The 57,671-nt window shown below is 44.5% G+C and carries 48 protein-coding genes and 1 pseudogene; 29 read left to right on the forward strand and 20 right to left on the reverse strand.

What is annotated here, in order from left to right:
• From PSI15_RS06465 to guaB, 4 genes and pseudogenes are all read right to left on the reverse strand, one after another.
• Nucleotides 1-137, reverse strand: a 137-nt coding sequence (locus tag PSI15_RS06465) for a transposase family protein (protein ID WP_273582854.1), incomplete at its 3' end; no start/stop codon positions are given.
• Nucleotides 118-687, reverse strand: a pseudogene (locus PSI15_RS06470) (tyrosine-type recombinase/integrase); the annotation flags it as partial. The gene PSI15_RS06465 and the pseudogene PSI15_RS06470, both read right to left, overlap by 20 nt.
• A gap of 224 nt (nt 688-911) precedes the next feature.
• Complete coding sequence (guaA, locus tag PSI15_RS06475; protein WP_273582816.1) at nt 912-2,489, reverse strand: glutamine-hydrolyzing GMP synthase; 1,578 nt, start codon at nt 2,487-2,489, stop codon at nt 912-914.
• 72 nt (nt 2,490-2,561) lie between these two features.
• Nucleotides 2,562-4,028, reverse strand: a complete 1,467-nt coding sequence (gene guaB, locus PSI15_RS06480; protein ID WP_273582817.1) for an IMP dehydrogenase — start codon at nt 4,026-4,028, stop codon at nt 2,562-2,564.
• A 173-nt stretch (nt 4,029-4,201) separates the two neighbouring features.
• On the opposite strand from guaB, the gene xseA reads away from it, so the two are divergent.
• The 3 genes from xseA to PSI15_RS06495 all read left to right on the forward strand — a co-directional run bounded on the left by xseA (nt 4,202) and on the right by PSI15_RS06495 (nt 6,539).
• Entirely contained in the window at nt 4,202-5,560 is a 1,359-nt protein-coding gene (gene xseA / locus PSI15_RS06485; protein WP_273582818.1) for an exodeoxyribonuclease VII large subunit, read from the forward strand.
• 346 nt (nt 5,561-5,906) lie between these two features.
• On the forward strand, nt 5,907-6,131 hold the full coding sequence (locus PSI15_RS06490; protein WP_273582819.1) for a hypothetical protein: 225 nt from the start codon (nt 5,907-5,909) through the stop codon (nt 6,129-6,131).
• Between the two features lie 174 nt (nt 6,132-6,305).
• Entirely contained in the window at nt 6,306-6,539 is a 234-nt protein-coding gene (locus PSI15_RS06495) for a hypothetical protein (RefSeq protein ID WP_273582820.1), read from the forward strand.
• Nucleotides 6,540-6,719: 180 nt separating this feature from the next.
• On the opposite strand, the gene PSI15_RS06500 is transcribed toward PSI15_RS06495, so the two are convergent.
• The 5 genes from PSI15_RS06500 to maeB all read right to left on the reverse strand — a co-directional run bounded on the left by PSI15_RS06500 (nt 6,720) and on the right by maeB (nt 15,582).
• The gene (locus tag PSI15_RS06500; RefSeq protein ID WP_273582855.1) at nt 6,720-8,981 is read right to left on the reverse strand and encodes a TonB-dependent receptor domain-containing protein; all 2,262 of its coding nucleotides are present in this window, start codon (nt 8,979-8,981) and stop codon (nt 6,720-6,722) included.
• A gap of 128 nt (nt 8,982-9,109) precedes the next feature.
• Nucleotides 9,110-11,170 carry a S9 family peptidase gene (locus tag PSI15_RS06505; protein ID WP_273582856.1) on the reverse strand — a complete coding sequence of 687 codons (2,061 nt, stop codon included), beginning with the start codon at nt 11,168-11,170 and terminating at the stop codon, nt 9,110-9,112.
• A 150-nt stretch (nt 11,171-11,320) separates the two neighbouring features.
• Nucleotides 11,321-12,124, reverse strand: a complete 804-nt coding sequence (locus PSI15_RS06510; protein WP_273582821.1) for an energy transducer TonB family protein — start codon at nt 12,122-12,124, stop codon at nt 11,321-11,323.
• Between the two features lie 112 nt (nt 12,125-12,236).
• Nucleotides 12,237-12,986 carry a ChaN family lipoprotein gene (locus PSI15_RS06515; protein WP_273582822.1) on the reverse strand — a complete coding sequence of 250 codons (750 nt, stop codon included), beginning with the start codon at nt 12,984-12,986 and terminating at the stop codon, nt 12,237-12,239.
• A 316-nt stretch (nt 12,987-13,302) separates the two neighbouring features.
• On the reverse strand, nt 13,303-15,582 hold the full coding sequence (maeB, locus tag PSI15_RS06520) for an NADP-dependent oxaloacetate-decarboxylating malate dehydrogenase (RefSeq protein ID WP_273582857.1): 2,280 nt from the start codon (nt 15,580-15,582) through the stop codon (nt 13,303-13,305).
• A 657-nt stretch (nt 15,583-16,239) separates the two neighbouring features.
• Here maeB and PSI15_RS06525 point away from each other — a divergent pair.
• The 5 genes from PSI15_RS06525 to PSI15_RS06545 all read left to right on the forward strand — a co-directional run bounded on the left by PSI15_RS06525 (nt 16,240) and on the right by PSI15_RS06545 (nt 19,676).
• The gene (locus tag PSI15_RS06525) at nt 16,240-16,875 is read left to right on the forward strand and encodes a response regulator (protein WP_045971166.1); all 636 of its coding nucleotides are present in this window, start codon (nt 16,240-16,242) and stop codon (nt 16,873-16,875) included.
• Between the two features lie 332 nt (nt 16,876-17,207).
• Nucleotides 17,208-17,630, forward strand: a complete 423-nt coding sequence (locus PSI15_RS06530; protein ID WP_045971168.1) for an ArsC family reductase — start codon at nt 17,208-17,210, stop codon at nt 17,628-17,630.
• Nucleotides 17,631-17,632: 2 nt separating this feature from the next.
• The gene (gene dapE, locus PSI15_RS06535; protein WP_273582823.1) at nt 17,633-18,760 is read left to right on the forward strand and encodes a succinyl-diaminopimelate desuccinylase; all 1,128 of its coding nucleotides are present in this window, start codon (nt 17,633-17,635) and stop codon (nt 18,758-18,760) included.
• Complete coding sequence (locus tag PSI15_RS06540) at nt 18,757-19,416, forward strand: M15 family metallopeptidase (protein ID WP_273582824.1); 660 nt, start codon at nt 18,757-18,759, stop codon at nt 19,414-19,416. The genes dapE and PSI15_RS06540 overlap by 4 nt, the downstream gene beginning before the upstream one ends.
• Before the next feature lie 65 nt (nt 19,417-19,481).
• Entirely contained in the window at nt 19,482-19,676 is a 195-nt protein-coding gene (locus PSI15_RS06545) for a YpfN family protein (protein ID WP_045971174.1), read from the forward strand.
• On the opposite strand, the gene PSI15_RS06550 is transcribed toward PSI15_RS06545, so the two are convergent.
• From PSI15_RS06550 to dapA, 5 genes are all read right to left on the reverse strand, one after another.
• On the reverse strand, nt 19,621-21,699 hold the full coding sequence (locus PSI15_RS06550) for a tRNA(Met) cytidine acetyltransferase TmcA (RefSeq protein ID WP_273582858.1): 2,079 nt from the start codon (nt 21,697-21,699) through the stop codon (nt 19,621-19,623). The two genes, PSI15_RS06545 and PSI15_RS06550, sit on opposite strands and share 56 nt — an antisense overlap.
• 35 nt (nt 21,700-21,734) lie before the next feature.
• Entirely contained in the window at nt 21,735-22,187 is a 453-nt protein-coding gene (locus tag PSI15_RS06555) for a DUF441 domain-containing protein (protein ID WP_273582825.1), read from the reverse strand.
• Nucleotides 22,188-22,925: 738 nt separating this feature from the next.
• The gene (purC, locus tag PSI15_RS06560) at nt 22,926-23,639 is read right to left on the reverse strand and encodes a phosphoribosylaminoimidazolesuccinocarboxamide synthase (protein ID WP_273582826.1); all 714 of its coding nucleotides are present in this window, start codon (nt 23,637-23,639) and stop codon (nt 22,926-22,928) included.
• A gap of 102 nt (nt 23,640-23,741) precedes the next feature.
• Nucleotides 23,742-24,791 carry an outer membrane protein assembly factor BamC gene (bamC, locus tag PSI15_RS06565; protein ID WP_273582827.1) on the reverse strand — a complete coding sequence of 350 codons (1,050 nt, stop codon included), beginning with the start codon at nt 24,789-24,791 and terminating at the stop codon, nt 23,742-23,744.
• A gap of 17 nt (nt 24,792-24,808) precedes the next feature.
• Nucleotides 24,809-25,708 (reverse strand): 4-hydroxy-tetrahydrodipicolinate synthase, encoded by a 900-nt coding sequence (dapA, locus tag PSI15_RS06570; protein ID WP_273582828.1) that lies wholly within the window; start codon nt 25,706-25,708, stop codon nt 24,809-24,811.
• A 245-nt stretch (nt 25,709-25,953) separates the two neighbouring features.
• Here dapA and PSI15_RS06575 point away from each other — a divergent pair, with 245 nt between their 5' ends.
• The 4 genes from PSI15_RS06575 to bcp all read left to right on the forward strand — a co-directional run bounded on the left by PSI15_RS06575 (nt 25,954) and on the right by bcp (nt 27,885).
• Nucleotides 25,954-26,505 carry a glycine cleavage system transcriptional repressor gene (locus tag PSI15_RS06575; RefSeq protein WP_273582829.1) on the forward strand — a complete coding sequence of 184 codons (552 nt, stop codon included), beginning with the start codon at nt 25,954-25,956 and terminating at the stop codon, nt 26,503-26,505.
• 227 nt (nt 26,506-26,732) lie between these two features.
• Nucleotides 26,733-27,005: a type II toxin-antitoxin system prevent-host-death family antitoxin gene (locus PSI15_RS06580; protein WP_045971186.1), complete on the forward strand. Its 273-nt coding sequence runs from the start codon at nt 26,733-26,735 to the stop codon at nt 27,003-27,005.
• On the forward strand, nt 26,989-27,339 hold the full coding sequence (locus PSI15_RS06585; RefSeq protein ID WP_045971187.1) for a type II toxin-antitoxin system RelE/ParE family toxin: 351 nt from the start codon (nt 26,989-26,991) through the stop codon (nt 27,337-27,339). The genes PSI15_RS06580 and PSI15_RS06585 overlap by 17 nt, the downstream gene beginning before the upstream one ends.
• 78 nt (nt 27,340-27,417) lie before the next feature.
• The gene (gene bcp / locus PSI15_RS06590) at nt 27,418-27,885 is read left to right on the forward strand and encodes a thioredoxin-dependent thiol peroxidase (RefSeq protein ID WP_273582859.1); all 468 of its coding nucleotides are present in this window, start codon (nt 27,418-27,420) and stop codon (nt 27,883-27,885) included.
• A 141-nt stretch (nt 27,886-28,026) separates the two neighbouring features.
• Here bcp and PSI15_RS06595 read toward each other — a convergent pair whose 3' ends face one another.
• Nucleotides 28,027-29,106: an AI-2E family transporter gene (locus PSI15_RS06595; RefSeq protein WP_273582830.1), complete on the reverse strand. Its 1,080-nt coding sequence runs from the start codon at nt 29,104-29,106 to the stop codon at nt 28,027-28,029.
• A 146-nt stretch (nt 29,107-29,252) separates the two neighbouring features.
• Between PSI15_RS06595 and PSI15_RS06600 the strand changes: the two genes are divergently transcribed.
• Nucleotides 29,253-30,713 (forward strand): beta-barrel assembly-enhancing protease, encoded by a 1,461-nt coding sequence (locus PSI15_RS06600; protein ID WP_273582831.1) that lies wholly within the window; start codon nt 29,253-29,255, stop codon nt 30,711-30,713.
• An 11-nt stretch (nt 30,714-30,724) separates the two neighbouring features.
• Nucleotides 30,725-31,081, forward strand: a complete 357-nt coding sequence (arsC, locus tag PSI15_RS06605) for an arsenate reductase (glutaredoxin) (RefSeq protein ID WP_273582832.1) — start codon at nt 30,725-30,727, stop codon at nt 31,079-31,081.
• Nucleotides 31,082-31,176: 95 nt separating this feature from the next.
• Here arsC and hda read toward each other — a convergent pair whose 3' ends face one another.
• Nucleotides 31,177-31,884 carry a DnaA inactivator Hda gene (gene hda / locus PSI15_RS06610; protein WP_045971192.1) on the reverse strand — a complete coding sequence of 236 codons (708 nt, stop codon included), beginning with the start codon at nt 31,882-31,884 and terminating at the stop codon, nt 31,177-31,179.
• A 393-nt stretch (nt 31,885-32,277) separates the two neighbouring features.
• Between hda and PSI15_RS06615 the strand changes: the two genes are divergently transcribed.
• Nucleotides 32,278-33,264: a hypothetical protein gene (locus PSI15_RS06615; protein WP_273582833.1), complete on the forward strand. Its 987-nt coding sequence runs from the start codon at nt 32,278-32,280 to the stop codon at nt 33,262-33,264.
• A gap of 71 nt (nt 33,265-33,335) precedes the next feature.
• On the opposite strand, the gene uraA is transcribed toward PSI15_RS06615, so the two are convergent.
• Both uraA and upp read right to left on the reverse strand, forming a co-directional pair.
• A complete protein-coding gene (uraA, locus tag PSI15_RS06620; protein ID WP_273582834.1) occupies nt 33,336-34,640 on the reverse strand; it encodes a uracil permease in 1,305 nt (434 codons plus the stop codon).
• Between the two features lie 68 nt (nt 34,641-34,708).
• Nucleotides 34,709-35,335, reverse strand: coding sequence for a uracil phosphoribosyltransferase (gene upp, locus PSI15_RS06625; RefSeq protein WP_045971195.1), 627 nt, complete (start codon nt 35,333-35,335; stop codon nt 34,709-34,711).
• 226 nt (nt 35,336-35,561) lie between these two features.
• Between upp and purM the strand changes: the two genes are divergently transcribed.
• The 7 genes from purM (at nt 35,562) to mgtE (ending at nt 43,412) form a co-directional block, all read left to right on the forward strand.
• The gene (gene purM / locus PSI15_RS06630) at nt 35,562-36,605 is read left to right on the forward strand and encodes a phosphoribosylformylglycinamidine cyclo-ligase (RefSeq protein ID WP_273582835.1); all 1,044 of its coding nucleotides are present in this window, start codon (nt 35,562-35,564) and stop codon (nt 36,603-36,605) included.
• A gap of 118 nt (nt 36,606-36,723) precedes the next feature.
• Nucleotides 36,724-37,362 (forward strand): phosphoribosylglycinamide formyltransferase, encoded by a 639-nt coding sequence (gene purN / locus PSI15_RS06635; protein ID WP_273582836.1) that lies wholly within the window; start codon nt 36,724-36,726, stop codon nt 37,360-37,362.
• 175 nt (nt 37,363-37,537) lie between these two features.
• On the forward strand, nt 37,538-38,077 hold the full coding sequence (speG, locus tag PSI15_RS06640; RefSeq protein WP_273582837.1) for a spermidine N1-acetyltransferase: 540 nt from the start codon (nt 37,538-37,540) through the stop codon (nt 38,075-38,077).
• Between the two features lie 100 nt (nt 38,078-38,177).
• The gene (ppk1, locus tag PSI15_RS06645) at nt 38,178-40,247 is read left to right on the forward strand and encodes a polyphosphate kinase 1 (protein ID WP_273582838.1); all 2,070 of its coding nucleotides are present in this window, start codon (nt 38,178-38,180) and stop codon (nt 40,245-40,247) included.
• A gap of 3 nt (nt 40,248-40,250) precedes the next feature.
• The gene (gene ppx, locus PSI15_RS06650) at nt 40,251-41,783 is read left to right on the forward strand and encodes an exopolyphosphatase (RefSeq protein WP_273582839.1); all 1,533 of its coding nucleotides are present in this window, start codon (nt 40,251-40,253) and stop codon (nt 41,781-41,783) included.
• Between the two features lie 12 nt (nt 41,784-41,795).
• A complete protein-coding gene (locus tag PSI15_RS06655; protein WP_273582840.1) occupies nt 41,796-41,939 on the forward strand; it encodes a YfgG family protein in 144 nt (47 codons plus the stop codon).
• Between the two features lie 9 nt (nt 41,940-41,948).
• Nucleotides 41,949-43,412, forward strand: coding sequence for a magnesium transporter (mgtE, locus tag PSI15_RS06660; protein WP_273582841.1), 1,464 nt, complete (start codon nt 41,949-41,951; stop codon nt 43,410-43,412).
• Nucleotides 43,413-43,475: 63 nt separating this feature from the next.
• On the opposite strand, the gene PSI15_RS06665 is transcribed toward mgtE, so the two are convergent.
• Nucleotides 43,476-43,781 (reverse strand): hypothetical protein, encoded by a 306-nt coding sequence (locus PSI15_RS06665; RefSeq protein ID WP_273582842.1) that lies wholly within the window; start codon nt 43,779-43,781, stop codon nt 43,476-43,478.
• A 344-nt stretch (nt 43,782-44,125) separates the two neighbouring features.
• Here PSI15_RS06665 and PSI15_RS06670 point away from each other — a divergent pair, with 344 nt between their 5' ends.
• The 5 genes from PSI15_RS06670 to baeR are packed head-to-tail and all read left to right on the forward strand — an operon-like array spanning nt 44,126 to nt 53,777.
• Entirely contained in the window at nt 44,126-45,364 is a 1,239-nt protein-coding gene (locus PSI15_RS06670; protein ID WP_273582843.1) for an MdtA/MuxA family multidrug efflux RND transporter periplasmic adaptor subunit, read from the forward strand.
• On the forward strand, nt 45,364-48,528 hold the full coding sequence (locus tag PSI15_RS06675; RefSeq protein WP_273582844.1) for an MdtB/MuxB family multidrug efflux RND transporter permease subunit: 3,165 nt from the start codon (nt 45,364-45,366) through the stop codon (nt 48,526-48,528). The genes PSI15_RS06670 and PSI15_RS06675 overlap by 1 nt, the downstream gene beginning before the upstream one ends.
• Nucleotides 48,525-51,635: a multidrug efflux RND transporter permease subunit MdtC gene (gene mdtC, locus PSI15_RS06680; RefSeq protein WP_273582845.1), complete on the forward strand. Its 3,111-nt coding sequence runs from the start codon at nt 48,525-48,527 to the stop codon at nt 51,633-51,635. Before PSI15_RS06675 ends, mdtC begins: the two co-directional genes overlap by 4 nt.
• A gap of 19 nt (nt 51,636-51,654) precedes the next feature.
• The gene (baeS, locus tag PSI15_RS06685) at nt 51,655-53,043 is read left to right on the forward strand and encodes a two-component system sensor histidine kinase BaeS (RefSeq protein ID WP_273582860.1); all 1,389 of its coding nucleotides are present in this window, start codon (nt 51,655-51,657) and stop codon (nt 53,041-53,043) included.
• Between the two features lie 26 nt (nt 53,044-53,069).
• Nucleotides 53,070-53,777 (forward strand): two-component system response regulator BaeR, encoded by a 708-nt coding sequence (gene baeR, locus PSI15_RS06690; protein ID WP_045971228.1) that lies wholly within the window; start codon nt 53,070-53,072, stop codon nt 53,775-53,777.
• 6 nt (nt 53,778-53,783) lie between these two features.
• On the opposite strand, the gene PSI15_RS06695 is transcribed toward baeR, so the two are convergent.
• Nucleotides 53,784-54,938, reverse strand: coding sequence for an MFS transporter (locus PSI15_RS06695; protein WP_273582846.1), 1,155 nt, complete (start codon nt 54,936-54,938; stop codon nt 53,784-53,786).
• Nucleotides 54,939-55,194: 256 nt separating this feature from the next.
• Between PSI15_RS06695 and PSI15_RS06700 the strand changes: the two genes are divergently transcribed.
• Together PSI15_RS06700 and trhP are read left to right on the forward strand one after the other, a co-directional pair.
• Nucleotides 55,195-55,539 (forward strand): YegP family protein, encoded by a 345-nt coding sequence (locus tag PSI15_RS06700; protein WP_045971232.1) that lies wholly within the window; start codon nt 55,195-55,197, stop codon nt 55,537-55,539.
• Nucleotides 55,540-55,700: 161 nt separating this feature from the next.
• Nucleotides 55,701-57,092, forward strand: a complete 1,392-nt coding sequence (gene trhP / locus PSI15_RS06705; protein ID WP_273582847.1) for a prephenate-dependent tRNA uridine(34) hydroxylase TrhP — start codon at nt 55,701-55,703, stop codon at nt 57,090-57,092.
• Nucleotides 57,093-57,671: the final 579 nt, after the last annotated feature.

The following is a 57,671-nucleotide window of genomic DNA, read 5'->3' on the forward strand; positions in this document are numbered from 1 at the left end:
CCATAGTTTTCAATATCTTGCCAACCTTCGGCACCCGCCATGATGGCGCTGATAACAAGAAAAATGACATCAATCAGATCATACTGACGATGGGTATCGGAGCGAGTTTCTTTAACAACGGATACTGGCTGCTGGATTTTGAAAGGTTTCCCCTCTGGCTATAGCAAAATTATAAACCGCTTGTATTATTTCCCTTGCCTGTAATGCAGTAGCTCTAGCACCCCGTTCCTTTATCTTCTCGCATAAGTCCCTGACCATGACGGTATTTATTTCAGTCATCAAATACCGTCCCAATACCATCATGATTTCCCTCTCTAATACCGACAGTTTCATCTTTCTGGTACTATCCGCAAACTCAGCATTATCAAAATAGAGCTTGGCATAAGCTGAAAATGCATTTGATTTATCAAGTAATTTCTTATCTATTCTTTTTTTTGCTGATGGAGAAAAACCATCAGAAATCATTTTTTTGGCGTCAACTAACATTTTTCGCGCCTCTGCTAACGTAATACCGTCAGCACCGTACTTACCAAAGGTTACTGTTTCCCTGCGTCCATTTATACGGTAATCGTACCGAAACGAGACTATACCTGACTTTGTCACGGCTACATATAGTCCGTCACGGTCGGAAATCTTGTATAATTTATCAGTTGGTTTTAGGTTTTTTAACTTTGTATCTGTCAGCATAACGGCACCCTTTTTATTGATCTGATACCGTCAATTTCAGGAAGATTTCTGACGGTATTACGAATCATTTAATATAAATCATTTTGCGATACCGTTAAAAATACCGTCAAATAGTCCATGCTGATATGGTGTGTTTTGGTGAGACATGGAGATAAAAAGACCCTAAAATCAGGGTCTTAATTAGAAAATGATAATGATTTGGTGAAGCTTGGGAGGGCGTTATATCATTCCCACTCAATGGTTGCGGGTGGCTTACCGCTGATGTCATAGACGACCCGCGAAATACCATCAACTTCATTAATGATTCTGTTCGATACACGACCCAAGAAATCATATGGCAGATGCGCCCAATGAGCGGTCATAAAGTCAATAGTTTCTACCGCACGCAAGGACACAACCCAGTCGTATTTACGACCATCACCCATCACACCCACAGAGCGGACTGGCAGGAATACGGTAAATGCCTGACTAACTTTATGGTACAGATCCGCTTTATGCAGTTCTTCAATGAAGATAGCATCAGCACGGCGCAACAGGTCACAGTACTCTTTCTTGACTTCACCCAATACGCGAACACCAAGGCCTGGGCCTGGGAATGGGTGGCGGTAGAGCATTTCATAGGGTAGCCCCAGCGCCAGACCGATACGACGCACTTCATCTTTGAACAGCTCTTTCAGCGGTTCAACCAGACCCAGTTTCATATCTTCTGGCAATCCACCCACATTGTGGTGAGATTTAATCACATGGGCATTGCCCGTTGCAGAGGCCGCTGACTCGATAACATCTGGATAAATGGTGCCCTGTGCCAGCCACTTAATCTGAGTTTGTTTCGATGCTTCTTCATCAAACACATCAATAAAGACGTGCCCGATGGTTTTGCGTTTAGCTTCTGGCTCATCAATGCCCGCCAATGCAGATAAGAAACGATCTTCTGCTTTAACATGAACAATGTTCAGGTCAAATTTACCTGCAAACATCTCCATGACCTGATCCGCCTCATTCAGGCGCAATAAGCCGTTGTCGACGAAGACGCAGGTCAAACGTTTGCCAATCGCACGGTTTAGCAGCAATGCAGTAACAGAGGAATCTACACCACCAGACAACGCCAGAATAACGTGATCATCGCCAATCTGCGCACGCAGACGTTCTACGATATCGTCGATGATAGAAGCCGGCGTCCACAGCGCTTCACACTGACAAATATCCAGCACAAAGCGTTGCAGGATATTCAGACCTTGCTGGGTGTGCGTCACTTCAGGATGGAATTGCACACCATAAAAACGTTTTTTATCATTGGCCATAATGGCAAACGGGCAGGTATCCGTACTGGCAACCGTCGTAAAATCAGCCGGAATAGCGGTGACTTTATCACCATGACTCATCCATACATCCAGCAAAGGTTTGCCTTCTTCGCTCAGGGCATCGTGAATATCACGGAACAATTCGCAGTTATTTTTGATCTCAACTTGCGCATAGCCAAATTCACGCTCATCAGAATTGGAAACTTGCCCCCCCAATTGCATGGACATGGTTTGCATGCCATAGCAGATACCCAGCACAGGCACACCCGCATTGAATACATATTCCGGCGCACGTGGGCTATTGTGCTCAGTGGTGCTTTCTGGCCCACCAGAAAGGATAATACCGTTCGGGTTAAATTCACGGATCTGCTCTTCAGTGACATTCCATGTCCAAAGTTCACAATAAACACCAATTTCACGAATGCGGCGGGCAATAAGCTGAGTATATTGCGAGCCAAAATCAAGGATCAGAATGCGATGTTGATGGATATTAGTTGTCATTTGAGGTGAGTTCCAAAAAAACAAGTGGCAATTAAAAAATCAGTGGCCCGATGATGGGCCACGCTAAATAGATTACAGACCTAAACGGTAGTTTGGTGATTCTTTGGTGATAGTCACGTCATGAACGTGGCTTTCCTGAATGCCTGCACCACTGATACGCACAAATTCTGCTTTTGTTCTCAATTCATCAATGGTTGCACAACCCGTCAGCCCCATGCAGGAACGCAGACCGCCCATCTGCTGGTGGACGATGTTTTTCAACAGCCCCTTGTAAGCTACACGACCCTCGATGCCTTCAGGAACCAGTTTGTCAGCCGCATTATCAGTCTGGAAATAACGGTCAGAAGAGCCTTTGGACATCGCGCCCAGAGAACCCATTCCGCGGTAAGATTTAAACGAACGGCCCTGGTAGAGTTCAATTTCACCCGGGGATTCTTCTGTCCCTGCCAGCATAGAACCCACCATCACACATGATGCTCCCGCTGCAATCGCCTTAGCGATGTCACCAGAGAAGCGAATACCACCGTCCGCAATAACAGGAATGCCAGTCCCTTCCAGCGCTTCAACCGCGTCTGCAATGGCAGTGATTTGAGGAACACCCACACCGGTAACGATACGGGTTGTACAAATAGAACCTGGGCCAATACCCACCTTCACTGCGTTTACACCCGCTTCCACCAGCGCTTTGGCACCTTCACCCGTCGCGACGTTACCGCCGATGATTTGCAAATCAGGATATTTAGTGCGAGTTTCACGAATACGCTGCAACACCCCTTCAGAATGACCGTGGGAAGAGTCAATCAGTAGTACATCTACACCCGCAGCAACCAAGGCATCAATACGTTCTTCGTTGCCAGCACCTGCACCAACCGCAGCCCCAACACGCAAGCGGCCTTGTTCGTCTTTACATGCGTTTGGCTTACGTTCCGCTTTCTGGAAATCTTTCACCGTAATCATGCCAAGCAGGTGGAACTCATCATCAACAACCAGCGCTTTTTCAACACGTTGCTCGTGCATTTTCTGCAAAACCACTTCACGGGCTTCGCCTTCTTTTACCGTTACCAAACGTTCTTTAGGCGTCATCACCGCCGTCACAGGTTGATCCAAATCAGTCACAAAGCGGACATCACGGCCGGTAATGATCCCCACCAACTCGTTCGCTCCTGTTACCACCGGATAACCCGCAAAGCCATGACGTTCAGCCAATTCATGGACTTCGCGCAGCGTGGTTTGTGGCGTGACAGTCACCGGATCGGTCACGACACCGCTTTCATGTTTCTTCACACGACTGACTTCTTCCGCCTGACGCTCAATCGACATATTTTTATGAATGAAGCCAATGCCCCCTTCTTGTGCCAGTGCAATAGCCAATGAAGATTCCGTCACGGTATCCATAGCCGCAGAAAGCATAGGTACATTCAGGCGAATGGTGGAAGTTAATTGAGTGGACAAATCTGCTGTATTCGGCAAGACTGTGGAGTGGGCAGGAACCAACAATACATCGTCAAAAGTTAATGCTTCTTTTCTAATTCGTAACATGGGCAATATCTCACCAGGCTATGGAGCAATAAGAGGGATAAAATATTGCCGCGGCATTATACAGGCCGAAATCGGTTGCCTCCAGCATTTTTTGAAAAAAATTCTTGATTAGTCATCTGATGAGACTAATATCTGTCAATTAAGTCCTTGTTTTAAAATTTGATCCAGCTCACATGTCACAATCAAATCATACCGGAATTTTTTCTGTTAGCCGTCTGAATCAAACTGTTCGCCAGTTGTTAGAGCTGGAAATGGGCAGAATTTGGTTATCCGCCGAAATGTCCAATTTCTCTCAGCCATCGTCAGGGCATTGGTACTTCACCTTAAAAGATGAACGAGCACAAATTCGTGCTGCCATGTTTCGAGGCCATAACCTGAAAGCAACATTTCGTCCACAAAATGGGCAACAGGTTTTGGTTCGGGCACAAATTACCCTGTATGAGCCCAGGGGGGACTATCAACTGATTGTGGAAAGTATCCAGCCTGCTGGGGAGGGTTTGTTGCAACAGCAATTTGAAATGTTGAAGCAAAAACTCTCTACAGAAGGCTTATTTGATCAAATCCACAAAAAACCACTGCCCTCGCCGGCAAAACGGCTCGGTGTTATCACGTCCGGCAGTGGCGCAGCACTACACGATATTCTGAATATCTTGCAACGCCGTGATCCTTCCTTACCCATTGTCATTTATCCTGCCGCTGTTCAGGGCGATGAAGCACCATTACAAATTATTCGGGCAATTGAACGGGCAAATGTGCGCCAAGAGTGTGATGTTCTGATTGTCGGGCGTGGTGGCGGTTCGCTGGAGGATTTGTGGTGTTTTAATGATGAACAAGTTGCACGAGCCATATTCCAAAGCCGTATCCCAATTGTGAGTGCCATCGGGCATGAAACCGATGTTACCATTGCTGATTTTGTCGCTGACTTACGTGCCCCGACACCTTCTGCGGCGGCTGAGTTAGTCAGTCGCAACCAAATAGAGTTATTGCGGCAAATACAATCCCTGCAACAACGTCTTGAAATGGCGATGGATTATTTCCTTGCCCAGAAACAACGGGTATTTAATGTATTGCAGCACCGTCTTCAACAGCAACGCCCTGATTTACGATTGGCGCGTCAACAAAATTATTTGACTGAGTTGCGCCAAAAATTGCTTGATAATTTATCACATTGTCTAAAACAGCACTCAGTTTCCTATGAGAAGTTGAATCAGCGGTTGTTGCAAATCCACCCTGATCGGGAGATTCAGCATTACCGTCAAGCAGTCCAGCAGATTGATTTTCGTTTAAAACAGGCCATTGAACGACAATTAGGCCGTTATCGGGAAAAATTTGCTGTTTCCTGTTCGCGCATGGAGGCGGTTAGCCCGCTGGCAACATTGAGTCGCGGTTACAGTATCAGCGAGCTATCGGACGGGAAGCTGTTAAAGCAGGTTAAGCAGGTGCAAATGGGGGATAAGGTGAAAACACGTTTGCAGGATGGTTGGCTTGAGAGTCAGGTGACAAAAGTCAGCAAAAGAAAGAAATTAAATTAGTATGGGTATATTCGATTAATTAGGGGCTTATGTTGAAAATTGCCCCTGTTCGGCTTTTTTTTCTACTTTCCTGGTTGATGAATGATATCTTTACTCTATACTTAGTTTATCAATGAAATTATTTCACCAATTTATTTTGGCAAACAGGTTCATGTAAATACCTGACAGACTCAAACAAAATAATTAAAGATTGTATTTAAAACAACATAATAATCATCAGAATTGTTTTCATAACCCTTTTGATTGTTATTTAATGATAAATTTCTAAAGGAGTCGTCGATATTCACAATATATGGGGATAGATCAGTATATTTTATTACACACAACATCAAGTAGTGAGGTAGTTATGACAGATTCAATGCCAACCCAACCAGGTACACCTATAGATAAAAGCTTTTTTACTGACATCGAAAATCTTATTGGTAATATTGCAGCAACAATCGATGTATTATTAAAAACATTGGGTGATGCTAATGTTATTTCAGCTGACACAGTGACAGTGGTAACCACCATCATAGATGATTTAGTTGAAGCTATTAAAAAGATTATTAACACTCTACTTGTTAAATAGAATATATAAATAACCACTCTAATGAATTTTCTGGAGTGGTTATTTAATAGACATTATTATTTTTATTCAGCAATTAAGTCAATTTTTCCATTTTTTAATTTCAATATCACACTCGTGATATTTTATTCTATACTTAGCATAAAACCATACGCATAATTAAACAGAGAGGCATCCATGAAAGAATTAACAAATGTAACAACGAACTTCGCTATCAGTGAGGAATTGTTGTCAGATATCGAAGATGGCCTTGATAACATAGGTAAATCCCTTAAAGATATATTTAATTTATTGAGGGATTTTAACGTTATTTCCAATAAAACATTGAGAATGATAAATAGTGCCATAGATGCAGCAATTTCAAGCATCAAATTAACATTAAGGTTAAGTTTATCTGGCATAGGTGTTTAATATTACATGCCTGCCTTAATGATTATCAACCAAATTCATACCATACTAAAAACCAGATTACAGAGTGTCTGTGTTATCAAATAATGCAAATTATAAAAAAACAAACTAGATTTAGCAAAATAGCGGTGAAAGTTCACCGCTATTTTTATGTAATGATTTAAACTCTAATAAGAGATTAGATTAGAAGCGAATTTCTGCTCCCATAACGTAGGTTCGGCCGCGAGCGGTTTGCGTTTTAGTCTCTTGATCCCCCATAACCGGTGATGAATTTGAACGGTTCAAGGCATCAGAATAGTTTTTATTAGTTAAGTTTTGAATTGAAAATTTAACTAAAATATTTTTATTGATTTGATAATCTGTATACAAATCAATAATGGTCGGTATCTTATCATCCTTTATCATTTTTACTTGATTATCATTCTCTTCATCAAATTCAATATTAGGATCCTGGTGATAAGACGTCCCTGTATATTTCACAATCGCACCAACACGCATTTTTTCATCAAATAAACGTATTCCCGTATCCAGCGTCGCATAACGCTCCGGTAATTGAGATGCGGGACTTGCACCAAAGTAAGATGTTGAGATTGACGTTGGCTGCTGTGTTTTTTGCTGGCTATATGCCAGTGTACTGTAGAATATACCCGCATCATAATCCATCGAAAGTTCATAACCACGCATAGTGACTGGTGTCAAACTATTACTATAGATGTACATATTGAAATTAGGATCAATACCATCCCAATCTTCACCTGTCAGCGTTCCATCGTCTTTACAAATTCGTCCTTCTGCACAAAGCAGATAAGATTCATTAAGGATATAATTTTTGATTTTAGTATGAAACATCGTCGCTTTCAGGCGGAATGAATCCCCTTCCACGATTAAGTTTGGACGATAACTATTAAATCCAATTTGATAGGTCTCTGCCTTTTCCCCTTTCAGGAATGGATTCATAGAATTGCCGCCTTCATTGGAAAAAAATATTTCCTGAGCATTAGGCGCCCGCATTGAATGGGTATAACTTACAAACGGTTGAAATTCAGGAATAATTTCAGCTGACAATAGGATACCTGGATTAAATCCACGCTCTTTTAAATTTAATTGTGCCTCCCCTTGCGGGAAACAATTGATACGTTTATCACAGGCGGGTTTTAATCCTTTGACACTATAATCCTGATAACTTAGCATCAGATCAGCGGTGTAAATGCCTCGTTCAATTTTTAACTTACTATAAATGCTGGCAATATCTTGCTTACCACCTGGAGCAAAGCCATTGTTTTCCCGCATTTGCCCATCTGTTTTTACATCATCCAAACTTGTATCTATTTTTTTACGATATTCAGTCCGCATCCATTTACTGCCAACCGTGAATGCAAAATCAGTATCAGCATAATTGAATCGGCTGGTATTACGGATATTAATAGAATCGGATCGACTTTTTGCTTCACCCGCGCCCAATACTCCCACTGACTTACTTTGCAAACTTTGTTGACCATTGCTGGTACTGAGCATAACTTTAGTATCCACTAACTCAGTAAATGGGGTGTAGTGGTATTTCAAATAATAATCATAATTATCGATATGACGACGATTGAATTTATTATGATAAAGACGACTGCTTAATTCCAAATCATGAAAATCATTGGGTTTAATATTTAATTTCACTAATTGAGAATTGGGCTTTTGTTTGAATGTATCGTTTGTAAGATACTGTTCACTACTAATACCATCAGCATTTCTATAATGGGCTTCAATATTATGCCCACTGAAAGCGAATAAAGCCCCGACAGAACCTTCCGGGCTGAATGCCTGTGTTTTTCCTGCAACAGCTATCATGCCACTTCGGCCGATACCATTGTTGCCATATGTCCATTTAGTACGAACGCCCAAATTATTGCCTTCGAATATGACATCATTAACACCAATAGTACGAAAATTGGCACTTCCTACCAACGCATTGATAGAATCAGCGTCATCAGCTTGCCCACGGGCAATATCTACCCGCACAATAAAGTTAGGATCAACCAAAGCACCAAATTGATTATAACCCTGATGCCCATGTGAAAACTCATTTGGTGATGTACCATAAAAACTTTGGCTAATGCCATCCACCATCATATTAACGCGACCAAAGCCACTTAAACCGCGAATATTGACACCCACAACCCCTTGCCCCTGACTGGCATCTAGTTGGGTGTAAGTCCCCGGCAAGCTGCGCAATATGCTGTCCACAGATTCCAATTTATTATCTTCGCCCACAGAACTATAAGCGCCGGGTTTTTCCATCGCTTCAATCTGAGGTGCATTCTTATTATCTTGAGAGCCTGAAACTTTCAGGCTGCTAAATCGCACGACTTTTTCTTTTTCATTGTCAGCATAAGCGATGCCCTGAAGCCCAATCAGCATTGCGCTGGCTCCAGCTATTTTTGCCACAGTTTTCATTAAAATATCACCTAAATTAAAAAAAGTATTGATTGACGACTCACACTGCTTCACAAATTTGCGTAATAAAAAACCCATGACGCTGATAAAATTATCAGCGCCTTGAGTCATCATTAGCTATTTTTTTATTAGTCTTTTAATTCTGGAAAATAGGTTTTAGCATCATCCAACATTAATAAGAAACTGTAATCGAAAGCAATGTCATTCAGCCGATTAAAACGCCCTGATTTTCCACCATGCCCCGTATCCATATTGGTCTCTAACAATAACAGACTATTGCCTTGTTTCATTTCCCTTAATTTCGCTACCCATTTTGCTGGCTCCCAATATTGCACTTGAGAGTCATGCAAACCTGTCGTCACCAACAAATGAGGATAACGCTGATGTTGAATATTGTCATAAGGACTATAGGATTTAATCCGAAAGTAATCTTCTTTATTATTTGGATTACCCCACTCTTCATATTCACCCGTGGTTAATGGAATGGATGGATCAAGCATCGTGGTCAACACATCCACAAAAGGCACTTTTGCAATGACACCACGATAGAGTTCCGGTGCCTGATTAATCACCGTGCCCATTAATAAACCGCCCGCACTGCCGCCTTCAGCATAAACACGCTGGCTATTACCGTAACCATCAGCAATCAGGGTCTTGGTTGCATCGATAAAATCGTGGAAACTGTTCATCTTGTTCCCAAGTTTACCTTGCAGATACCAATTTTTACCTAAATCCCCACCACCACGCACATGCACTAATGCGTAGACAAATCCACGATCCAGCAAACTTAACAGTGCTGAACTGAAATAAGGGTCCATGCTGATGCCGTAAGAACCATAACCGTAAATCAGGATCGGGTTTTCCCCTTTTTTGAACAGGGACTTGCGGTATACCAGAGAAACCGGCACTTCCACGCCATCACGCGCTTTTACCCAAAGACGCTGGCTGGCATAATTCTCTTTGCTGAACCCTTTCACTTCCTGTTGCTTCAACAACTCACGCTCACCCGTTTGCATATTCCATTGGAATACAGAACTGGGTGTTGTCATTGATGAATAGCTATAGCGCAAGAAATGAGTATCGGGTTCCGGGTTATAACCCAATGAGGCCATATAGGCCGGATCATCGAATTGAACCCGTTTCTCCTGCTGCGTTTTCCAGTCAATCTGGCGAATCGATGACAATCCTTTCGTGCGTTCCTGTACAACTAACCCATCGTTGAACAGGGCAAAATTTTCCAGATCGGTATTTTCCTGTGGCGCAATCACGGTTTCCCAGGGTTTATTGATGGCATCTGTCCGATACAGGCCAAATAAGGGATTTTCATGATTAGAACGGATATAGAATTGCCCACGGAAGTGGTCGAGGTCATATTCACGCTCCGCCTGACGAGCAGAAAAAATTTGCGGTTCGGTTTGTGGCTGGTTGGCATCAATCAGCCGATATTCTGAACTCGAATAACTGGTGCTCGAAATCAAAATATAATCCAGTGAGGTACTTTCCGAAATCGACAAGTAGAAGCGCTCATCCTCTTCTTGATAGACTTTTTTATCCTGCTGGCTATCCGTGCCATATTGGTGACGAACTAACTGATAAGGCAGTAATGTTTGTGGATCTCTGCGCACATAAAACAGCGTTTCACCATCATTCGCCCACAAAATATTGCCGGACGTGTTTTCTATCACATCATTCTGCCAGTCGGCATCTGCAAAATCCTTAAATGAGATCTTGTAGTTACGACGACCTTGGGTATCCTCCACCACAGCAATACGTTTGTTATCTAAGGTAACCGCAAATCCACCCAGTTGATAAAACTTATGCCCCTTTGCCCGCTCATTGCCGTCAACCATGACCTGCCAATCGGTTGAATTATCGACTGGCTTGCGCTGATAGATGGGAAAATCTTTTCCTGCCTCGTAAACGGTACGATAAATATACCCATTATAGGTATAAGGAACGGACTGATCTTCTTTACTCATTCTATCAGCCATTTCGTTATAGAGGGTTTCACGCAATGCTTGACCCGGTTTCAGCATTTGCTCGGTATATTGATTCTCGGCTTTTAAGTAATCAATAACGTTTTTATCCTGACGATTGTCATCACGTAGCCAATAATAGTTATCAACACGAACATCGCCGTGCATTTCCATTTTATGTGCTTGTTTTGTGACGAGATGTTTTGTGGCCATAGGTAGCACCCTATTTTCCTCCATTGCGATAGTGGCAAGACTGTGCCCCAATAAACTACCACCGAGCAAAAAGCCAAGCACCCTTCTTTTACTGCGCACTGCTTTCTCGCACACGGTTTTATCCTGTGACATGCCATCAATCCTGTATTTTTACTGAGATAAATAAAAATCTATCGGCAGTTCAACGGTGATCCTGCCATGCGTTAAAATGACGTCGGGCGGCTTAGGTAAAGGCTGTGCCCTTTCCAGCACCATCCTGGCTTCCCTGTCCAGTGAATTAGTTCCTGAACGTCGCGTTAATTCACTGTCAAGCACGGCTCCCAGTTGGTTTACCGTGAATTTCACCATCGGGCGCCCTGTTCGTTTCCTTCTCTGGGCATCGTCCGGGTATTTTTTATAACGATTCAGGTGCCCCGTGACTTCTGCCTGCCAAACGGCTTTGGCATCAGCAATAGCGTCAGAGTTACTTTCATAAGACGCTGCCGTGCGAGCGGTCACATTATTCGCCTTTGCGCTACTGGTCGTTGGCGCAGCACTGCTGCGAGATTTTTCGCTTTCCTGTTCTTCGGCTTTTACTCGCTTAACCGGCTGTGTTTTTTTCAGTGCATCTTGTTCTTTCTTTTTTTTCTTCGGCTTATCCACCAACAGCAAGGCATTTTCATTGACCTCTAATTTTGGCATGTTGAGTTCGTCAACTTTGCTTTCTTTCTGATTACTGGCCACAGATAGCTGCTGTTCAATGCCAATCGGCTGTACGTGTATTTTATGGATAGCTTCCGTCTGCGTTGACAGTTCCACCATCACCGCCGGCGGAGGAAGAAATTCCTCAATATCGATATCTTTGGGTTTGTGGATCAGCCATCCTACGAACAAGACGTGCAGTGTGATCGCAGCGAAAAAAGATTTTGTCACATGACCTGTGTGAGCATTTTGATACGTGGTGTACGTCAGCATCTTTTATAGCACATTATGTCAATAATAAATTGACATGAATGATAATCAATTGGATATATAAATGAAAACTATTTTTATTTATTAATAACTCACATCCTTGTGATAATTAACATTATTTGGTTACTTTTTCGCTCACTTTTGGCGTAAACCAGACAAAATCCGCATATTCGCTGTTCAAAGAAACACCCTGTTCAGCAATGAAAAATACCACCACTTTTTCATTTGGCGCGATTTTCTTCACATGCTGAGGGACACCCATCGCTTTTGCCGCATGATACCCTCCCGCAAATAACATCGCTGGTAAGGGTGCTTTAACGAGTTGTTCAGCCATGCGTTGATCGCGCATTTGCTGAATCTTAGTCATGGCAGAAAGATGTAACTCATCGATATTGCCGCCGTGGGAATTTTTAATCGTGGCTTCAATAAGTTTTTTGACATCATCAGCAACCAGTGACGTTCTGTCCCCAGCCCGGTGATCTTTATAGGCTTGATCGACTTCACAGCGATTCAGGTTTGCCGCCAGCAGCGGATAAGGGGCTTTCATCAGCGCCGTCACTAAATCACCGTACCATTCCCACGGCCAGCCTTGCTGCCACGCCAATAATTGCTGGATACGTTCTTGCCTGACAATCGGATTCCCCTGCAACCAGCTTTTCACTTTATTCACTTTTTCTTGCTGGTTTGGGTTAATCATTTCCAGTAATACGGAACCATGAGGACGTTTTTTCTCCAATTGTTGTACTAACCATAACTCGATTTGGTGATGGTAAGGATTGTCATGTTTTTCACCCACAATAACACGCGGATAATTCGCCAATTGTTCCAACAGTTGATCGGGGGTAATGGCTTGGCCTGTTTTCATGTCAAGCACCGCGCCAGACTGCATTAACTCAGCAGGAAGAGTTTGAAATACCATTTGGGAGCTATTCTGCGTGCCGTCTGGCGTGACGGCACAACCCGCGAGAATACTACTGCCAAGCAGGAGAGAACAGGCTAAAAAAATCGATCTTATACGGGGAGATATTTTCATAACTTAGTAGTATTAAATTTGTTATTAAAAAATTGCCCGCATACTATAGATAATGAGAATTATTTACAAATAAAAACCCTGTTAAGCATAAACTTAACAGGGTAACTCGTGAGTTAATTCCAGATTGACTGTTGCAATTCCGCGTTATTTACAGAGGATCGGTTTGTGCTTCAACCGCCGCCAAGGCCACCATATTGACGATACGGCGTACAGAAGCAATCGATGTCAGAACATGAACGGGTTTTGCAACCCCCATCAGAACCGGGCCAATGGTGACGCCTTCGGAACTGGTCACACGCAGCAAGTTATAGCTGATACGTGCCGCTTCCATATTGGGCATAATTAACAGATTGGCGGAACCTTTCAGTGGGCTGTCAGGCATGATATCTCGACGAATACTTTCGACCAAAGCCGCATCTCCGTGCATTTCACCATCAATTTCAAGTGATGGAGCCATTTGCTGAACCAGCTCCAAGGTCTTACGCATTTTGCGCGCAGAATCACAATCCGACGAGCCAAAACTTGAACGCGATAACAGGGCCACTTTAGGTTCAATGCCAAAACGACGAACCGTTTCCGCCGCCATCAGCGTGATTTCTGCCAACTCTTCTGGGCTTGGATCTTCATTAACATAGGTATCGGCAATGAAGGTATTTCCTGTCGGTAGCATCAAGGCGTTCATCGCCCCTGCGGTATGGACGCCCTGACGGAAGCCAAAGACATCTTTCACGACTTGATAATGTTCAGTATAGCCGCCAACCGTACCACAAATCAGGCCATCTGCTTCACCACGGTGTACCATGATTGCGCCTATCAGCGTCGGGTTGCCAATCACTGCCCGACGAGCCTGCTCTGGTGAAACACCACGGCGTTTCATCATCTGATAATATTCTTGCCAATATTCTTTGAAACGTGGGTCATTTTCGTTGTTCACCACTTCAAAATCTTTACCGGCTTCAATATGCAGACCCTGCTTTTTAATCCGCATGTCAATCACGCCAGGGCGGCCAATCAGGATGGGAAATGCCAGGCCAAGGGAGACGAGTTCTTGTGTCGCATGCAGCACACGAATATCTTCCCCTTCTGCCAAGACAATACGTTTCTTCTCTTTTTTGGCTTGAGAGAAGATGGGCTTCATAAAGAGGTTGGTTTTATAGACAAACTCATTGAGTTTCTCAATATATGCCCCGAAATCGGTAATAGGCCGGGTTGCCACACCGGATTCCATCGCCGCTTTCGCAACGGCCGGGGCAATTTTGACAATCAGGCGAGGATCAAACGGCTTCGGAATAATATAATCAGGGCCAAAGAACAGATCTTGATCGCCGTAGGCAGAAGCCACTTCCTGACTTTGTTCCGCCAAGGCAAGATCCGCAATGGCATGCACACAGGCAAGTTTCATCTCTTCATTAATCGTGGTCGCCCCAACATCCAATGCGCCACGGAAGATAAATGGGAAACAAAGAACGTTATTGACCTGATTAGGAAAATCAGAACGACCGGTACAAATAATGGCATCAGGGCGCACAGCTTTTGCCAGTGGCGGTAAAATTTCCGGCTCTGGGTTAGCCAATGCCATAATCAGCGGACTTTTTGCCATGGTTTTCACCATGTCCTGTGTCAATACGCCCGGTCCGGAACAGCCGAGGAAAATATCCGCATCAGGGATCACATCTGCCAGTGTACGGCTGCCGTTATCTTCAATGGCATAATCCGCTTTGGTCTTTTCCATATTCTCTTCGCGGCCGCGATAGATAACCCCTTTTGAGTCACAAACGACAATATTTTCACGTTTCAGACCCAGTGCCACCAGCAGATTCATACAGGCAATGGAGGCCGCTCCCGCCCCTGATACCACCATGCGCACTTTACCAATATCTTTATCAACCACCCGCAATCCATTTAGTACCGCGGCGGTACAGATAATTGCCGTCCCATGTTGATCATCGTGGAATACCGGAATTTTCATGCGCTCACGGAGTTTCTGTTCAATGTAAAAACACTCCGGTGCTTTGATATCTTCAAGGTTAATACCGCCGAAAGTGGGCTCCAGTGCCGCAATGATATCAATTAATTTATCAGGGTTGGATTCATCCACTTCAATGTCAAAAACATCGATCCCAGAGAATTTCTTGAATAAAACGCCCTTACCTTCCATAACCGGTTTACCGGCCAGTGCGCCGATATTCCCCAACCCTAACACAGCACTACCATTGGAGATAACCGCAACAAGATTACCACGTGCCGTATATTTATAGGCTGCCAAAGGATCTTCTGCTATTTCAAGACAAGGCGCAGCAACCCCCGGTGAGTATGCTAATGCCAAATCACGTTGTGTTGTCAGTGGCTTGGTGGGTGTCACTGTAATTTTTCCAGGTTGTGGAAACTCATGAAAATCAAGAGCACTTTGTTTTAATTTTTCATCCATCATCAGATCCCTTACGCGTCATGTCTTAGTGAAAATGGTTTCAGTATAATAGTTACAGAAGGTTAAATCATGATGTCAGCGGCATTTTGTGCATAATCTTTAAAATCAAGGCGCAAAAAACAAACAAAAGGAGTAAGGAAGTGATCGACAATGTTGGAATGTTATTTGATCAACATTATAGGGATATTATCCTAATGATACCTATAGAGAGGTATTTTATCTCTAATTAATAACCTGATAAATTAATTAAAGATACATTTTTAAATCAACATTTAAAATAAGTTTACAAAAACAAAACTTAATCTATAAAATATCTATCCAAATTTAAATGGCGTTTCAAAATGATAGGAATAAATCTTGTCCCACGCGCCACGCGAGACAAGATTACAAATTCTCACTATTATGAAAATTTATTTATTTGGAAAATTATTGGCAATTAAGGAAACACATTTTCTTATGAAAGTGAATTTTATTTCATCTGAGTGGTTTAACCTGTTTGCGATATTTCTATTTTTATATCAGGATATATTTTCAGAATCTCATTAATGATGATTCAATATACTCTATAAAAACCACACAGCAATTTAACATAAAGCAGGAGTCTGCCTTTTATGTTTTATTAAACATAAATCTGCATTTCTATATGGGAGAAAGGACATGCATAATCATTCAGTCATGATAGTTGATGATCATCCTATCATTCGTCACGGCTTAAAAGGGTTGATTGAATTAGAACGAGAACTCATTGTGACTGCCGAAACGGGCAATGGTGAAGATGCGATTAATATCGCTTGCCAAATAAAACCTGACATTATTCTAATGGATTTAAAAATCCACGGACTTTCAGGGATTGATACGATTAAATCTCTCCGCCGCAAAGGGCTTGATGCCTATATCCTGGTACTCTCCGATTCAGATCACAGATGCGATATTTACGAGGCAGTTGATGCCGGTGCGAATGGTTATTTATTAAAAGATATCGAGCTGACTTCTCTATTGAACAACATAAAAAAAGCCATAGAGGGTCATGCGGTGTTCAGTGAAAAAGTCCATCAATATTTATCCACCCGCCACCTTTATGTTGATCCGTTATCAAAATTAACCAAACGAGAATTAGACGTTTTAAAAGAAATTGCCGAAGGAATGACAAATAAAGAAATCGCTAACTTCCTTTTTATTTCAGAAGAAACCGTGAAAGTCCATACCCGTAACTTATTGAAAAAACTCAAGTCCCGTTCCCGTCTCGAAGCCACTATCATCTATCTAAAACATAGAAAGACGGCGTTCATTTAGCATTGAATTCTTTCTCAACGCACCAATATGGAACACAATTTCCCTAAGTTTTGTCAGTGGGGAAATTGTGAGTTATCAAGGCGCATAAATTAATTACAAAAAAATTAATTTTGCATATAATAAATAATGGTATTATTTATGTAGTTTATTATTTTAAATGTAGCTAATCGGTTTTTGTTGAGAGTTTAGACATCCATAACATAAATGCCAGAGTAAATGTCAGGAAAGTAATAAACATAAAGTGTGCGCAAAAAACGCCTTATCTGGATAAAATCCCCCATTTCCCGCATTATGTCGGATAGGTTAAACAAAACAAAATCAAGGCTCCTATCATGTCAGATACCCTTTCTCACAAAGTATCCATTCTCTACGGTATCAAAAACTGCGATACCATAAAAAAAGCGCGTCGTTGGTTAGAAGATCAAGGAATTCCTTATCACTTTCATGATTATCGACTTGATGGCCTATCTCCTGAATTACTTCAATCATTTATTGAAAACGTTGGCTGGGAATCCCTCCTGAATACTCGTGGTACAACGTGGCGCAAATTGTCCGACGAGCAAAAAGCCGCCATTAATAATGCCGAGTCCGCCAAAGCACTTATGCTGGAGCAGCCCTCGATCATAAAACGACCTCTGCTGGTATCCAGCACAGAAGGCGCAAAAAACAACGGGGCAGAAACAGAGAAATATTTACTCGGTTTCAAGGCGGAGCAGTATCAACAATTTTTCTCACATGACGAGATACGGAGATGACTATGACTTGTCCAGTCATTGACCTTGCTCAACAGTTAATCAAGCGCGCTTCTGTCAGCCCGGATGATCAAGGTTGTCAGGAACTTCTTATTCAGCGCCTGCAAGACATTGGCTTTACGATCGAACGAATACCTTGCGGCGATACCCTGAACTTCTGGGCTTATCGTGGCACCGGCGTTACTTTTGCCTTTGCCGGACACACCGATGTCGTTCCTGCCGGTGAGATATCGCAATGGCAAACGCCCCCTTTTGAACCGGCTATCCGTGATGGCATGTTATATGGTCGCGGCGCCGCAGATATGAAAGGCTCTCTGGCGGCAATGGTGGTTGCTGCGGAACGTTTTGTCGCAGAGCATCCTGAACATAACGGCCGTCTGGCTTTTCTGATCACCTCCGATGAAGAGGCCAAAGCGACCCATGGTACCGTTAAAGTAGTTGAAGCGTTAATGTCTCGTCATGAACGTTTGGATTATTGTCTCGTGGGTGAACCATCCAGCCAAACGTCCCTCGGGGATATGATCAAAAATGGCCGTCGAGGCTCCCTGACGGCCAGCCTGACTATCTTTGGCACCCAAGGGCATGTTGCCTACCCACAATTGGCAGATAACCCCATTCATCGTTCAGTGCCTTTTTTGCAAGAACTCGTCAATACTCATTGGGATAACGGTAATGAATTTTTCCCTGCCACCAGTATGCAGATCGCCAATATTCAGGCAGGAACCGGCAGTAATAACGTTATCCCAGGGAAATTATGGCTCCAGTTCAATTTCCGTTTCAGCACTGAACTGACTGATGACGAAATCCGCCAGCAAGTCGAAGATATGCTGAAAAGGCACCACCTCAACTATGAGATTGACTGGTGGCTATCAGGCCAACCTTTTCTGACCTGCAAAGGGGTGCTTGTTGATGCAGTCGTTGAATCCATTGAGCACTATTGCGGATATCAGCCAGAGCTATCAACCAGTGGCGGTACATCAGATGGGCGTTTTATTGCCAAAATGGGCGCTCAGGTCGTGGAGTTGGGGCCTATCAATACCACCATTCATAAAATCAATGAATGCGTCAAGGTGTCTGATTTACAGGCATTGAGCCTGATTTATCAACGTATCATGGAGCAGTTAATCAAATGACGCCCAAAACCCTGACTGGTCTGTCCACTGATCACCTCATCACACTGACTGGCAATCACCGTTTACAGTTTAATGCCACCAAGGCATTTCTTGCCATGCAGAAAGAGGCTGCCAAGGCAGGTTTTAAACTACAACCTGCCAGTTCGTTTCGCGATTTTACGCGCCAGCAAACGATCTGGAATGAGAAATTCCGCGGTCAGCGTCCAGTATTGAATGATGACAGCCACCCCATGGATATCTCGAAATTGAGTGAAGGCGAACGTTGTGAAGCGATTCTCCGCTGGTCAGCCTTGCCAGGCGCGAGCCGCCATCATTGGGGGACAGAACTGGATATTTATGATCCCTTTTTGCTGCCGGAAGGTAAGAAATTGCAACTGGAGCCGTGGGAGTATGAAAACGGCGGGTACTTTGAGCCTTTAACCCATTGGCTAACAGAAAACATGTCTCACTATGATTTCTATCGTCCCTTTACACGCCATGATGCAGGCGTAGCTTATGAACCGTGGCATATCAGCTATTGGCCATTATCCCATGAAGCCGAAAATTTATTTGATGAACACGTCCTGTTGAGTGCTTGGGAAAACCGTGATATTGCCGGCATCAACTGGTTAAAAACCAATCTATCCTATATATTTGAAAAATACATCAGGATTTAACAGAAATAACCTATTAGGCTCCTGAGCCTCATGGAAGAGGCTCTTAATGTTCCGAGGAAAATATCATGAATTGGCTGATAGATTATTGGTGGATTGTTCTGTTAGTGCTCGTTGGCATTATCGTTAACGCGGTAAAAGCACTCAGTCGCGTCGATAAAGAACATTTCTTAGATAACAAACCCGAATTACCCCCGCATCGGGATCTTAACGATCAATGGGATGATGAGGATGATTGGCCGCAGCGGGATCGTAAGAAATAACCCAATCTCTCCAGTCATTGGCAAGCATTTTATCGATGCTTGTCAATGCCTCAGCGGTCTCTTCCCGCCAGTGTTTCAAGAGTGCCTTACGGCCACTCAACGATAAGTCACTGACACATTGCTCGATACTTAGTTGTTGCTGAAGATGTTTTCTCAACGCTGGCAAGGCCAAATGACTCTGCAATAATAATCGCTGTAATGCGAAATAAGATGCTGACAGCGGACGATGGGCAAATGCAAAACCCGCCAATTCCTGCCAATCACTGGCATTAAGCCTTCCGTCACTTTCGTATTCAATTGGCAAGGCAAAGCCGAGTAATGATTCCAATCCGCTGGCATCGCGGGATAACCGCTGTTGTGCGGATTGGGCAAAATGTTCCCCCTGCTCGCTCAGTGGCAAAACAGCCATCGCGGTATAGCAACCACTACTCGCTTCCCGATGGGTGCCCATTCTCACTAGTCGAAAACCACATTTTTGCCAAAGCGCCCAGAGGGCGGCGGTATAACCAAAACTCACCGAGATGAGATCCAGTTTTTGTTTGCTGGCTTCCAGACATTGTTGGATGATCAAGTGTTGCGCAATACCCCGACGACGATATTGCGCTTGTACCGCAATGCGACTGACTCGCTGTGATCGCAAGGTGGCAGCCTGCGGAAAACCACTATGTGCCGCCAGAGATTGGGCCACCAAATTTCCCCTTGGCCGCCGGCGTCCTGCCCAGATTTCATGTGCCAATGTCGGTGACAACCCCCCTTCGTTCACCATCCACAAAGCACCGATCAGTTGTGGCTGATGCTTTGAACAACGCGCGACAGCAGCCAGAAATGTCATCCCGTGGCCATCCATTAATCGACGCAGATCAAGCGGAGAGGTACGGTAATGCGCGCTGGTTAATAAGCCATAAAATTGGCGCAGCAATGTGGCATTTTGTAACCATTCAGGCTGATAAATCGGGTGAAAATGCCATTTTTCTGTGCTTAACCGTGTGTCATCAGCGGGCTGTTTATCATCGAATAACAGAGCACTATCCAGCCAGGCTTCCAGAGGATCATTTTCAGCCCAGCGCATGGGGGTTTTCAATTCACGGATATGACAGTCAGGTAATGCAGCACAAAGTTTCAACAAGAAACCGCGTCCCGTGCCTTCATAACCCTGAACCGTTGAAGTCAGCAATATACGTGGAAAATAGCGGATCAATTCGGCCAATTGTGGGGTTGGGATCGCTGCCGCTTCATCAATTAATAACCAGTCAGCATCGCTTTGATTTTCCTGTTCCCCCCTTTTGGTTCGACAATATTTCAACAAATTATCGACCGCCCAAAAAGGGGAAACAGGATCTGAGCAACCAGAGTAACGCCGAATCACCGCTGTCGTTATTTTTGCGGGGGCACATAACCAGCATTTGCCCAGCCAATATCGCACTAACATGCCCGCCAGCGCAGATTTTCCCCGTCCTCGCGGTGCGGTGATCACCCAAACGCCCTGTGTCGCCTGTAACAATTCGTCAAGAATAGCTTGCTGACTCATCGTCGGCTTACCATCAGGCATCTGCCACGCTGCGGTTTCAGGCAATGGCAATATCTGAGCTAGCTGAAAGGGAATTTCCTGACGCCATAATACAACTTCAGGAAACGCGAGGATTTGTTGCTGAATATGGCGAATAAAATTAGGCGTCGAAATGACGCCTGCCGTTTCATTCCAGCGCAAACTATCTTCATCGGGCAGCTCCGGCCATTGTGACCAAGCGGGTACACGCATGACCAGCCAGCTTCCCGCTTTTAGTGTGCCGGCCAGTATCGCCAATGCTTCAGCATTAAGCCCTTTAGTGGCATCAAAAACGCCATGTAAAAATTCACGGCCAAGCAAACTGACCGCTTTTGTCGGATCAATAGCCCCAGATACATGCGCTGAAACCGTCAGCCAATCCCCTTGGAACTGTTCTGTTAGCTGATTGACCATTGATGCACTCCATTGAGGTTCACCACTTAAAACAAGCAAGCGCCGCTGTCCCTGTTGCTGCATTTGTATCTGCAACTTTTCCCATGAGTTATGTACGATCACGATTTTCCAATCATAATCGATAAAATACCCGCGGCAATCAACGGGCCTACGGGAACGCCCCTAAATAGCGCCACCCCCAACACCGTGCCGACTAATAATCCAGCCACCGTAGACGGCTGGCTGGACATTAAAGCCACCCCGCGGCTTCCCAACCATGACACCAGGACACCCACCGCAATAGCCAACAGGGACTTCCAGTTTAAAAAAGAGCTAAAAATGTCCTGTGCGGAGATTTTCCCACTGGCGATAGGTGCCATGACGCCGACCGTCAGGATCAGGATACCTATCGTCAAACCATATTTTTCCACCCAAGGGAAAAACGGATTTAATGGCGTGATACGAACAACTAACAAAAATAACATGGCAAATGTCACTGTCATGTTATGACTGATGATGCCAAGCCCTGCAAGCACAAGTAAAATAAGTAACGTAGGATCAATATGGCTCATGAGTTTTCCTGTAAGCCCCAATAAAAGCAATAATGGCGAAGCGGCTGATGATTTGTTAACACGCTTGCTTTTAGTAATCACATTGGTAAATAATTATTCACACGCATCAAGCAGCCATCTTATTTCTTGAGCGCAAAATCTTGATCGTGGAAAGTATCACAACACAGGCAATTTGCCCATAACGTCAATAACAAGCTCGCTTTATTGATAAACACCAACATTCTTACCAAGGCCAATGCAGAAAGATTGCAAGAAGTGCATTGCAATGAAGATGCATTCGTATAAGCGATATGAAAAAATTAATATTCTCCCTGATAATTTGTTTCTCCTTAGCGGGTTGTACCACTCAATGGGTACCTGCCTCAAGTAATCCAACTCCGCTTAATGAAGCCATGGCTGAGTGCCACTCGTCGGCATTAAATCTATTTCCTGTAAAAAATGAAGTTGCCCAAAGATCAACGTTGAAAAGCGTACGACGCCCCTGCATGAATAACGCCAAATGCGACGAAGATGGTTATTATTATGAAAGTGTTCCCATGTCCGAAAGCTATGTGATAGATGTTAACGAGGATTCCAGAAAAGAGTTTTATAACAGCTGCATGCTACAAAAAGGCTGGAAACAACAAACCCGATCCCTGCTCTAAGGTTCACTCAACGTGCCAAACTGGGACAGGATGCCCTTTTGTGACAGGGCATCCTTTTATTTAAAAAAATATTTTCAAGTAATCGTTTGCGTCACTAATCCAAAATAACGCCAATACGGCGGGCAACCTCTTCATACGCTTCGATCAAGCCACCGAGACTTTGGCGAAAACGGTCTTTATCCATTTTATCCATCGTCTGCTTATCCCATAAGCGGCTACCGTCCGGTGAGAATTCATCCCCCAATACAACCCTGCCTTTGAACAAACCAAATTCCAACTTAAAATCCACCAGAATCAATCCCGCATCATCAAATAATTTGCTCAATACTTCATTGGCTTTGTAACTCAGACGTTTCATTTCAGCTAAGTGTTCTTTACTCACCCAACCGAATGTCTCACAGTAGGATTCATTAACCATGGGATCGTGTTTGGCATCATTTTTCAAAAACAGGTCAAACAGTGGCGGATTCAGTACCATTCCCTCTTCCACGCCCAGACGCTTAACAAGGGAGCCTGCGGCACGATTACGGATAACGCATTCAACAGGCACCATATCCAATTTTTTCACCAGGGATTCATTATCTGACAACCGTTGTTCCATTTGCGTCGGAATGCCCGCGTCTTCCAGTCTGCTCATAATGAAATGATTGAATTTATTATTCACCATGCCCTTGCGATCGAACTGTTCAATGCGTTCACCATCCAATGCTGATGTATCATTACGGAATTCCAGCACAAGTAAGTCAGGATTATCAGTGGCGTACACTGTTTTTGCCTTTCCACGATACAACTCAGCTTTTTTCTGCATTTTATACTCCAGAAATATGACATCTTTAAACGTAAAGAATTAAACAACAAACTTATCCCAACTATCTTATTCCAAAGATAAAGGGCCCTAAGGCCCCTTTCTCTATGACTTATCTTTGGATTGGCTAAATACCGCTTCCAGCACAGCCACCATTTGATCGTTTTCAGATTGCGTCAGCGGTTTACCTTTTTCGCTGATAAATTGTAGGCTGCTCCGGTTATCCAAATCACCCACCTGTAACTTGTAATTTCCTTCGCTGATGGAAGGCGCTTCGACTCCCAATGCTTCCCAATCAGAAGAACCGCGGCCTTGATAAGTCACCTCTATCGCTCCTGTGGAACGAGTACGATCCGTGACTTTCATGCCTATATTTTCCAACGCATATGGCAACCTGTTCCAGACGACATTGTAAGGTGCACGTACAATGATTTGCGGCAATCCGGTATTATCACTACCGCTTTGTACCGTTAATGCACCTGAGTTTTTAGCACTGCTCAGGCTCGCCGCTTCTTGTTGCAGGCTTAAGCCACTCGCCAGTTTATTAAGCATGATGACATTGTATTGCTGGATCTCCAGCGGATTGGTTATTGCCTTTTCACCCTGTTTCAACCCTTCATTCGAAACAGACAGGGCTATCTGGTAATCCTGTTGGGTAACCGAAACACGGTAACGCCCCTGATAAGGGACATTTTCATCTGCCCGCTGCCAGATAATCCAGTCTGTCGTTAAGGTTTGCGCAGAGTCATCTTTATGGCTGACCTTATACCCTTTTTCTGCCAACAGATTGTTTACCTGCGACCATAACTTACTGTATTCTGTGGTATTTTCAAGCAACAACTTACTGCTGTTAGCACTATTTTCAACGCGGGAACCCGTCAATAACGCAAGCGCCTGCACGGGAGGACGTATATCCAAATCTTTACCCACTGCCCCTGTTAAAGCCGTTGTCGGAATATTATACTCGCCATTTTGCAGCGGTAATATCATTCCCGCAGGAATGTTCAATACTTTCAGTGGAGGCGCGTTAAGATAGGATTGATCCCCGCTGACCTGACGTTTATAGCGCTGATCGCTGGAACAGGCAGCTAACAAAACCACCAATGACAGGCCAGCCATCTTCATGACCTTCGATTTTTGCAATAATGTTGCCATTAAAATTCCCTAAAATTTTACAGTAATCCAGCTATTTTCAAGGCGTTACCAACTGGAATTTGCCCTTCCTGCGTAAGCGGAACCATAGGCAAACGCAATGTATCATCGGCAATCAATCCCAATTGACGGCAAGCCCACTTAACTGGCGTCGGGCTAGGTTCAACAAATAATTGATGATGCAATTCCATCAGTCGACTGTTCAGGGCACGAGCTTGCAAATATTTACCTTGCCCAGCTAATTCACACACCTGCGCCATTTCCGCTGCCGCAACGTTTGCGCTCACAGAAATCACTCCCTTACCACCAAGCTGCATGAAATCGACAAAACTTGCATCATCACCACTCAGTAGAATGAAATTTTCATCACTAACCAATTCTTGGATCTGACTAACACGACTTAAGTTCCCTGTCGCCTCCTTAAGCGCAACAATATTTTTCAGTTCCGCCAAACGCGCGACAGTCGGTGGCAATAAATCACATCCGGTACGAGATGGCACATTATACAGAATTTGCGGTAAGTCAGTATTCTCAGCGATTGCCTTAAAGTGCAAATATAAACCTTCCTGTGATGGCCTATTATAATAAGGTGTCACCGACAGGCAACCCACAACTCCCGTGTTTTCGAAACGGTGGGTCAGAGAAATGGCTTCCGCAGTGGCATTTGCCCCCGTTCCCGCAATCACAGGAATGCGTCCATTCGCTATCTCCAGTGTTGTCAATACCACATCAACGTGTTCGTCATGGTTAAGTGTTGCACACTCGCCTGTTGTGCCAACAGACACAATCGCAGATGTACCACTGGCGATATGATAATCAACTAATTTTCTCAAACTGGCCTTATCGATCTGACCGGCTGAGTCCATCGGCGTTATCAATGCAACTATACTGCCTGTAAAACCAGAATGATTGCTTACCATTACCACTTTCCCCTTCGTTAAGCCTAAAACTGCAAATAAGAAGTTCATGGTACTTTCTTGTTATACAGAAGAAAACTCTTTAGCCACGCGATTTCAATGAATTTTGTTAATATCAAGTGTAGTGGATTAAACAAAAATTATAATTTTGCTCTCCTGACAAATGCAATTGACCTTCTCTTGATCATTTTTTATGTTTAAACACCACATACACAGCAAACAACGACTAAAATTAAAGGAAAATCGCTTTGCCAACACCAGAACAGCATTTTTTAGTGATCACCGCCCTAGGTACCGATCGCCCCGGCATCGTTAATACCATTACCCGCCTCGTCAGTACCTGCGGCTGTAACATTGAGGACAGCCGCCTGGCAATGTTTGGCGAAGAATTTACTTTCATCATGTTACTATCCGGTAGCTGGAATGCCATTACGTTGATTGAATCTACCCTGCCACAAAAGGGCGCAGAACTTGAATTACTCATCGTCATGAAACGTACCCGATGTGGGGTGCAGAAAAAATTTCCTTCGACCATCACCGTTAAAGTAGATGTCGATGATTCACCAGGCATTGTTGAACGTTTTACCAGTTTATTCACGGCTCAGGATCTTAATATCGCGGAACTGGTATCAAAAACGCACCCTGCTGAAGGAAATCACCCCGCTCGCCTGCAAATTCAAATTACAGGCCACAATCCAGTTGACGATAATGGCACAATATTTAAAGAAACTTTTTATCACCTATGTGCAGAATTAAATGCACAAGGCAGTATTATCGTACAAGCTCAGATAAAAAATTAAATATATAAAAAACAATGACGTAAATAGAAGGTTTTATACTGATTAGATAGGAAAAATTGAGATCAGTGCCAAGGTGAAGAACAGGACGGATAACCACTATAGGGCAGATTTCTGCCCTTTAACTTGCAGGACAATCCCATATATGGACCATATATGGACATTTTCACCGGGGCGCTATATGCTGTAATCGATACTGCAATTGATAATTTTTATCTCTGGAGAACGTTATGTCCCTACTTACCTCGCCCCGCATAACGACAGTTTCGGCATTCAAGAAAGAGCTGGCTTCAATGGATGTTTCTGACCCGGTAGTTGTTACGCAGAATGGAGAGCCTCTCTATGTGGTTCAAGATCCCGCTCAGTTTGAAATGCAACAGGAACAAATGGCTTTGTTGCGATTGCTCTCTTTCGCAGAAAAAGATGTGAAGGCAGGCCGGACTGTTTCATCCTCCGATCTCAGAGCTAGGCTGAAAGGATTGGTCGATGACAACAACAATTAAGTTTGAATATTCTCAGACTTTTCAGGAGCAGCTCTATGACCGTTTCCACTATCTATCCAAACATATTGGTCAGGCTGCTTCACAAAAACTTCTGGATGGTTTTATTGATAGCTTCGAGAACAGAATAAAGTCACATCCAGAGAGTGCCCCACTATGTGAAGAAGCAGCAGATATTGGTTTAACGACTTACCACGATTATATTGATCCTAATCTCCAGTTAAGAGTGATATACCGGGTATCAACTATAGAGGGGACTGTCTACGCCCTTCTTTTCCTTAGCACCAAGCAGAGTATTCGACAGGCCCTTATCCGGTACTGCCTGCGCAAAGAGTAAAAGCCCTTGAAATCAACGATGGGGCAGTATTATCGTACAAGAGCATTTAAATCAAAACGATTAAACGGAGAATGAATGATGAGTCCATTGAAAGCCGGTGATAAGGCCCCTCAATTCAGCCTTCCTGACCAAGATGGCGAAACCATTAAGCTATCTGACTTCAAAGGCCAACGTGTTTTAGTTTATTTTTATCCCAAGGCAATGACGCCAGGCTGCACCGTTCAGGCATGTGGCTTGCGTGACTCAATGGATGAACTAAAAAGCATCAATGTTGAAGTGTTGGGTATCAGCACAGATGCACCTGGAAAGTTAGCCCGCTTTGTAGAAAAAGAGACGCTAAATTTCACGCTGCTCTCTGATGTTGACCATCAAGTTGCCGAACAATTTGGTGTTTGGGGAGAAAAAAAGTTCATGGGGAAAACCTATGACGGCATGCACCGCATCAGTTTTTTGATTAATCCACACGGTGAGATTGAACACGTTTTTGATAAATTTAAAACCAGTGAACATCATCAAGTTGTACTGGATTATCTGAAACAACATTAATCGTCAACCTGTCATGCGTTGCCGCTCACTTAATAAAGCGGCAACTTATTTATTTTCACTGAGTATTTTATGACATCATATTCAAAGCAAGCGGGTTCTTAGCATTCCTCGCAATCAATAACCCTCTGTAATGCTGCAATATTAGCCTTTGCCATTCTCATTTTTTTCTGCCAACTTATCTTCCGGCCAGGCATGAATCACTGCCTTGATTAACGTAGCCAATGGAATGGCAAAGAAAACGCCCCAGAATCCCCATAATCCACCAAAAATAATGACAGAAAGGATGATAACAAGGGGATGAAGATTAACAGCTTCCGAAAACAAAATTGGCACAAGCAGGTTACCATCTAACCCTTGTACCACCAGATAGGCGATAAACAGAGCCCAGAAATCAGCCCCACATCCCCATTGAAACAACGCCACCACAATCACTGGAATGGTGACAAGCACAGTGCCGATATAAGGAGCGAGCACAGATAAACCAACCAAGACCGCAAGCAACAGAGAATAATGCAGCCCAAAGAAGGCAAATACCGCATAGGTGCAAAGCGTCAATATCACCATTTCTGTCACTTTGCCACGAATATAATTGGTGATCTGCTGGTTCATTTCGCGCCACACTTTCCCTGCCAAACTGCGATTACGTGGCAATATACGCTGCAATGCCGCCACCATTTTATCTTTGTCTTTCAACAGAAAGAACACCATTAAGGGAACCAGGATCAAATAAATCGCAAGCGTCAATAATCCAATCAGGGAAGCAACCGAAAACTTAAAAACGGATTCCCCCGCCAAAGAGAGTTTGCTACGCAGATTATCAGCCACCATATCGATAATACCGGCATCAACTAACGCAGGATAACGGGAGGGAAAAGTATGCGCGTATTCATTAAACCGATTAAGCATATTGGGAAGATCGGAAAATAAATTTAAACCCTGCTTCCAGACGGTCGGAGCAACAATCAAAATAACTAACGCACTGATCCCCATAAAAATGGTTAATACAATGGCAACAGAGAGCGTGCGGCTACACCCTAACTTACCTAACTGTACCGTGGGCCACTCCAGCAAATAAGCCAGTACAATGGCAGCAAGGACAGGAGCCAGAATCCCATTGAAAAAATAGATAATCCCAAAACCAGCCAATAAAATAACTGATAATGCAATGACTTGTGGATCAGCGAAACGGCGACGATACCATTGCATGATCATATCCAACATAAGTACAACTCCTTTGCTGCAATACGTAATAAGTATTTTTCACTAAAATTTATTATGATGAATGATTTTAGGGTACTCTTTCATCATAAAAGTATTCATGAAACTGATAGTTAGAATGGAACGCACCATTTTATGAGAATCACTTTATGAGAAAAACATCCAAGAAATCACTGATAACCCTTTTTATTAGCCTGTTGTTATTAGGAAATCCTCCCGCATTCTCCGTACCCACTGAAGATTCACTACCTGATATCGGCACCACAGCGGGAGCTACCCTTAGCATCAATCAGGAAATGGCGATGGGCGACTTATATATACGTTCGATAAGGGCCCAGGCACCTCTGATTTATGATCCGTTGCTGACTCAATACATTAATCAGTTGGGTCAGAAATTAGTCAGCCATGCCGATTCAGTCAAAACACCTTTCCATTTCTACTTGTTAGATAATCCTAATATTAATGCCTACGCATTTTTCGGCGGTAACGTTGTTCTCCATTCGGCCCTATTTCGCTATAGTCGCAGTGAAAGTGAACTGGCATCGGTCATGGCTCATGAAATTTCCCACGTGACACAGCGACATTTAGCACGATTGATGGAAGAACAAAAACGAACCAGTCCTCTGGCATGGGCCGGCACACTGGGTGCTGTCCTGCTTATGATGGCCAATCCACAAGCCGGTATAGCTGCACTCAGCGGTACACTGGCAGGCTTCCAACAAGGCATGATCAGTTTTACCCAATCGAATGAGCAAGAAGCGGATCGTATTGGAATGCGAACGCTGAGTCGAGCAGGATTTGATCCACACGGAATGCCTGATTTTATGCAAATACTGGTCGATCAATCCCGCTATAGCTCCAGGCTACCTGAAATGCTCTATACTCATCCGTTACCTGACAGCCGTTTGTCTGATGCTCGTAACCGGTCAAATCAATACCCGGCTAAAACTGTTTCGGAGTCTCAAAATTTTCTGTTCGCCCGTGTCCGTATTTTAACCATGTATTCAACGGATCAACGTCCCTATATTGAACAATTGCTAAAAAAATATAGCCAAGGAACCGCCAAAGAACAGCTTGCGGCTGCCTATGGACACGCTATTTTGCTTTCCCAAGATAAAAAGTATACTGAGGCCAGAGCAATATTGTCTCCAATGCTGGATAAACAACCGGATAACATTTGGTTTATTGATACGATGACGGATATTGATATCGGGCAAAAACAGTATACCAACGCTATCACGCGCTTGCAGGAAGCACTCAAGAAACAAAAAAACGATCCGGTATTGCAAATTAATCTTGCAAACGCTTACCTTATGGACAAAAAGTATTCTGAGGCTTCACAACTCCTGTTTCGTTATACCTTCAGTCACCCTGATGATCTTATCGGCTGGACACTATTAAGAAAAACAGCCGGAGGGCAAGGGAAATACAACGACGAACTCGCCTCCTATGCGGAAATCATGGCATTGCAAGGTAATTTTGACTCTGCCATCGAACAACTTAGCAAGGCCAGTGCATTGGCAAAATTGGGCAGTGATGATCAGAAGCGATTTGATGCCCGCATTGATCAATTGCGCCAACTGCAACAAAGCTATAGCCAATATAAATGAAGGATTTTTACATGCAACATGTTACTTTTTATCATAACCCCCACTGCTCAAAAAGCCGTGAAACACTTGAGCTGGTTGAAAAACTCGGTATTACGCCGGAAATAATTCACTATCTTGATACGCCACCTACAGCAGAACAACTTGCCATACTATTAAAGCAACTCGGTTTCAAAGATGCCCGCCAATTGATGCGTACCAAAGAAGATCGTTACAAAGAATTAAACCTTGACAATGCGGCATTATCCCAAGAAGCCTTACTCCAGGCGATGGCTGAAAACCCCAAATTAATAGAGCGCCCGATTGTGGTTGTCGGCGATAAAGCGCGTTTGGGGCGTCCTCCTGAACAGGTTAAAGAAATTCTGTTGTAACTATTTTGCAAGAAGAAATTTTCAATAAAAAAGTGATAGCGGTATATTCGCTATCACTTTTTTATTTGATCTCGTTTCCTTTCCGCTTTAGTTACTCAAAGCTCAAGGATATCTTTTACAAACGGGATCGTCAGTTTGCGTTGTGCCACAATAGATGCCCGATCAAGCTCATCCAAGGTCTTAAACAGCGTTTGCATTTCCCTGTCGAGCCGCTTCAACACAAATCGCCCCACATCCTCAGGCAATTCAAAACCCCGTAATTTTGCCCGTAGTTGCAATGCCTGAATTTTCTCATCATCAGACAGAGGTTGTAATTTATAAATTTGTCCCCAATCCAGACGGGATGCTAAGTCCGGTAACGTCAGGTTAATTTGCCGAGGAGGACGATCACCTGTGATCAAAAGACAAGTGCGGCCAATTTCTACAATGCGATTGTAAAGATTGAAAATAGCCATTTCCCATTCCTGATCACCGGCAATACACTCAATATTATCGATGCACACCAATGATAAATGTTCCATACCATCAAGAACTTCAGGAACAAAATAAGCACGTTTATCCAGTGGTACATACCCTACAGCTTCTCCCTGTTGGGACAATTCGGCACAGGCTGCGTGAAGCAAATGGCTTTTACCCCCGCCATCGCGGGACCAAAAATAGATATAACTGCCGTGTGACTGACTAATGGCCAATTTTATTGCAGCTAATAAGGAGGTATTCTCACCTGCAAAGAAACTGGCAAAAGTTTCATCATCGGGCAAATATAATGGTAATGAAAGCTGCGACGGTGTATTCAGAAGCACCTCAAACAGAATGGATAACGAACAGCGCTAAGTCTACCACAAAAAGTCCCTATAAATGAAACGAATGCTTTGTTTAAAGTAGAAGGTGACTATCAAAGTACACTCTTCCATAAAATGGATAAATTACGACCACTCGGATAGCGCAAATTGATTTTTTTAACTGGTATTCCAGTGAACTTTCAGATTAATATCAGGGCATTCTTTCCATACAACGCTGCATGGCAAAACGAGGCCTATTTTCTTCGCCAGTCAGAGATAACCTATTCTGGCGAAAAAGGTCTTATATCTGACAATCTCATACTATCAATAGCCAAGACTGCCAATAGTAGAAATACGATACATTACCAGAAGTTTTAACTTATCCATCTTAAATTATTTTCAATAGAGGTTAATATGTTAATAAAATACTTATTACACGATGCGATGAGAAAAGCACAAAATACTTTTATGGGTTATTCTTCCAACAAATTTCATTTTTACACAAGAGCAATTGATAAAATAAATGGGAATGAACCTCCCGCAGTACAAGAATTAATAAATATCATGTTAGAAAAAGATAAACAGCTTAATAAGCTACGCGCAAATACAGATATAACAACAAAAATCCCTTATCATTATAAGTATTTTATTGAGAACAAATTCAGGGCTAGACTTGTCGGAAATTGTGGTGAACTTGCTAATTATGCCTTTCATTATTTGATCAAAAAGCATTCTTTCCAAATTTTCAATTACTACAGGCAGAAAGATCCCGATCGCAAAAAAATAATATACATCATCATGTACAGTGCTCCGCAGCCTTATGACCATGTTTTTATAAGCATCCATTATATGGAAGATAAAATTGATTCAGCAGAGATGAAAGCTGTACTCTCACATATTCAAGCAGGATCATGGATATGCGATCCGTGGGCAAATATTGTTTGTGAAGGAGAAAAATATTTCTCTCAATGGAAAAATAAAATGGAAGAGTGGTATGATAAAAAAAAATTTGTAGTTACCCAAGATATTACCGGAACAATACCTGACACAGACCGATACAAGACATTATTTTCCCCTTCAAGACCAAATATATTCAATATAGTCCAACAAAATTCAATATTTCGCGTATCAGAATTAGTTTTCATTGATCAAGATGGGAATATTGCCACATTAGCAAAAGATGGAACTGATAATATAATTCCTTATGATATTAGTGAGATAGATAAATCAGTACTTACCTCTCTGGGTTTACGCAATATAAATAGCAATCTTTCTCCTCGTAACAGTGTATACAATCCATTTCATTCCAATAACTTATCTGATATAACCGCCGAGAAATTAAGGGAAAAAGCACATATATATCGTGGATTAGCTCATATCGCGTTGAAAAAAAGATGTTAAATAATTTAAACGCAGAAAGGGCCTTGAAAAAGCCCTTTCTAATCTAATAGATTTAATTAACGTATTTTATGCTACCCTTCACACTTATTCCCATCTCTTATTGGTTCGACAGAAGAATTAATATATTGCTCTTCTGGGCGGATAGCGCTTATCAGCTTGAAAAACAGACTCAAACCAATACCCACGATAGTTGCCAGCGCCATGCCCTTTAATTCAGCCGCACCAAGCTGAATTTTCGCCCCGCTGACACCAATAATCAAAATAACAGCAGTCAGGATCAGATTTTGTGCCTTGCTGTAATCCACTTTCGAATCAATCAAAACCCGGATACCGGATGCACCAATCACGCCATATAACAACAGGGAAACACCGCCCATAACGGGAACCGGGATCATTTGGATCGCCGCGGCCAGTTTACCGACGCAGGAAAGCAAGATTGCCAGCACCGCAGCGCCGCCAATCACCCACGTACTATAAACACGGGTCAGCGCCATCACACCAATATTTTCGCCATATGTCGTGTTAGGTGTTGAACCAAAAAAGCCCGAAATTATCGTTGAAAAACCGTTGGCAAACATTGAGCGATGCAGACCCGGATTTTTCAGCAAATCTTTCTGCACAATATTTGCCGTGACCACCAAGTGCCCAACATGTTCCGCAATAACCACCAGCGCCGCAGGTAAAATCGTCATAATGGCAAACCATTCAAAACGCGGAGTATAGAACGTCGGCAGTGCAAACCACGGCGCTTCACGGACTGGCGTTAAGTCAACAATCCCCATAAAGAATGACACCGCATAACCGGCCAAGACACCGATTAAAATCGGAATAATCGCCATAAAACCCCGGAACATGACCGAACCCAAGATCGTCACGCCCAGTGTTACCATGGAGATGGTCAGATGGGTCAGATTCACCTCAGTGCCTGCCGCCGGGCGCAACCCTGCCATATCCGCAGCAACACCGGCCAATTCCAACCCGATCACCGCAACAATGGCGCCCATCGCAGCCGGTGGAAATAGCACATTGATCCATCCCCTGCCCGCGACTTTGACAATCAGGGCAACCAGACAAAACAACAAACCGCAGACAATAAATCCACCCAATGCCAATTCATATCCCAAAGGCAGTAACAACAAGACCGGTGAAATAAAAGCAAAGCTGGAGCCTAAATAAGCCGGGATTTTTCCTTTACAAATAACCAAATACAGCAATGTTCCAATGCCATTAAACAACAAAATTGTCGCGGGATTGACTTTAAACAGAATGGGAACCAAAACGGTTGCTCCAAACATAGCAAATAGGTGTTGCAAACTTAAAGGAATAGTCTGTGCCAACGGCGGTTTTTCTTCTACCCCAATAGTCCGACGGGTCATGATTGATATCCTCTTATATCACCTTGCTAGAAACCAAAAAAAACCGACTTTTCAGTCGGCTGTCAATATTATTTAGTACCAAATATTTTATCACCTGCATCCCCTAAACCTGGGACGATATATCCATGCTCATTGAGATATTGATCAATTGAAGCGGTATACAGTTCAACATCAGGGTGGGCTTTCTCCAGTGCCGCGATCCCTTCCGGCGCAGCCACCAACACCAATACCTTAATAACAGGACATCCCGCTTTTTTCAGCAAATCAATGGTCGCAATCATGGAGCCACCGGTTGCCAGCATCGGATCGACAACCAATGCCATGCGCTCATTGATATCAGAAACTAATTTCTGGAAATAAGGCACAGGCTCAAGGGTCTCTTCATCACGATACACACCAACTACGCTGATTCGCGCACTGGGGATATTTTCCAGTACGCCATCCATCATGCCCAAACCCGCACGCAGGATAGGAACGACCGTAATTTTTTTCCCTTTAATCTGCTCTATCTCTACCGGACCACACCATCCCTCAATGGTCACTTTTTCAACGTCTAAATCAGCAGTTGCTTCATAGGTCAGAAGACTACCCACCTCTGAGGCCAGTTCACGAAAGCGTTTGGTGCTTATATCATGATCTCGCATCAGACCAAGTTTATGTTTAACTAGCGGGTGATTAACCTCAACGATCTTCATGGGTTTCTCCTAATATCGCCGGCAGATAAAAAAATCGCGGGATTATAACGCCTTTTCAACATCAAGCCACTACTCATCTATTCATTTTTATCAATCAAACATCGTTTTCTTTGATTCTGATCTAACCGGAAACTGATATAAAGCTATCGCAAACGTTTGCTTAGACTGTTAGAATTGTCGCCGTTCTGTTTTATTTATAAAAATGCAACCGCCTGGGAGCTACGCAGTGACCAACAAAACCTCTCTTAGCTATAAAGATGCCGGTGTCGATATTGATGCTGGTAATGCCTTAGTCAATCGTATTAAAGGTGTCGTAAAACAGACCCGTCGCCCCGAAGTGATGGGAGGATTAGGTGGTTTCGGTGCATTATGTGCCCTGCCACAAAAATATCGTGAACCCGTGTTGGTTTCCGGTACCGATGGCGTTGGGACTAAACTGCGTCTGGCTATGGACTTGAAACGCCATGACACTATCGGCATTGATTTGGTTGCCATGTGTGTCAATGATCTGGTTGTTCAGGGCGCCGAGCCGCTTTTCTTCCTTGATTACTACGCCACCGGCAAACTGGATGTCGATACCGCCGCCAGTGTTATCACGGGCATAGCAGAAGGCTGCAAACAAGCCGGTTGTGCATTGGTCGGGGGTGAAACCGCAGAAATGCCCGGCATGTATCACGGTGAAGATTATGATGTCGCCGGTTTTTGCGTTGGTGTCGTTGAAAAATCAGCCATTATTGACAGCAGTCAGGTTCAGGCCGGGGATGCCCTGATTGCACTTGCCTCCAGCGGGCCACACTCTAATGGCTATTCTCTGATCCGTAAAATCCTTGAGGTGAGTCAGGCCGATCCAGAAACGACCGAGCTTGAAGGAAAACCTCTCGCAGATCATCTGCTTGCCCCCACGCAAATTTACGTCAAATCCATCCTTGAACTGATTGAAAAAGTTGACGTTCATGCGATTGCCCACCTGACCGGCGGTGGCTTCTGGGAAAATATTCCGCGTGTTCTGCCCGAAAACAGGCAGGCCAGAATTGATGCCGGCAGTTGGCAATGGCCGGCCATTTTTACCTGGTTACAGCAAGCCGGTCATGTCAGCGAGCACGAAATGTACCGCACATTTAACTGTGGTGTGGGTATGATCATCGCCCTTCCTCAATCTCAGGCAGCACAGGCGATTTCATATCTGCAAGCCTCAGGCGAAAATGCGTGGCAAATTGGTACCATTACCGAACTCAATGCTGATGAGCAACCTGTTGTTATTATCAAGTAACTATTTTACCCGATTGCTTTTTACCCAACTGATTGCAAGTTGCAGCATGACCGACAAGGCTGCAACTTGAAAAATGAAGGGCATATTAGTCAATGAATTTCTTCAGTGAAGACAAGTTATGAAAAAAATTGTCGTTTTAGTCTCCGGCAATGGCAGCAATCTGCAATCCATCATCGACGCCTGCCAACAAAACCGCATTAATGGGCATATTGCCGCCGTCTTTAGTAATAAAGCCGATGCCTATGGCCTGCAACGTGCTGAACAGGCCGATATCCCTGCCCACTTTATCAACCCGCAAGCCTATGCAGATCGTGCAAGCTATGATATCGCCCTACGCCAAGCCATTGATCAATATGCGCCCGATTTAGTGGTTTTAGCGGGTTATATGCGAATTTTATCGCCCGGATTTGTCCAACACTATCATGGGCGTCTGCTCAATATTCACCCTTCTCTGTTGCCTAAATATCCCGGCCTGCATACCCATCGAAAAGCGATTGAAAACGGTGATCAAGAACATGGCACCTCTGTTCATTTCGTGACGGAAGAATTAGACGGTGGCCCGGTTATTTTACAAGCTAAAGTGCCCATTTTTGCGGGAGATCAGGAAGAAGATGTGAGCAAGCGGGTACAAACGCAAGAACACAGTATTTATCCTTTGGTTATCGGCTGGTTTTTAGATCAGCGTCTGGTTATGGAAGGGAACAGCGCAATAATGGATGGCCAGGTTCTGCCCCCACAAGGTTACGCATCGGAATAACCTATAACAGCGTAATAGGCAGCTTCAACTTACAGCATGGTGTTAACGAATTTGTGTTAACGAATTTGTGTTAACGGATTTGCGTTAGCGGATTTTGTTAAAGTATTTTTAAGTGCTATATTTCGGTGAGACTTTGCTGTAAGTGCCTATTTCGGAAAAAATCCTGAGGTATCCCATGTCCAGTGGTTCAGAAAATCCATCTGTCAATTTACGCCCCCTTGAACGGGAAGATCTGCCTTTTGTTCATCAAATCGATAATAACGCCAGTGTTATGCGCTACTGGTTTGAAGAGCCTTATGAAGCCTTTGTTGAATTATGCGACCTCTATGACAAACATATTCATGACCAAAGTGAGCGCCGTTTTATCATCGAAAGCCTGAACTCCAAAGTGGGTTTGGTGGAATTAGTTGAAATTGATTATGTCCACCGTCGGGCAGAATTCCAGATTATCATCGCCCCAGCCTATCAAGGGCAAGGTTATGCCACCGTGGCGGCCAAACTTGCCATGGAATACGCTTTTGCTGTGTTGAATCTTTACAAGCTGTACCTGATTGTGGATAAAGAAAATTCGAAAGCCATTCATATATACAGTAAATTGGGGTTCCACACTGAAGGTGAATTAATCGATGAATTTTTTGTCAACGGCTCTTATCATACCGCTATCAGGATGTGTACTTTCCAACATCACTATTTTGCTAATAAATTTCACCAATAAATTTCACCAATAAAGCACGTGAAGTCCAAACCCGTACACCGACTCATTAAATGCCAACCATTAAACCCAGTGGAAAACTCAGGAGTAGTAAGGAGTAGTCATGTCCCACGATCGTCTTTATACCGATAAAGAACTTAGCTGGCTCTCTTTCAACGAGCGTGTACTTCAGGAAGCCGCTGACAAAAGTAACCCGCTGATTGAAAGAATGCGGTTTTTAGGGATCTACTCCAATAATTTGGACGAGTTTTATAAAGTTCGCTTTGCCGATGTAAAACGTCGCATTCTTATCAGTGAAGAGCAAGGTTCAGCCACGGCTGCCCGCCAATTATTGCGAAAGATCCAAGCCAAGGTTGCCAAAACCGATCAAGAGTTTGATGCCCTGTATAACGATTTGCTGCTGGAAATGGCACGTAATCAGATTTTCTTGATCAACGAACGGCAGATATCCCCGAATCAACAAATCTGGCTGCGGCAATATTTTCGCCAGCATTTGCGGCCACACATCACGCCAATCGTCATCAATTCAGACACGAATCTGGTTGAGTTTCTCAAAGATGATTATACCTATTTGGCCGTTGAAATTATCCGCGGGCAGGAAACGCAATATGCGTTGTTAGAGATTCCATCTGATAAAGTCCCGCGTTTTGTCAACCTGCCCCCGGAAATGCCAAAAAAACGCAAGTCAATGATATTGATTGATAATATTCTGCGCTACACACTGGATGAAATTTTCAAGGGGTTCTTCGATTACGATACCCTGAACGTCTATTCGATGAAAATGACCCGTGATTCCGAATATGATCTGGCAACCGAGATGGAATCCAGCCTGCTGGAACTGATGTCTTCCACGCTGAAACAGCGGCTGACCGCGGAGCCGGTGCGATTTGTCTATCAGCGTGATATGCCGGATGAAATGGTGGAACTGCTGCGCAGCAAACTGGGGCTGTCCAACGATGACTCGGTGATTGCAGGCGGCCGTTATCATAACTTTAGGGATTTCATCAAGTTCCCCAATGAAGGCAATCGCAACCTGCTGAATAAACCCATACCGCGACTGCGCCACACGTGGTTCGACCATTTCCGCAACGGGTTCGACGCCATCCGTGAAAAAGATGTCCTGCTTTATTATCCTTATCACACCTTCGAACATGTGCTGGAATTGCTGCGTCAGGCGTCTTTCGATCCCAGTGTGCTCTCCATCAAGATTAATATCTACCGTGTCGCCAAAGACTCACGCATTATCGACTCGATGATCCATGCAGCGCACAATGGCAAGAAAGTGACTGTGGTGGTGGAGTTGCAGGCACGCTTTGACGAAGCCGCCAATATCCATTGGGCAAAACGCCTCACTGAAGCGGGTGTCCATGTTATTTTCTCTGCACCCGGCCTGAAAATTCACGCCAAGCTCTTCATCATTTCGCGGCTGGAAGGAGAAGAGATTATCCGTTACGCCCATATTGGTACGGGGAATTTCAACGAAAAAACCGCGCGCCTCTATACCGACTATTCGCTGCTGACGGCCAAACCGGAAGTCACCAATGAGGTTCGCCGGGTGTTTAATTTTATTGAAAACCCTTATCGACCGGTCACGTTTGATAATTTAATGGTCTCACCACAAAATTCACGCGCCATGCTTAACCGGCTGATTACTCAGGAAATTGAGCATGCACAAGCCGGTGAATTGGCGGGGATCACCCTGAAAATCAATAACCTGGTAGACAGGGAGCTGGTCAATCGCTTGTATGATGCCTCGGAAGCCGGTGTCAAGATCCGCATTCTTGTACGAGGCATGTGCTCTTTGGTGCCTAATCAGCCCGGCTTTAGTGAAAACATTCAAGTCACCAGTATTGTGGATCGCTTTCTGGAACACGATCGCGTTTATGTTTTCACCAACAAAGGCAATGAAAAAGTGTTCCTTTCTTCGGCCGACTGGATGACCCGCAACATTGACTACCGCATTGAAGTGGCGGTTTGTCTGCTCGACCCAATGCTAAAACAACAGGTTATGGATATCCTCGAACTCCAATTCAGTGATACCGTCAAAGCACGCTATATTGATAAGGAATTGAGCAATCGCTATGTTCCACGGGGAAATAAGCGTAAAATCCGCGCGCAACTTGCTGTTTATGATTATTTAAAGAACCTCGAACAACCGGAACCAAGAGCCTGATCTATGCCGTTGAAACATGACACCCCAATACCCAAACCTCAAGAGATTGCCACAATTGATTTGGGTTCCAATAGCTTTCACATGGTGATCGCCCGTATTGTTAACGGTGCATTACAGGTGATTGGGCGTTTAAAAAAGCGGGTTTATCTTGCCGATGGTTTAAACAGCAAAAATGCGTTAAGCGAAGAAGCCATAAGCCGTGGCCTGAATTGTCTTTCCCTGTTTGCCGAACGGTTACAGGGTTTTTCCGCCAATAATGTCTGTTTAGTGGGAACACATAGTTTACGTGAAGCGACCAACGTACAAGAATTTTTGCAACGGGCAAAAGAAGTTATCCCCTATCCCATTGAAATTATCTCTGGCCATGAAGAAGCCCGCCTGATTTTTATGGGCGTTGAGCACACCCAACCGGAAAAAGGCCGGAAACTGGTGATTGACATTGGCGGAGGCTCCACGGAATTGGTTATTGGTGAAGACTTCGAACCGCTATTGATTGAGAGCCGCCGTATGGGTTGTGTCAGTTTTTCCCGTCAATTCTTTCCGGACGGTGTGATTAATGAACATAATTTTCGCAAGGCACGACTCCAGGCGGCACAGAAACTGGAAAATCTCGTTTGGCAATTTCGAACCAAAGGCTGGGATTTTGCCTTGGGTGCGTCAGGCACGATCAAAGCCATACACGAACTCTTGGTGGAATTAGGTGAAAAAGATGGCCTGATTACACCAGAACGCTTAAACATGCTGGTGAAACGCATCCTGAAATATAAAAATTTCAACGAGCTGGAATTGCCGGGATTATCCAATGACCGCAAACAAACATTTGTTCCCGGTCTGTCAATTTTATGCGGTATTTTCGATGCCCTGCATATTCAGGAATTACGCTTGTCTCAAGGTGCATTGCGGGAAGGTGTGCTTTATGAAATGGAAGATCGGTTCCGTCATCAGGATATTCGCCAGCGAACCGCCAAAAGCCTTGCCGAACACTATAATATCGATCGGGAACAGGCCGGCCGCGTTTGGGATACCGCCAAAAACCTGTATGACCAATGGGCAGAACAGAATCCCAAACGAGTCCATCCACAACTGGAAGCGATTCTATTGTGGGCAGCCATGCTGCATGAAGTGGGTTTAAGCATTAATTTAAGTGGGTTGCAACGGCATTCAGCTTATATCCTGCAAAATACCGAATTACCGGGGTTCACCCAAGAACAGCAATTATTGCTGGCAACACTGGTGCGTTATCACCGTAAAGCGGTTAAAGTCCATGAGCATCCCCGCTTCTATCTGTTTAAGAAAAAACAGTATCTTCCTATGTTGAAGATATTACGCTTGGCAACCTTGTTGAATAACCAACGCCAATCAACCACCACACCGGAGTCACTGAGGTTAGAAACCGATCATGGCCATTGGACACTCTACCTGCCCCAAGATTATTTAAAACAAAATGCGCTGGTCTTGCTCGATCTGGAACAAGAGCAAAGCTATTGGGGTGACGTGACTGGCTGGAACTTACAGATTAAAGAGGAATCGATTTAACGATGTCGCGCTATGAAAAAGAAACCTGTTCAAATTATCCAATTGATCCTGTTTATCAGCTTCTTAATTTTATTTGGGCGCTTTATCTATTCATTTGTGGCAGCATTGGAGCATCACCAGCAAATACAGCAACAAGCAGAGAAATCGCTCAATTAAAGGTGCCTCATGTCACAATCGGCCTTTACGCCTGATAATACCACCGTTGCCAACCAGCATTCCCAAAAACTGGCACATGCCCGTCAACACCTGCTTTCACTGTTTATCCACGATAAGCTGTTTGTCGATACATTATTGGGGCAAGCTGATGAACATTCAGCGATCAGTGACGAGCAGTTACTGGAGAAAATAGAGGAAGTCAGTGCGCTGCTGACCAGCCTGCATGCTGCCGATATCGCCGACATTCTGGAAGCCTTGCCTTATGATGAACGTCTTGCTTTATGGCGCTTGATTGACAATCGCCAGCGCGGTGAGGTTTTAGTAGAAGCGTCCATCCCCGTTTGGGATAACCTGATCAAGGATATGTCTGACGTTGAGCTGTTACGCGCCATCGGTAAGCTGCATGTAGATGAACAGGCTTATATCGCAGAGTATCTTCCCCGCGATACCACCCGCCGCCTGCTGACCTATCTGGAGCCGAGACAACGCAATCGTATCCGGGAAGTGTTGCAGTACCATAAAGACAGTATCGGCCAAATGATGGATTTCGAGTTCGTGACCGTGCGGGGCAATGTGACACTCGGTGCTGTTCAGCGCTTTTTACGTTCCCGCGGCGATATTCCTGAAACCACCGATAAGATCTTTGTTATTGACCGCAAAAATCGCCTACAGGGAGAGCTTCCGCTCACGACTTTGCTCACCAACGTACCGGGTAAATTCGTTTCCGAAGTCATGAATACGGATACCGTGACTTTCTTGCCGGAGCAAAAAGGGGAAGATGCCGCCAGTGCGTTCGAACGCTATGACCTGGTTTCTGCCGCCGTGGTAGACAATAACGGGCGCTTGATGGGACGCCTGACGGTTGAAGATATTGTTGATACCTTGAGCGAAGAAACGGATACCAATATTCGCCGCATGGGGGGCTTAAGCCGTGAAGAAGACGTTTTTGCCCCTGTGGGTCAGGCGGTCAAAACTCGCTGGACATGGCTTGCCATCAATTTGTGCACCGCTTTTGTCGCATCACGGGTTATCGGGCTTTTTGAGCATACCATTTCCCAACTCGTTGCCCTTGCGACTCTGATGCCCATCGTCGCAGGGATTGGCGGCAATACCGGTAATCAGACCATAACCATGATCGTCCGTGCGCTCGCGCTCCATCAAATCCAGACAGGCAGTTTTTCTTACCTGCTATTAAGGGAACTGGGGGTTGCCCTTATCAACGGCATTATCTGGGGCGGAATAATGGGTGTTATCACTTATCTGCTCTATGGTGACCTTGCGATGGGAGGCGTCATGACCCTGGCGATGGTATTGAACCTAATAATGGCTGCGCTGATGGGCGTATTAATCCCGTTTATTATGATGAAACTGGGCAGAGATCCGGCCATTGGCTCCAGTGTGATGATCACCGCCATTACGGATACCGGCGGGTTCTTTATCTTTTTGGGATTGGCAACGCTGTTTTTGGTTTAATTGATTTTGTAAAAACGCCGATCATCAATTCGGCGTTTTTTTATCAAAATAACATTAACCAGATTAAATCTCATAACCCTCCATTATTTTTAGTTCCTCGATATTATTTTTATATCTCTCCTTAAGTTTCTTCTGTAACTCTTTTGCTTTCGTACAATATTGGTCAATACCATCAACTATTTCCTTTTTCCGCTCTTCAGACAGGTTAATATCCCATTCTCCAGCAAAATACTGACAATTTTCCGCATTATCGATATACTCGCGCAAATCGTTTGGAACGTTATTTTCCAATGCCTGTGAGTTTCCGCAAAAAAATAAGAAAAAGAAAAACATAATACATACCCTTGTTAATTTTTTTATCTCTTCCATCTTGTCCATCACCATCAAATTAATTATGAGAGTAATCAATGTTAAGTGTTCCGGCACGCCTACTGGCGATACATATCATTCACCCTCTTAATGTTCAATATGTAACCATCAAGAGGAAGTCCTATTCCTCGTAACATAATTCTCTGTGTCCCATTGGACACCCCATCACAAATCCCGTGAAAAATCACTACCGGAAACATTATCTTTTTGACATAACCTCCATATTTTCTTCATTATTGACGAATTCCTGTTGGTTACACTAATAATATACTTTTGCGTCTAATATCGAATTAAGATGCCACCCGATTGGTTACCGCCACAACACTTAAGAGAATGTCGAGCAAATGAATAACAAAAGCCGTTCCGCCTTTTTCCGACTCGCTGCGGTGCTAGCCGTGATCGTCGTGGCCGTTTTCTTTGCGTGGAAATATTTCAACGCACCGTCATCAACAGATGGCTCTCAAGATGCAAAAGCAAAACAGGAGCTGCCTAACCCCAATCAACCCCCTGTGCAGGTAGCAACGGCTGAAATCAAATCTGTCCCCCATTATTTAGGCGGATTAGGAACGGTGCAGGCGGCAAATACGGTGACTGTCACGAGCCAAGTGGAAGGCCAGTTAATCGCGCTGCATTTTAATGAAGGCCAATATGTCAAAAAAGGGGATTTGCTGGCGGAAATCGACCCCCGTCCCCTGAAGGTCAAACTGGCACGGGCACAGGGGCAATATGCCAAAGATCAGGCAACATTGGCGAATGCGAAACAGGATTTGCTCCGCTTTCAGCAATTGGCGAAAAGTAAACTTATCTCCCGGCAAGATCTGGATAAACAAGTCTCGTTGGTTCGCCAAAGTGAAGCGAGCTTAACCGCTGATCAGGCGGATATCGACGAAGCCAAACTGCAATTGACATACAGCCGGATCACGGCGCCCATTTCCGGTCGTGTCGGATTGAAACGCATTGATGTCGGTAACTATATCTCTGGTGGCGGCACAACGCCGATTGTGGTCATTACGCAGGTCGATCCGATTGATGTCCTGTTTTCCCTGCCTGAAAACGATATCAGCACCGTGTTAAAGGCGCAAAAAGATCACGAAAATGTGGCTGTTATTGCGTGGGATCGCAATAATCAACAGCAATTAGCCCAAGGAAAACTCTCCAGTATCGATAACCAGATTGATGTGACAACCGGCACAATCAAGATGAAGGCACAATTCAATAATCAAGATCATGGGTTGTTTCCCAATCAATTCGTCAATATCCAGATAAAAGTCAATACCTTGAGCAATGCCGTTGTGATTCCCGTTGCAGGGTTACAAATGGGCAATAGCGGTAATTTCGTCTGGAAAGTGGATAAAGAAGATAAGGTCAGCAAGCATAAGGTGGTTTCAGGACTACAAAATAATCAATGGGTAGTTATCAATAGTGGCCTGTCAGCAGGAGAACGGGTCGTCACGGATGGCATTGACGGCCTGACCGAAGGTACCAAAGTCGAGATTGTCAAACCCTTAACCCTTGAAGCACTTGATGCGGATAAAGAACAGAAAGATTCAGGGCAAGCAAACGCTCAAGTGGAGAACGCCTGATGCAATCTGATGCGCCAATCACAGGCGGAGGGCCATCCCGCCTGTTTATCTTACGTCCGGTTGCCACGACGCTGTTTATGATTGCGATCTTGCTGGCCGGGTTGATTGGTTACCGGATGCTGCCGGTTTCTGCCTTGCCGCAAGTGGATTACCCCACGATCCAAGTGGTGACACTGTATCCCGGTGCCAATCCCGATGTGATGACATCCGCAGTGACCGCACCGCTCGAACGCCAGTTTGGTCAGATGTCCGGCCTAAAGCAGATGTCATCCCGAAGTTCTGGTGGCGCTTCGGTTATCACGTTGGTATTCCAGCTCTCATTGCCGCTGGATGTGGCAGAACAGGATGTCCAGGCGGCAATCAATTCAGCCAGCAATTTACTGCCTGGGGATCTGCCTTATCCACCGATTTACAGCAAAGTCAATCCGGCTGATCCCCCGATATTGACGCTGGCCGTCACCTCCGATGCCGTGGCGATGACTCAGGTACAGGATATGGTGGAAACCCGCGTAGCCCAACGGATTTCTCAAGTCAGTGGTGTCGGTTTGGTCACCTTGGCAGGCGGGCAACGCCCCGCTGTACGGGTTAAATTGAATGCACAAGCCGTAGCAGCCCAAGGATTAGACAGCGATGTAATCCGTTCTGCCATCATGAAAGCCAATGTGAATTCGGCAAAAGGCAACTTTGACGGGCCGACCCGCTCCATCACCATCTCCTCCAACGATCAAATGAAATCTATCGACGATTACCGCAATTTAATCGTCGCCTATAAAAACAGTGCTCCGGTTCGCTTACGTGATGTCGCGACCATTGAACAGGGCGTGGAAAATAGCAAGTTGGGCGCATGGGCAAATGAAAAACCGGCTATCGTCATCAATGTTCAGCGCCAGCCTGGGGCGAATGTGATTGAGACAACGGATAATATCCATACTATGCTGCCAGAATTGATCAGCAGCCTGCCCAAATCCGTCAAGGTGGAAATACTGACCGATCGTACCGTCTCGATCCGCCACTCCGTCGAAGATGTGCAATTTGAACTGTTGCTGGCTATTGCGCTGGTTGTCATGGTGATTTACCTGTTTTTGCGCAATGGCATTGCCACCTTGATCCCCAGTATTGCCGTACCACTTTCGCTGGTCGGGACATTTGCCGTGATGTACTTTTGCGGCTTTTCCGTCAATAACCTCACCTTAATGGCCTTAACCATCGCAACCGGCTTTGTGGTGGATGATGCGATTGTGGTGATTGAAAATATCTCCCGTTACATTGAACGGGGAGAAAAACCGCTGACAGCGGCGCTAAAAGGGGCGGGAGAAATTGGCTTTACGATCATCTCCCTGACGTTCTCATTAATTGCCGTCTTGATCCCGCTGCTGTTTATGGGCGATATCGTCGGCCGGCTGTTCCGGGAATTCGCCATTACCCTGGCTGTCGCCATTTTAATTTCTGCCGTGGTGTCATTGACACTGACACCAATGATGTGTGCAAGGATGCTGAAATCTGAAGCGAATATTAAGCACAATCGCTTTGAACAGGCCTGTGAACGTTTCTTTGAACGTCTGATTGCCGTCTATGCCGTCTTTCTGAAACGGGTATTGAATCACCCTTGGATAACGCTTGGTGTTGCCTTCGGTACGCTGGCGCTGACTGCCCAGCTCTATATCATGATCCCCAAGGGATTCTTCCCCTTGCAGGACAACGGCTTGATTCAGGGTACACTGGAAGCCCCCCAATCCATTTCATTTAATGCCATGGCAGATAAGCAGCGGCAAGTCACAGCACTGTTATTAAACGATCCGGCGGTGGACAATATCACGACCTTTATCGGTGTCGATGGCAGCAATCCAACCCTGAATAATGCGCGCCTGCAAATCACATTGAAGCCCCTCAGTCAGCGTGACGACCGCATTGATGAGGTAATTCCCCGCCTACAGGCACGTATTGCCAAAGTCCCTGACGTCAAATTATACCTGCAACCGACACAGGATTTGACCATTGATACCCAAGTATCGCGCACGCAATACCAGTTTACCTTGCAAGCCACTTCGCTCGATGAGCTGGCAGTCTGGGTACCCAAGTTGCAACATGCCCTGCAACAACGGCCGGAATTGGTGGATATCGCTAACAACTGGCAAAATCAGGGGCTGGTGGCTTACCTCAACGTGAACCGGGATATGGCCAGCCGCTTCGGGATCTCGATGGACGCCGTGGATAATGCGTTGTATAACGCCTTTGGCCAACGTCTGATTTCGACGATTTACACGCAATCCAATCAGTATCGCGTTATTCTTGAGCAAGATACGCAAAATTCACCGGGGCTGGCCGCGATAAACCATCTTTATCTGACCGGTAGCGATGGGAAAATGGTGCCTCTCAGTGCCATTGCCACTGTCGAACAGCGGCTGGGGAATTTGTCTATCGATCACCTGCAACAGTTTCCTTCTGCCACTTTCTCATTCAATGTAGCGAAAGAGTCGTCCCTTGAACAAGCCGTCAATGCGGTCAAGGAGGCAAAACAGGCGATCAGAATGCCAAAAGACATTATCACGCAGTTTCAGGGAGCAACACTGGCGTTCCAGAATGCGCTCAGTAATACCCTTTGGCTGATTCTGGCGGCTGTCGTTGCCATGTATATCGTGCTCGGCATCCTGTACGAAAGTTTTATCCATCCCGTTACCATCTTGTCAACCTTGCCTACCGCAGGTGTCGGAGCCTTGTTGTCTTTGATGATTGGAGGATATGAGCTGGATATTATCGCCATTATTGGGATTATTCTCCTGATCGGCATTGTGAAGAAAAACGCCATCATGATGATCGATTTTGCGCTGGCCGCAGAGCGGGAAAAAGGCATGTCCCCTTATGAGGCCATTTATCAAGCCTGTCTGTTGCGTTTCAGGCCGATATTGATGACAACCATGGCCGCGTTGCTAGGGGCGCTGCCATTGATGCTGAGTACTGGTATCGGGGCAGAACTGCGCCGCCCTTTAGGTGTCAGCATGGTGGGAGGTCTGGTCATGAGCCAGATCCTGACCCTGTTCACAACGCCCGTGATTTATCTGCTATTTGATCAGTTAGCACACTATTATCAGCACCACAGAAAACATAAGAAAGATCATCAAATAAAGCTTGATAAGGCCTCAGATACCCCCCGGGAGCCACTGTGAAATTCTTTGCCCTATTTATCCGGCGGCCGGTTGCCACAACATTGCTGAGCTTAGCCATCACCCTGTGTGGGGCGCTCAGTTTTATCTTGCTGCCTGTGTCGCCGCTGCCACAGGTTGATTTTCCCATGATAACCGTTTACGCGTCCATGCCTGGTGCATCACCAGAAACGATGGCATCTTCCGTGACAACACCGCTGGAACGCGCATTAGGCAGGATAGCTGGGGTAAAAGAGATGTCTTCTGCCAGCTCGCTGGGCACCTCTTCGATTTACCTGGAATTTGATCTTGATCGGGATATCAATGGCGCAGCACGGGATGTTCAGGCCGCCATCAATGCGACTCAAAGTTTGTTGCCTTCCGGTATGCCCCGCAAGCCGGGGTATTATAAAGCGAATCTGTCAAACGCCCCGATCATGATCCTGACACTCACTTCAGACAATTATAATGAAGGTCAACTGTATGATCTTGCCTCCACCCGATTGGCGCAAAAGATTTCTCAGATAGAAGGCGTCAGTAAAGTCAGTATCGGCGGGAGTTCATTACCGGCAATACGCCTTGAACTCAACCCTAATGCCCTCTTCAACCAAGGCGTTTCTCTCAACGATGTCAGTAATGCTATCAGGAATGCTAATCTCCGCTCTCCAACAGGTTATGTTGATTCCGATAAACAGAGCTGGCAGCTACACACTAATGACGAACTGAAAACACCTGACGATTACCGCTCAGTTATTGTTCGTTATAATCATGGAGCCCCTGTCAGGTTGCAGGATATCGCCAATGTTAAGAACTCCGTCGAGGATACTCGCGCAGCAGGCATGTCTGGGAATAAATCGGCGATTGTGCTGATTATCCGCCGTGAAGCAGGTGCCAATATCATCGCAACCGTTCAACGCATTCGTGATCAGTTTCCGGCCTTGCAAGCCGCCTTGCCAGCCAATGTTCAGCTAAAAGTTGCCCAAGATCGTTCACCGACGATTCACGCTTCCCTGCAAGAAGTTAAGCGGGCACTCGCCATTGCCGTCGCGCTGGTGATTCTGGTCGTGTTCCTGTTTTTGCGTTCTGGCCGGGCGACATTGATTCCGGCCATTGCGGTTCCGGTATCACTGATTGGTACGTTTACCGCCATGTACTTATGCGGTTTCAGTCTGAATAACCTTTCTTTGATGGCATTAACCATTGCCACCGGATTTGTTGTTGATGATGCCATTGTGGTACTGGAGAATATTTCCCGCCATCTGAATGCCGGGTTAAAACCCATGCAGGCCGCCCTCAAAGGCACCAGGGAAGTGGGATTCACGGTGTTAGCCATGAGCTTATCCCTCGTTGCGGTATTTATTCCCCTCGTCTTGATCGATGAATTACTCGGCAGATTATTCCGGGATTTTGCTGTCACACTGGCAACCGCCATCGGGATCTCCCTGTTCATTTCACTTACCTTGACCCCGATGATGTGCGCGCATCTGCTGAAATCCTCCCCCCAACATGCACAAAAGCAGACACGGGGATTCGGCAAAGTATTGCTGCGAACCCAGCAAGGCTATGCCCGTTCATTGCAATGGGTATTCAAGCATACTCGCTGGGTATTGTTGATATTGATAGGCGTTATTGCCTTGAATATCTGGCTCTATATCAGCATTCCGAAAACGTTTTTCCCGCAACAAGATACCGGAAAAATGCTGGGGTTTGTGGTGGCGGATCAAAGCATTTCATTTCAGGCCATGCGGGAAAAAGTGAAACGCTTTATGCAGGCTATTGATGATGATCCAACCGTGGATAATGTCGTGGGTTTTACCGGTGGTGACAGCATCAATACGGGCTTTATGTTTATTTCGTTGAAGCCATTGAAAGAACGTCGCGAAAATATCCAGCAAGTTATCACCCGTTTAAGAAGTCAACTACCGAAAGAAGCTGGCGCACGGTTATATTTAGTTCCTGTTCAGGATCTAAGAAGCGGAGGGCGGGGAGGTAAATCGATTTACCAGTTTAATTTGTTGTCTGATGATTTTGGTGAACTGCGTCAATGGAGTCCCGTTGTCAAAAAGGCATTGCAAAGGTTGCCTCAGTTGGTGGATGTCAATGCCGATGACGATGAGGATGCGAAAGGCGCCGAAATCGCGATTACCTATGATCGTGATGTTATGGCTCGTTTAGGCATCAATGTTGCCGAGGCAAATAATTTGCTCAACAGCGCGTTTGGGCAGAGACAGGTTTCCACAATTTACACCTCTTTGAATCAATATAAAGTGGTCATGGAAGTTGAACCGCAATATAACCAAGATCCCCGTGCGCTGGAGAAAATGTTTGTCATTAATAGCAAAGGCGAACGTATTCCCCTCTCCTACTTTGCCCAATGGCATCCAGCCAATGCACCATTGGACGTTTATCATCAGGGACTTTCGGCGGTTTCCACCATTGCCTTTGATGTGGCACCAGGTTATACGCTGTCTGATGCCATCAGCGCAATAGAAAAGACAATAACAGAACTGGGCGTTCCTTCAGCCGTGCGCAGCTCGTTTGCAGGCACCGCCCAGGATTTCCAGGAGAGTGAACGCTCTCAATTACTGGTGATCCTCGCCGCCATTGTCACGGTTTATCTGGTGCTTGGCGTACTCTATGAAAGTTATATTCACCCCCTGACCATTCTTTCCACCCTGCCTTCTGCGGGAGTCGGTGCTTTGCTGGCTCTGGAACTGTTCAATACCCCATTTAGCCTTATCGCCATGATTGGGATTATGCTGTTAGTCGGCATTGTTCAGAAAAATGCCATTATCATGGTCGATTTTGCTCTTGAAGCCCAACGCAATGGTAAGCTCAGTGCTCAGGAAGCTATTTTTCAGGCCAGTTTATTACGATTCCGTCCGATCATGATGACGACGCTTTCTGCGCTGCTTGGGGCTTTACCTTTGGTATTGAGCAATGGAGATGGCGCCGAATTGCGTTTACCACTGGGGATAACAATTGTTGGTGGTCTGATGGTAAGCCAACTTCTCACGCTGTATACCACGCCGGTTGTGTATCTGTTTTTTGACCAGTTGCGGGAAAAATGGCGCTCTCGTCATGCAACTCGCGACACGACATTATCTCAGATAACCGACTCAGATAGCTGAAAGTAAAATGAAATTCAGGATAAAAATTGGCATCAGCCGTAAACTTTTTCTGGCTATTTTTGCCACTTGTATGCTGGTATTGGTCACCATGCACTGGGGCATTTACCTCAGCTTTCAACACGGTTTTATTGGCTATATCAAGCAAAATAGTCAAACTCGAGCTGATATGCTGGCAGAAGCCTTGACAGAACAATACCAGCAATACGGCAATTGGCATTTTCTGACCCAAAATGATCGGGCAATATTTCAAATTATCCGCACAATTGAACAGGGTGACAATTCCCAACAAAAGACCAAATCTCATAGCTGGCGTCCCCAGTTTTGGATTGTGGATACTCACATGCATCGTTTGGTCGGGCATTCTAATGATATTCCGGCCGACAGTTATCGTAAGCCTGTCACCTATAATAATCATGTTGTCGGCTGGGTCATTGTCAGCGCATCAGACAAGATTACCCGTCAGGCGGATATCAGCTTCGCCCACCAGCAACAATTTACCAGTTGGACTATCGTCGGTCTTTCAACTTTATTGGCACTGATTGCCACTTTTCTTCTCTCCCGTGGTCTGTTAAGACCGGTTAAACGGCTGGTGGAAGGGACACATAAACTCGCAGCAGGTGATTTTAGTGTCCGTGTCGTTCCATCCAGTAAAGATGAAATCGGTAAATTGGCATCAGATTTTAACCAACTTGCCAGTACGCTGGAAAAAAATGAACAGATGCGCCGTAATTATATGGCTGATATCTCCCATGAACTGCGTACCCCACTTTCTGTTCTGCGTGGTGAACTGGAAGCCTTACAAGATGGTGTGCGGGAACTAACACCAGAAACTATTCCTTCTTTGCTCACCGAAGTGGCTATCTTAACAAAGCTGGTAGACGATCTGCATTTATTATCCCTGTCTAATCGTGGTTCACTGACTTATAGAAAAGAGCCGGTTAATGTCAATGAATTACTGCAAATCTCCATAGCGAATTATCATGGCCGTTTTTCGGATAAACAAATCAGGTTGGTATTGAATTTAAAAGACAACGTGACACTGTTTGCCGATCCCAATCGACTCACGCAGCTATTTCACAATTTGCTGGAAAATAGTCTGCTTTACACGAATGAGCATGGAAATGTGATTATTCATGGATATTCAGATCAGCAAAAATGGGTATTGGATGTACAAGACAGCGCCCCCGGACTGACGGCTGAACAATATCAGCATGTTTTTGAACGTTTTTATCGCTGCGAATCTTCCCGTAACCGCGCAAGCGGAGGTTCAGGGCTTGGGCTGGCAATTTGCTATAACATCGTTGAAGCCCATAATGGCATCATTCACGCAGAAAGCTCACCTTTAGGTGGTATTAAAATTCGCGTAGAATTACCATTGATTAAATTATCTGAACTTGAAACACGCTAAACTTGGAACACCATACCCGGAACACCATGAGCACACCGCTGACACAATATACTGTTCTAATCGTTGAAGATGAACCCAAGTTGGGGCAACTGTTGGTTGATTATCTGCAATCCGCGGATTACCAAACTCAATGGCTCAAACGGGGTGATGAAGTCATCGCCCATGTGCAAAAATACCAACCCCATCTTATCTTGCTTGATCTGATGCTACCCGGCCTTGATGGGTTGTCGATCTGTCGGGAAATCCGTCAGTTTTCCGATATCCCGGTTGTGATGATGACAGCAAAAACGGAAGAAATTGATCGGCTACTCGGCCTGGAAATCGGGGCTGACGATTATATCTGCAAGCCTTATAGCCCACGGGAAATGGTTGCCAGAGTAAAAACCATCTTACGCCGTTGCTACCGCCCGAAAGATATTATCAGTGTGCAAGGTGCACTGACTATTGATGAAAACCACTTTCAGGCGCGTTATTGTGAGCAGGTGCTTGAACTCACTCCGGTTGAATTCCGTCTGCTGAAAATTATGTCCAGCCAGCCGGGGCGGGTTTTTTCCCGCGATCAGTTATTGAATAACCTTTATGACGATCACCGTATTGTGAATGATCGTACTATTGACAGCCACATTAAAAACTTGCGCCGTAAACTGGAGCAATTGGATGGCGATAAATCGTTTATCCGCTCCATTTACGGATTGGGCTATCGTTGGGAAGCCGAAATCTGCCGTTTAATGTGACAATATTCAGCGCCGCTGGTTTTTTTGCAGACCTGAAATAACCGCTAATAACAATGCCATTAAGGCTAATAACCCTCCCGCCAGATTAAGGGTTGCGTAGCCATAATGAGATGCGATAATCACACCACCCAGCCATGCCCCTACTGCATTGCCCAAATTAAAGAAGCCGATATTGACAGAAGAAACCAGATTAGGTGCACCGGCTTCCTGAGCTTTATCCATGACCAGCCGCTGAATTGGCGATACCGTGGCAAAACCCAATGCTGCCATTAAAAATATACTCAAACAGGCAATGAATGGATTATTGCCATAAAGCCAGAAAATAAACAGAATTAAGGCTTGTAGCCCTAAAGTCCAATACAACAATGGCATCATTGCCTTATCTGCAAGTTTTCCACCCACAATATTGCCAAAGAAAAACCCTAGCCCCAAAACCAGAAGGAGCCAGGTGATTGCGCTCTCAGAGAATCCGGCAACATTCACCATCAATGGCGCAATATAGGTAATCGTCGTAAAAAATGCAGCGGGGCCTAAGACAGTGATCCCCATCGCCAAAAGCACATGGATATTGGTGAAAGCCAGCAATTCTTTTTTAATACTGACCGGGGCTTTCTGATCGAATTTAGGTAATAACTTTAAAATTCCAACTAAGGCGATAATGCCAATCACCGTAATGATGGCAAAAGTGACACGCCAGGAAATAGCCTTCCCTATCCAGGTTCCAAGCGGTATGCCGACCAAATTAGCCAGTGTCATTCCACTAAACATTAATGCGATAGCGGTCGTTTTTTTATTTTCTGGCGCCAACTCAGCAGCAATAATTGCACCGATCCCCATAAACGCCCCGTGGGTCAGGGAAGCCACAATTCGGCCAATAATGGCCAGATAAAATGTCGGGGAAAAAGCAGTCAGTGCATTTCCGATGATAAATAATACCATCAACATGGAAAGCATCTTTTTCCTTTCTATCCGTCCCCCCAAAATTATTAGAACAGGTGCTCCAACAAATACACCAAGGGCATAACTGGTTACCATATAACCCGCGGTTGGTATTGAAATACTAAATTCGGTTGCGATTTCAGGAAGTAAACCCGCGACAATAAATTCAGTCGTCGCGATCCCAAATGTCGCTATGGCTAGAGCCAAAATAGCTACAGGCATGGAAAACTCCTAATAAGAAGTTGAATTAATCAGGTTATGATTGTAACGATGTGTATTTATCCCTGAGACAAAGACTGTAATATATTCGTGCAGCTACCAATTTGGAAGTCGTTGTCAATTAATCGGCAAAAACAAAATAATCATTGTGCTCTATAAAAACAGAGAGGCAGAAGATAATTTTTTTCATCAAATCCCTTGACTGTACAAAATTCAGGCTAAACTTAAGCTGATAATTACCCAATCAGGAGAATTTCTTATGGCTACTGGGCATTATGATCTTAAGAAAACAAAGAACGGGCAATTTTATTTCAATCTGGTGACAACAAGTGGTGACATTATTCTGAACAGTGAAATGTATACCACCAAAGCGGCTGCCAATAAGGGTATTCACTCTGTGCGAGTCAATTCTCCCGACAAGGCTCGCCATGAAGTGAGAAAAAATAAATCAGGCAAACCCTATTTTGTCCTGAAAGCCCGAAATCATCAGATTATTGCTATCAGTGAAGCCCACACTAATGAAGCAAGCATGAAGAAATGTATGCAGTCTGTCATGAAAATCGGACCGACAGAAAAAGTCCGTGATCTGACCAAACAGAATTGACAGACACAATGAATAACGCGCGCCGCATGGCGCGCTTTTTTTATATTTGTGCTAATGATGGTATAAGCGCTAAAATCCTCCTCCTTTAAACCTTACCCTTAGTAATGATAATGAAGACCGGGTAAGGGCTGACTTGAACTCAGACCGAGAACGTTAAGAATATGTTTACTCCAGAATTACTTTCCCCTGCCGGCTCCTTGAAAAATATGCGTTACGCATTCGCTTATGGCGCTGATGCCATCTATGCCGGACAACCCCGTTATAGCCTGCGTGTTCGCAATAATGAATTCAACCATGAGACATTGGCTCAGGGCATTAAGGAAGCGCACGAATTAGGTAAGCATTTTTATGTGGTGGTCAATATCGCACCCCATAATGCCAAGCTGAAAACGTTTATCCGGGACTTAAAACCCGTTGTGGAAATGGGGCCTGATGCCTTGATTATGTCTGATCCGGGCTTGATTATGCTGGTGCGCGAAGCCTTTCCTGAAATCGATATTCATCTTTCAGTTCAAGCCAATGCAGTTAACTGGGCCACAGTCAAATTCTGGAAACAAATGGGGTTGACGCGCGTTATTCTTTCCCGCGAACTTTCGCTGGAGGAAATTGCTGAAATCCGCCAGCATGTGCCCGATATGGAGCTTGAGGTTTTTGTGCATGGCGCACTGTGTATGGCTTATTCTGGTCGCTGCCTATTATCGGGTTATATCAACAAGCGCGATCCTAACCAAGGCACCTGCACCAATGCCTGTCGCTGGGAATACAATGTGCAGGAAGGCAAGGAAGATAATGTCGGCAATATCGTCCATAGGCACGATCCTATTCCGGTCAAAACTATTCCAAAAACTATTCCAGTCAAAAACATCGAGCCGACACTGGGTCAAGGGGCACCCACGGACAAGGTTTTCATGATAGAAGAAGCCAAGCGCCCCGGCGAATATATGTCTGCGTTTGAAGATGAACATGGCACTTATATCATGAACTCCAAAGACTTACGCGCCATTGAACATGTAGAAAAATTAACCCAGTTGGGCGTTCACTCTCTGAAAATCGAAGGCCGTACCAAATCTTTCTACTATTGCGCCCGCACCGCTCAGGTATATCGCCGTGCTATCGATGATGCCGTTGCCGGAAAACCGTTCGACCCAACCTTGATGACCACATTGGAAGGTTTGGCGCACCGTGGCTACACAGAAGGTTTTCTGCGCCGCCACACCCATGATGCCTATCAAACTTACGAATACGGTTATTCAGTGTCAGACACTCAGCAATTTGTTGGCGAGTTTACCGGCAAGCGAGTCAATGGCTTGGCAGAGGTGGCCGTGAAGAATAAATTTCTTGTCGGGGATCAGTTGGAACTGATGACACCATCAGGCAATATCCACTTTACGTTAGAATCTATGACCAATAAAAAAGGCCAGGTCGTGGAAGTTGCACCGGGTGACGGGCATATCGTTTATCTTCCTATTCCTGAAGAAATCAAGCTGGATTATGCTTTACTTGTTCGAAACTTAAAAAGTGGCAATACCAGGGCACCCCATCCGCAAGAATGACAAGCGAAATAATTCGAAATAGAGTTTTAAAGAAATTGATCTATTTTTTTAGAAACAGATCACATCAATGCTAATTTATTTCTCGTATTATCAGCACTGAAAAATAAAGAACTAAAAAAGTTTTACTGTAAGACTAGGAACCACCTCCTTGGCTAGCTCAATCTCCCTTGGGCTAGCCTTTTCTTTATATATCAATAAAGAAAAAATCAATAAATTCAATACATTAAAAGAATACTTCGCCCGAAAAAGTCATTAAATTAATTTATGCTTTTACATTTAAATTGAATATTTATTAATCTATTATTAGTAACATTATTTATAATAATCAAGAAAATCATCTTCCCATAAATATCGTTAGAATTTATTCAGCTTAATGAAGGAAATTTTTAGAAAAAATAATCTAAATTATCCCGTTGCAAAATGATCTCAATATTTATTTATCCTCACACCAGATAAGTATTATTTCACTTTATTGTTAGGCAGCATGGTTAAATTTTAGCAATATTTGTATTAACTGAAGCGATCCACTGCTGTTTCCCTCGCGACTTACCTTGTGATCAGTTCAAATATAAACAACAA

The organism is Xenorhabdus sp. PR6a, assembly GCF_028599065.1.
GTDB classification, from domain to species: domain Bacteria; phylum Pseudomonadota; class Gammaproteobacteria; order Enterobacterales; family Enterobacteriaceae; genus Xenorhabdus; species Xenorhabdus doucetiae.

Excerpts from the sequence above, each read along its gene's own strand:
- PSI15_RS06555 (WP_273582825.1), bottom strand. The coding sequence starts at position 22,187 with ATGAGCCATATTGATCCTACGTTACTTATTTTACTTGTGCTTGCAGGG.
- PSI15_RS06675 (WP_273582844.1), top strand. The coding sequence starts at position 45,364 with ATGCAATCTGATGCGCCAATCACAGGCGGAGGGCCATCCCGCCTGTTT.
- PSI15_RS06515 (WP_273582822.1), bottom strand. The coding sequence starts at position 12,986 with ATGAAAACAGGCCAAGCCATTACCCCCGATCAACTGTTGGAACAATTG.
- PSI15_RS06495 (WP_273582820.1), top strand. The coding sequence starts at position 6,306 with ATGAAAGAATTAACAAATGTAACAACGAACTTCGCTATCAGTGAGGAA.
- PSI15_RS06550 (WP_273582858.1), bottom strand. The coding sequence starts at position 21,699 with ATGCAGCAACAGGGACAGCGGCGCTTGCTTGTTTTAAGTGGTGAACCT.
- maeB (WP_273582857.1), bottom strand. The coding sequence starts at position 15,582 with ATGGATGAAAAATTAAAACAAAGTGCTCTTGATTTTCATGAGTTTCCA.
- guaB (WP_273582817.1), bottom strand. The coding sequence starts at position 4,028 with ATGTTACGAATTAGAAAAGAAGCATTAACTTTTGACGATGTATTGTTG.
- PSI15_RS06670 (WP_273582843.1), top strand. The coding sequence starts at position 44,126 with ATGAATAACAAAAGCCGTTCCGCCTTTTTCCGACTCGCTGCGGTGCTA.
- PSI15_RS06600 (WP_273582831.1), top strand. The coding sequence starts at position 29,253 with ATGAGAAAAACATCCAAGAAATCACTGATAACCCTTTTTATTAGCCTG.
- bcp (WP_273582859.1), top strand. The coding sequence starts at position 27,418 with ATGAGTCCATTGAAAGCCGGTGATAAGGCCCCTCAATTCAGCCTTCCT.
- speG (WP_273582837.1), top strand. The coding sequence starts at position 37,538 with ATGTCCAGTGGTTCAGAAAATCCATCTGTCAATTTACGCCCCCTTGAA.
- PSI15_RS06655 (WP_273582840.1), top strand. The coding sequence starts at position 41,796 with ATGAAAAAGAAACCTGTTCAAATTATCCAATTGATCCTGTTTATCAGC.
- purC (WP_273582826.1), bottom strand. The coding sequence starts at position 23,639 with ATGCAGAAAAAAGCTGAGTTGTATCGTGGAAAGGCAAAAACAGTGTAC.
- PSI15_RS06595 (WP_273582830.1), bottom strand. The coding sequence starts at position 29,106 with ATGTTGGATATGATCATGCAATGGTATCGTCGCCGTTTCGCTGATCCA.
- uraA (WP_273582834.1), bottom strand. The coding sequence starts at position 34,640 with ATGACCCGTCGGACTATTGGGGTAGAAGAAAAACCGCCGTTGGCACAG.
- upp (WP_045971195.1), bottom strand. The coding sequence starts at position 35,335 with ATGAAGATCGTTGAGGTTAATCACCCGCTAGTTAAACATAAACTTGGT.
- baeR (WP_045971228.1), top strand. The coding sequence starts at position 53,070 with ATGAGCACACCGCTGACACAATATACTGTTCTAATCGTTGAAGATGAA.
- PSI15_RS06665 (WP_273582842.1), bottom strand. The coding sequence starts at position 43,781 with ATGGAAGAGATAAAAAAATTAACAAGGGTATGTATTATGTTTTTCTTT.
- ppx (WP_273582839.1), top strand. The coding sequence starts at position 40,251 with ATGCCGTTGAAACATGACACCCCAATACCCAAACCTCAAGAGATTGCC.
- PSI15_RS06500 (WP_273582855.1), bottom strand. The coding sequence starts at position 8,981 with ATGAAAACTGTGGCAAAAATAGCTGGAGCCAGCGCAATGCTGATTGGG.
- PSI15_RS06545 (WP_045971174.1), top strand. The coding sequence starts at position 19,482 with ATGAATTGGCTGATAGATTATTGGTGGATTGTTCTGTTAGTGCTCGTT.
- PSI15_RS06490 (WP_273582819.1), top strand. The coding sequence starts at position 5,907 with ATGACAGATTCAATGCCAACCCAACCAGGTACACCTATAGATAAAAGC.
- PSI15_RS06525 (WP_045971166.1), top strand. The coding sequence starts at position 16,240 with ATGCATAATCATTCAGTCATGATAGTTGATGATCATCCTATCATTCGT.
- PSI15_RS06695 (WP_273582846.1), bottom strand. The coding sequence starts at position 54,938 with ATGCCTGTAGCTATTTTGGCTCTAGCCATAGCGACATTTGGGATCGCG.
- PSI15_RS06530 (WP_045971168.1), top strand. The coding sequence starts at position 17,208 with ATGTCAGATACCCTTTCTCACAAAGTATCCATTCTCTACGGTATCAAA.
- trhP (WP_273582847.1), top strand. The coding sequence starts at position 55,701 with ATGTTTACTCCAGAATTACTTTCCCCTGCCGGCTCCTTGAAAAATATG.
- guaA (WP_273582816.1), bottom strand. The coding sequence starts at position 2,489 with ATGACAACTAATATCCATCAACATCGCATTCTGATCCTTGATTTTGGC.
- mgtE (WP_273582841.1), top strand. The coding sequence starts at position 41,949 with ATGTCACAATCGGCCTTTACGCCTGATAATACCACCGTTGCCAACCAG.
- ppk1 (WP_273582838.1), top strand. The coding sequence starts at position 38,178 with ATGTCCCACGATCGTCTTTATACCGATAAAGAACTTAGCTGGCTCTCT.
- PSI15_RS06615 (WP_273582833.1), top strand. The coding sequence starts at position 32,278 with ATGTTAATAAAATACTTATTACACGATGCGATGAGAAAAGCACAAAAT.
- arsC (WP_273582832.1), top strand. The coding sequence starts at position 30,725 with ATGCAACATGTTACTTTTTATCATAACCCCCACTGCTCAAAAAGCCGT.
- PSI15_RS06580 (WP_045971186.1), top strand. The coding sequence starts at position 26,733 with ATGTCCCTACTTACCTCGCCCCGCATAACGACAGTTTCGGCATTCAAG.
- PSI15_RS06505 (WP_273582856.1), bottom strand. The coding sequence starts at position 11,170 with ATGGCCACAAAACATCTCGTCACAAAACAAGCACATAAAATGGAAATG.
- dapE (WP_273582823.1), top strand. The coding sequence starts at position 17,633 with ATGACTTGTCCAGTCATTGACCTTGCTCAACAGTTAATCAAGCGCGCT.
- purN (WP_273582836.1), top strand. The coding sequence starts at position 36,724 with ATGAAAAAAATTGTCGTTTTAGTCTCCGGCAATGGCAGCAATCTGCAA.
- PSI15_RS06585 (WP_045971187.1), top strand. The coding sequence starts at position 26,989 with ATGACAACAACAATTAAGTTTGAATATTCTCAGACTTTTCAGGAGCAG.
- dapA (WP_273582828.1), bottom strand. The coding sequence starts at position 25,708 with ATGGTAAGCAATCATTCTGGTTTTACAGGCAGTATAGTTGCATTGATA.
- bamC (WP_273582827.1), bottom strand. The coding sequence starts at position 24,791 with ATGGCAACATTATTGCAAAAATCGAAGGTCATGAAGATGGCTGGCCTG.
- PSI15_RS06700 (WP_045971232.1), top strand. The coding sequence starts at position 55,195 with ATGGCTACTGGGCATTATGATCTTAAGAAAACAAAGAACGGGCAATTT.
- PSI15_RS06510 (WP_273582821.1), bottom strand. The coding sequence starts at position 12,124 with ATGCTGACGTACACCACGTATCAAAATGCTCACACAGGTCATGTGACA.
- xseA (WP_273582818.1), top strand. The coding sequence starts at position 4,202 with ATGTCACAATCAAATCATACCGGAATTTTTTCTGTTAGCCGTCTGAAT.
- PSI15_RS06540 (WP_273582824.1), top strand. The coding sequence starts at position 18,757 with ATGACGCCCAAAACCCTGACTGGTCTGTCCACTGATCACCTCATCACA.